A 50,908-nucleotide genomic window follows, 5' to 3' on the forward strand; every position below is an offset into this window, starting at 1 on the left:
CAAGACCACGGAGCGTTTGAGGACATCACGCTCCATCTCCAGCTCGGCGCGCTCCTTGGCCCACTCCGCCCGCTGCTTGCGCAACCTGGCGAGCTCTTCCCGCTCGGATCCGGCCAGTTCCCCGCTGTCGGCGTTCTGCTCGCGGGCCAGCCGGTCCATCTGCACCCAGTTGGCCAGCGTGCCCGCATTGATGCCCAGATCCTTGGCGATCTGCGCGATCGATTTTCCTGTCTCCCGCACGATGCGCACCGCGCCCGCCCGGAACTCCGGATCGAACCTGCGTCTGGTCTCTCCCACGACCCAACCTTCTCCTTAGGTCAGATCTCCACGATAGAAGGGGAAGGCCACATCTAGGGATCCGCGGCTTGCGTGGAAGGTCCACGGCCGAACGCCCCCACGGCCCGCGTCCACCCTGAGCAAGGCGTTCACATCGCGTTCTAGGAGCCATTCGAGCATCGCGACCGCGTCCATTCGAGCAGGATACGGCTCCGGCGGCGCGTCGCAGGGTCGGCGAGTGGGTTGGGTACGGCGAGTGCGCGGTGCGAGCACGGCCCGGGGCGCCGCCGGCCGGGACCGGCCTCCAGGCCGCATGCCCGGGCGGCGGGCGGCAGAGGGCCGGGTACGGCGGCGCGGCGCGCCGCCGCTTGATACCCACTAAGAACAATTCGGCAGTTGATGGCGAAGGCTGTCGTGTGTTGTCCCGGGAGATGCTTGACACCTCTGTCCCAGGACATTCTTGACAGGTGCCGTTATCGGCCGTAGCGGTATGCGTTGCTTGGGTCGGGGGCTTCGCCTGAAGCGAAGTGGCCTTGGCGCTTGGTCAACCGCGTGATCGACTGAACGCCATGCGGATCATGGTGATTGGCGGTACAGAATTCATCGGACGTCGTCTGGTCGAGACCTTGGTGGAACGAGGCGATGAGGTGATGGTGGTCCATCGCGGACGCACCGAACCGGATGACCTCGTGACGTGCACCCATCTGCATGTCGACCGACGCGATTTCTCAACGGTGGCCGGGCAGGTGCGGGCATTCGGGCCTGATGCCGTGATTGACACAATCGCGCTTACCCGCCGCGACGTGGAGGCGGTCCTTCCTCATCTGCCCGATGTCCATCTGGTCGTGCTGTCCAGCATGGACGTGTACCGGGCCTATGAGCTGTACCAGGCCAATGACGGCATGCCGATGCCGGTGCCGGCCACCGAGGACAGTCCGCTCCGGCTGGGTCGCTATCCCTACCGGGGCAAGGGGCTGGAGATGGACGACTACGACAAGCTTGATGTCGAGCCGGCCTATCTGGAACGCGGTGGCACCGTCCTGCGCCTGGCGATGATCTACGGGCCCCGCGACCCGCAGCAGCGGGAGGAATTCGTGCTGCGGCGCGTACGCGCGCAACGCAAACGCATCCCGGTGGGCCCGGGCGCCACCTTGATGCCCCGGCTGCACGTCGATGACGCGGTCGCAAGCGTGCTTGCCACGTTGGAGCGGCCAGGTGCCGCCGCCGGCGAGGTGTTCAACATCACCGAGACGACGACCTACAGCATCAATGGCTGGATGCGCTTGATCATGACTGCCGCGGGGCACACCGCTGAATTGGTCCGTGTGCCCGACGACGCGCTACCCGCCGACCTGCGCAGCACCCGAGCAACTTCTCAGCACCTGCTGGCGAGCAGCCAAAAAGCCCGGGAGCTACTCGGCTTCCGGCCGGAAGATTCCGCCGCCGCCATCGCCCGCTCCGTGCGCTGGCATCTGCAGCACCCTCCGACGAACGCTCCAACCGACTTCACCGAAGACGACCGAGCCCTGGCCTGCGTGCGATAGCTCTCATTCAAGTGTCGTTTCCTAGATCATCTGCCAAGCATGTGATGGGACGGCAACGTCAACCATGTCGTGGTACTAGACATATCTGTCTATCACGGTCAACGGTACTCAGCGGCAGCTAAGGAGCGTTAGGTATTAACAGCTCCACGCGGTAGAGGTTAATAATGCTGACAGATATCGACTGTTGGAAGGGTTTATGCCATGGTAATTGAACTCGAAGGCTCAGGGATTCGTCGGAGTTACCCGAAAAACAACTTCGATTTCAATGTAATGCTAAGCGATGTGTCAACGTCATCCTTGGCGGATATCGCTCTTATTGTGCAGGGCTATATTGATAATCTTGATCCGTCTGAGCGGAATGAATCTCATGAGATTGGCGGAGTTGACGTAATTGCATCGATATTTATTGATGGCATAGCCACACTTGCGTGGGAAGAGGATGCGGATTTAACCCTGTACATCACGTCGAATGGCGAGGTGGTGTTCGCTATCAGCGTGTCAGCTCTTGCGAGGCAGGCGTCACGATCATTGATAAATCATTTTTCTAATAGTCTACGAAAGTTCGGACACGAGCTTATCGATATGTATGGAATAGAAGAGCAGATGATTGTTCGCAACCTTGATGAAGACGTCAAAGGATGGGGCCTGTATGCGATGGCCTCATCTTCGGATATAAGTTTAGAAAAACTAGTAGCGCATCGCCATGAAATCGCTCGCACCACTTTCTTTCCAAAGAGAATGCAATCGAGTCCTGGCGCCATGTTTGAAATGATTAAACTTGGCGGCATGAATAACCTAATAAATATGCCAGAGTCGGCTTTCCTTGAAGTCAAATCTGCGCCCTATGAGATGAAGCGAGACAAGGAATGGCAGTGCGAACTTGCCGAAGACGTTGCAAGGTTTGCCAACTCCGAACATGGCGGATTGCTGCTAATAGGCATGCGCTCTAAAAAAATAGATGGCCAAGACCTCATTATTAACATCTCTCCTATTCCCATAAGTGCAGAAAGGATTTCTCGCTATTATCAAACCATTGATTCGCGCGTTCATCCTCCAATTTCAAATCTTCAATTCGAAAGCATCCTTTCCGATACTGGAGAGGTCCTGTGCATACTTGTGCCACCGCAACTGGAGGAGAGTAAGCCATTCCTGGTTCAGGGAGCATTTTTCGATGGTAAGTACCAGAAGGGCTTGATATCTATTGTGCGGCGCCGTGATGAGCACTCTATTCCCGTTACTGCACGAGAGATTCATGCGATGTTGGCCGCAGGTCGGGCGCTATTGCGTGGAAACGCGGATAGGGGCAAAGAGAACTTTTTGTCGATTGATTTAATTAATCCGGAAAATCCGGATAGTACCAGTTGATAGCCTCTGTCTAATTGTCCCGATGGCCTTCGTCGATCTTGCATGTGCGGAGAGGATTGGCCAGACCATCAGCAGCTAATCTAGAAGATCGAGGCGCCGAGTGGCTAGAGCGCGACGGGCCATAAGAAAGCGTTCGTGGAACTCCTCGGAAAGAGCCTCTCTTCGATAGCTCTGACGGAAGACTCGATCCAAATCTCCAGCTCGGTTAACTAAGTCGGTGAGAGACTTGCGGTCGACATTGAATGCGTTCATACCTTGCTCGACGGCGGCGTCTAGGTCTCCTCGGCGCGCATGGATGATGCCGAGGTCTATGTAAGCGTCGGCAACTCTCATGGGCGCGTTGGATGTGCCGTCGGGTCGAGTGTGAATCTGGATAGTTTCCAATGCGTGCTCTTCAGCTCGGTCGTTGTCTTCTAGCCACGTGTATGCGGTGGCGGCGTAGAAGATCCACTTAGCGTGATCGAATACAAAATGGTGATCGGGGTTCTCGGGGATAGAGAGCTTGGTGAGGATGTCAGCTCCACGGGAGAGCGCTTTGTCGGCTTCTCGGCGATCTCCGATGCGGGCCAATCCGCGGGCTTCTTGCAGGGTTAGTTGAACCTGGGCGCTGGATTGGCCAGCGATGGCTTGGCCCATGCGGGCGGCGGTGACGACGTCTTCGTAGCGGCCTTCGACCAGGGCGAACCATGCGGACATCTCGTGTGCCCAGCCCATGAGTTCGCCGTGGTCAACCTGGCGGCCCATTTCGTATGCGGCGCGACGGGCGGTCTCAGCCTCCTCGCGCTCTCCCAGGTCGTAGTGAACGCACCCGAGCAAAGCTGTCAGCCATCCAGTGATTACGAGGAGTTCGCGGTGCTGGGTGAGGGTGATTCGTCCGGAGAGTAGCCGGGTGATCTGAGCCAGGCGCTTCTGGGTCCGGTCGCGCAACGTGGCGGCCGAGACGACTGGGTAAGCGCGGCAGAGCAGGTCGACGGCCTCGGCGAGAGCTTCAAGGGTGCCGTTGCCGACGTCGGATGCCTGGAGTTGCTGGGCGAGTTCCATGGTGCCGTACAGGTCGGCCTCGGCCCGGAGCGCGTCCATGGGGACCACGGTGGCCTCGATGAGGCGGCTTTGCCCGCGCCGATTCTGGCGGAACCCCAGTGCTTCGGGCTGCAAGCCAGTCAACTGCGTCAGCGCAAGCCGGTAGGAGGTGTGCGGCCAGGAGACCTCGCCCGCCTCCCAACGCCGGATCCGCTCTTCATCACACGTCAGACGCTCAGAGATGCCGGTCGCGGTGGAGTTGATCCGGTCAGCCATCTCGGCGCGCGTCAGACGGTGCTCGTTACGCCACGCTCTGAGTTGGACGTTGGGGATGTTGTCGGGCATCTGGGGGCCTTCCTCCCGGCTGGGGGCTCAAGAGGGGGGAATGAGGGGGGCCTTTCGGGGGTCCTGCCGTTCTCGGTTTGCCGGTGGACTTGCCATCAAGCAACCACGGTACGTCAGCCCGCCTTCCGCCGCAGGGAGCGCGGATCACATTCGAGGAGATGGCGACGGTGACCCGGCCAGACGAGACCAGCGAGACACGCCCCTGCCCTACCTGTCGGGGACGTGGAACCAAGCTGCGCAGCTCGCGCCGTGCCCTTTTCCTCGGCGAGAGCGGCAGTGATCCCGAGACGTATGGAGAACAGGAATGTCTCGACTGCCTCGCAAGCGGCCGGGCCGAAGGGAACGTGAGATGAATCCGATCATGCAAGCCGCCGCAGCACAGCTGCACGACCAACAGCAGCAAGACAATGCCCTCGCCCTGACCCTGCTACGGGAGGCGCTGGTGCGGCTCAGCGTGCGCTCTGAGCTGCGCGACAACGACAGCGCGCTGATGATTACCGGTCGAGGGGCGGCGCTGCCGCTGTGGGTGTTCGTCGGCTACGGCGGCAATGACTTCTCCTGGCAGTCGGCCGAAAAGCGGCACCCGGTGAATGACGTGGCGGGTGCGGCTCAAGCCCTGGCCGACTACATCGGCCGATAGACGGGCGTGACGAGGCGGTGTCCTCCGGCGCGGAGGGGCGCCAGGGAGCATTACCTCTGCCTCGTCACGCTCTTCACCTCCCGGCAGGCAGCAGAGCCGACGTATGCGGCCCCCCGTATCCATGCGTCCTTCTTCCCGCTCGCTGTCTGCCGGGCTTTCCTCTTGTCTGGCCTTCCTGTCTTGCATGGCGTGACAGGTGAGGGAAGCCGAGTTACGCTCTAACTTGGTAAAACAACCTGTCGGGTGATGGACGGTCGTAATGTCACTAGAGTCCGTGCCGCCGAAGTACGCCCAGCTTGTCCAGGCTCTTCAACGGCGCATCGAGTCGGGGGACTACCCTCCGGGCTCGCTCCTGCCCAGTGAGAACCAGCTGATCAACGAGTTCGGCGTCTCCCGGCCCACCGTGGTCGCCGCGCTGCGCGTGCTGCGTGAACAGGGCTGGATCGACTCCCAGCAGGGCAAGGGCCGCTTCGTGCGCGGACGCCCGGCGATGACCTTGATGGAGCAACCCCGCCCCGGACAGGCGTACCTGACCGGCCCGGAAACCGGCTCTGCGGGTGAGGTGCTGGAGGCGGCGGCGCTGGCTGTGCCCAATCGGATCGCCGCGCTGCTGGCCATCGCTCCGAAGAGTAAGGCGTTCCTGCGGCGGCGTCTGGTCAGCCGGGATGGTGAACCGGTTGAGATCGTCTCGGTGTGGTTGCCGCTGGAGCTATCGGAGGGCACCGACCTGACCAGTGCCGAGCCGCTGCCCGAGGGTCTGGGTGAGCATCTGCGCTCCCGCAAGGGGGTGCGCTTCGATCACATCGTGGAACAGATTACCGCGCGCATGCCCACCACCGAGGAGGTCAAGTGGCTTGGCATGCCGAAGAACGTCCCGCTGCTGGGCGTCTATGCGGCGGTGCGTGATGCGGCCGGCCATGCCCTGGTCGTGGTGGAGGTGCTGCTTCCGGCCGATCGTCATGAGCTGGAAGATGCCTATCCGATCGGTTAGGTCAGTCTCACCCTCGGAGCCCGCTTAGGCACTTGACCTATCAAGCGGGCTCTCTTATTCTCAAAGCACTTGATAGGTTAAGTGCCTGTCAGTCGATAAGAGGAGTGCCGTCATGGCTCTGCAAGGACCCATCCCCGTCACCTTCGACATGGTCTTCCCGCACGGCTGCTACATCGTCGGCGAGGTCGAGCCGGTCAAGGACTTCGACGCCTCCACCAACGGCCGGTTCGTCCAGTCCCGCGACAAGTCCACCGGCGAGCCGATGTGGCAGGTCGCGGTCATGGACGCCGACCCCACCGTCAAGCCCGGCCAGAAAACCGTCGCCGTCAAGATCCTCACCCCCATCCAGCCGGTGCCTCCGGCTCCGATGCCGGGCCTGCCCTTCACCCCGGTCGAGTTCGACCACGTCACCGTCACCCCCTACGTCAACGGCACCGGACGCCTGGCCTACTCCATCAAGGTCCGCGCGATGCGCGCCCCTCGTACCGGCTCCGGTACCCCTACTTCCGCTCCTGCCAAGAACCCCGTTACCGCTGGAAAGGACGTCGCCTGATGGCACGCCGCAGAACTCACCGCATCAGCACCATCAGCCTGAACACCGGCCGTGGCGCTCGCGCGACCAACCACCCCTACCCCTCCCGCACCCCGGTCCTGGCGCTCGACTTCGGCGCGCTCTCGGTCCTGGTCACCACCACCGCCGGCGACCTGGTCACCGCCTCCGACGTCGCCTTCGCCCGCCAGCTCGCCCACGAGGCCCGCCAATTCGCCCGCGCGGTCGAAAGCAAGTTCACCCCCACCCAGGCCGACGAGATCGCGGCCTGACATACAGCGGGGCCGCCAGAAGGTGCAACTTCCGGCGGCCCCTCATCTCCCCAGATGCACATCAAGAGAGGGCTCAAGCCTAATGTTCAAGAAACTGCCCGGCGACGAGGCACAACACCTCGTCTCCACCACCCCCGACACCGCCGTGGTCTTCCGCCCGGCCGTCCTGCGCACCCCGGCCATCGTCACCATCATCATCTTCACCTGGCGACTGCTGGCCGGCATCGTACGGCTGCTCTGGCGCCACCCGATCGCCTCGGCCGTCGTCACGGTTCCCTGCGCGCTGGCCTGGCTGCATGGCTGGCAATGGGGCGTTGCCCTGATCGCCCTGGTGCTCGTCGGCCTCACCGCCTGGGCGCTGGTCGATCGTCCCTCGTTCGCCCGGCTGCTGGGCTGGCGGCTGCTGGCCTGGTGGCGGCTGATCTGGGTGTACCGGCGGCACTGGCAACCAGTAATGCTCATCTCCGGCCTCGGTCGCACCCTCAAGGGCCGGGACTACGTCCCCCATCTGGTCAAGGTCACCTGTACCTCGTGGGCGGACCTGGTCACGGTGAAGATGCTCACCGGCCAAGCGGTCAAGGACTGGTCCGATCGCATCGAGCACCTGGCCCATGGGTTCGGCGCGACCTCCTGCCGGGTCACCATCGCCCGGTCGGGCCGCCTGTTGTTGGCTTTTCCCCGGCGTGATCCACTGGCCACCCCCTTACCGGCTCTGCTCATCCCCGCCGTGGCGTCGGTCGGGCCGGTCGAGATCGGCAAGCGTGAAGATGGCTCCCCGTGGCGGCTCAAGGTCCACGGCACCCACGTTCTGGTCGCGGGCGCTACCGGGGCGGGTAAGGGCTCGATCATCTGGTCCACGATCCGGGGCCTGCTGCCTGCGGTACGGGCGGGCCTGGTGCAGATCTGGGCGCTGGATCCCAAACTGATGGAACTGTCCTTCGGCCGCGCCCTGTTCGACTACTACGCCGCTGACCCGGCTGCCTGCGCCGATCTTCTGGAAGATGCGGTCAAGGTCATGCAGGAGAGGGCAGGCCGGTTCGCTGGAGTCCAGCGCAATCACATCCCCACCGTGGAGGATCCGTTCGTCCTGGTGGTGGTCGACGAGGTGGCGTTCCTGACCGCCTACCAGTCTGACAAGGGCTTGAAGGTCCGTATCTCCGCCGCCTTGGCGACGCTGACTACGCAGGGTCGGGCGGTCGGGGTCGGCGTGCTGGCCGCTCTCCAGGACCCGCGCAAGGACGTGCTCAGCATCCGCAACCTGTTCCCCGACAAGATCGCGCTACGGCTGGATGAGTCCGAACAGGTGGACATGGTCCTCGGCGACGGCGCACGCGATCGGGGAGCGCTGGCCGACCTGATCTCCCCTCAGCCCGACCTCGGCGCGGGCATCGCTTATGCCCGGCTGGAGACCTCACCCGAACCGATGCGCGCCCGGGCCGGCTACGTCTCCGATGCCGACATCCGCGCCATGGTCGCCACCTTCACCGCAGACACCCTGCCCTTGCCGCTAACGGAAGAGGTGGCCTGATGAAGATCATCATTCAGGGCACCCTCGCCGAGATCGACGCGATTCCGTTCCGGCTGCTCGGCACCCTCAGTGACTCCCCACCGCGCTTTGAGCTGCTGCTCTCCAACCTGGTCAACATCCGGCTCCGCCGCGACCCCTACAGCTCGGCTTACCGGTTCACCGCCGACGTGCTCAACGCAGAGGAGGTCATGTGACCGACACCCCTGCTCACCCGTCCATCTCTGCGGCCGATGTCCCGGTGGACGCCTCCGACCGCGCCTTGCCCCGCCTGGTCCGTAACACGCTGCCGCTGGCGCTGGATGTGGCGATCGAGGTCGCCAAGCTCAACGGGGTCTGCATCCGCCCCATCGAGTTGCGGCGGCTGGACACCCACACCGGCCAGAGCGAACCGTTCGACGTCCCCTGTGGGGCCACCCAGGAGGCCAAGTGCCCGCCGTGCGCCAAGCGCAACCGGCAACTCCGGATGGCCCAATGCCGCGAAGGCTGGCACCTGGAAGCCGAACCGATCGCCGAACCGGCCCCCTCCACCGAAGAGCAACAGTGGTTGATCGAGTTCCGCGCCGATGTGCAGGCCAAGCGCGATGAGGCCGAACGCGACGGCGAAGAGGTCACCGACTGGGACCAGGCGATCGCGGGCATCGACGCCGAGATCAACGCCTCCGGGATGCGCGGCAACGTCCTGGGCGGCCGGATGGCTCCCAAGCGCTCGCGCTCCACCCGGCGTCGCCAAGATGCCCCGGACCTGCCCAAGCGCGCACGTCAGGACACCACCCTCGGGCGCACGTTCAACGCTGCCGATGGCAGGGTGTATCGGCCGTCGCTGTTCGTCACCCTCACCCTGCCCTCCTACGGCCGGATCCGCTCCGGTCAGGGGGTGCCGGTCGATCCGAGCACCTACGACTACGCGGCGGCGGCTCGGGACGCGCTGCACTTCTCCAAGCTCGTCGACCGGTTCGTCCAAAACCTCCGGCGGGTGGCCGGCTACGACGTCCAATACTTCGCCACCGTCGAACCACAGAAGAGGTTCGCGCCGCATCTGCACATGGCGATCCGCGGGACGCTGCCCCGCGCGGAGATCAAGGCCATCGCTGCCGCGACCTACCACCAGGTGTGGTGGCCGTCTGTGGATGAGGTCCGCTTCGACGGTGAGCACCTGCCCATCTGGGCCGACCGGGCCGACCTCGCAGACGGGGCCGCCTACCCAGACGGGCAGAGCGGCGACTACCTCGACCCGGCCACCGGTGAACTGCTGGCCACCTGGGACGAGGCGCTCGACCAACTCGACGCCGACGAGACGGCCGAACCGCTGCACGTGCTGCGCTTCGGTGCTCAAGTCGATGTTCAGGGCATCGTCGCCGGGTCGCCGGATGCTCACAAGCGCGTCGGCTATCTGACCAAGTACCTGACCAAGTCCCTCGGCGACACCCTCGACGCCGATGACCGTGTTCGCCGTGACCATGCCGCCCGGATGGTGGAGGCGCTGCGCTATGAGCCGTGTTCGCCGACGTGTGCGAACTGGCTGCGCTACGGGGTGCAGCCCAAGGGCGCCAAAGCCGGGATGATGCCGGGCCGGTGCAAGGGCAAGGCGCACAAGCCTGAACACCTCGGCTACGCCGGACGCCGGGTCCTGGTCTCGCGCAAGTGGTCGAACAAGACCCTCCGGGAGCACAAGCAAGACCGCCGGGCCTGGGTCCTCGACATGCTCGGCCTACCTGACGAGACGGCCACTGACCCGCACCGCTACCTCTGGCGGCCGGTCTCGACCAAGGACCCAACGCGCACCCCGCTGGCCAAACGCCTGCTGCGCGGTGTCGCCAACCGTCACCGCACCCGAGCTCGACTGGCTGAACTCCAAGCCAGAGCGGACGGACAACCTGTTCCAGACCCTTCGGCAACGTCACTGGCCGCCTGACAGGAGAACCCATTGGACGAACTACTCAAGGCTCATGAGGCCGCCGCACTGCTCCACACCTCGGAGCGCTTCATCCGCCGACTGATCGCGGAACGCCGGATCGAGTTCGTGAAGATCGGCCGTCACGTCCGCATCCGGGAGTCCGCATTACTCGCTTTCGTCGCCGCAGGGACGGTCGAACCCCTGGCGGCTTCCGACATCACTGGGAGGGCGGCCTGATGGCCAACAGAGACGGTCACCGACGGTTCGGCAACATCCGCAAGCGCGAGTCCGGCCGCTACCAGATCCGCTATCCCGGTCCGGATGGGCTGATGCGCAGCGGTACCGAGACCTATGAACGCAAGTCGGACGCAGAGCGGGCGCTGTTGTTGATCGAAGCACAGATCATCCGGGGCGAGTGGACGGACCCGGAACGCGGCAAGGCCAAGTTCAAGGACTATGCCGAGACGTGGATCTCCCAGCGTCCCGGCCTCCGGCCGCGCACGGTCGATCTCTATCGCTGGCTCCTTAAGAAACACATCGCCCCGTATCTCGGCAACACCGCAGTCGGGAAGATTTCCACCGCGATGATTCGGCAGTGGCGGGCCGACCTGCTCGGCAATGGGGTCTCGGTCAGCGTGGCGGCCAAGGCGTATCGCCTGCTGCGGGCCGTGCTGATGACGGCGGTTGAAGAGGATCACATCATCTCGCGCAACCCGTGCCGGATCCGCGGGGCCGGCGACGAGCACGCCCAGGAGCGTCCGGTGCTCACCGTGGACCAGGTCTTCGAGCTGGCCGACCTCGTGGGCCGTCGTCCAGTCGGCAACGTCCGCAAGCTCAAGGACAACGCCTATCGGCTGCGCTTTCAGCGGTACGGCGAGATGCGCACCCATCCCGAGGTCTTCACTGGTCGTGCCGACGCCGAAAGGGCGCTGTGGAAGATGGGTACGGATGGGCGGGCCGACTGCACCCATGACCGGCGTTTCCGCGCCCTGGTGCTTCTGGCCACCTTCGCCAGCCTGCGATGGGGTGAGGTGAGTGCGCTGCGCCGTACGGACGTCGACCTTGACGCGGGAACAGTGCGTATCCGAGTGGCCTACGTTGAACGCTCGACTGGCGGTCTGGTCCTTGGTCCGCTCAAGTCCAAAGCCGGTCGGCGGGTGGTCGGCATTCCCAAAGACATCGTTTCGGCGCTGCGCGAGCACATCGCCACCTATGTTCAGAACGAGCCGGGCGCGTTGTTGTTCCCCGGTGCGAAGGGCGGGCCGCTGCGGCGGAGTGGCTTCAATACCCGCACACGGTGGGTGGATGTGGTCAAGGAGATGGGTCTTCCCGGTCTCCACTTCCATGATCTCCGGCACACGGGCAACATGCTCGCCGCAGAGTCCGGCGCGGGCCTCAAGGACCTGATGGCCCGGATGGGACATGACAACGTACGCGCGGCGATGATCTATCAGCATGCCGTACGGGGTGCGGACAAGACGATCACGGACGCGATCGACAGGCAGCTGATGAAGCGGAACGACGGCGACGCCGATGAGATGCCCACAGGGTGATCACGGAGCTAATGGCCCGCTAATGGCCCGAGAAGATCGAACAGTCTGGGAAACGATTAAGGCCCGGCTCCGGAAGTTATCCGTGACCTGGGCCTTTTCGTTTGGAGCGGGTGACGGGAATCGAACCCGCGCTGTCAGCTTGGGAAGCTGATGTTCTGCCATTGAACTACACCCGCAGCGAGCATGTCGCGAGACTACTGTAGCGGAAAGTGTGACCATCGTCGTCCACGGGGCTGAAGGTCGGTGGCCTGGTCGAGAAGGCGGCTTTGAAGGCGTGGCGTTGGTAGGTTGCTCCACGTGCTGCTTTCCGATCGTGACATCGTTGCTGAGATCGAATCCGGGAGGGTCGGAATCGACCCCTTTCAACCGGAGATGGTCCAACCGTCCAGCATCGATATCCGTCTGGACCGTTACTTCAGGGTCTTCGAGAACCATCGATACCCGCACATCGATCCGGCGATCGAGCAGCCTGATCTCACGCGGTTGGTCGAGCCGGAGAAGGACGAGCCGTTCATCCTGCATCCGGGGGAGTTCGTCCTGGCCAGCACCTACGAGGTCATCAGCCTCCCCGATGACATCGCCTCGCGGCTGGAGGGGAAGAGCTCGCTGGGCAGGCTCGGCCTGCTCACCCACTCCACGGCCGGCTTCATCGACCCGGGGTTCAGCGGGCATGTGACACTCGAGCTCTCCAACGCGGCGACGCTGCCGATCAAGCTCTGGCCCGGTATGAAGATCGGGCAGCTCTGCATGTTCAGGCTCAGCTCGCCCGCCGAGTATCCGTACGGTTCCGAGAAGTACGGCTCGCGCTACCAGGGGCAGCGGGGGCCGACGCCGAGCCGTTCCTACCTGAACTTCCACCGGACGCAGATCTGAAGCAGGCCGCTCCCTCCGAATGCCCCGGACCAACCGGGGTGGACGGAATCTTCGGGCTGCCCGGGATGGGCAGGATCGCCTCAAGGCGGGGGGATCGCTTCGGGGCGGGCGGGATTCCCAGGATGGGCGGGGTCGCCTTGGGGCGGGCGGGATTCCCAGGGTGGGGGGAGCGCCTCGGGGCGAGCAAGATCCTCAAGGTGAACGGGATTCCCGACGCGGACGGAATCACCTCGGGGGATCAATGGCCGGTAGGCGGGTTTGGAAGATCGTCGTGATGGAAATCACCGTGACCACCCGTGGATGTCAGGCCCGTCCTTGATCATGCCCCCGTGGATTTCAGGCGGAACGTACGGCTGAAGCGGGGTTTGCGAGCGACGCGAGGCCTTCGAGCTGGACGTCACCCCGGGGGAGAGTCCCATACGTGACCTGGCTTCGGCATAATGTGGCCGAAAACGAGCAAAACGGTCACCGGAAAGATGCCCTCAAGACTCCCTCAAGCCGAGTGTCGCTAGGTATACGCCAGGTAGCGACTAATGGAAGAGTAGGTGTCAAGCGGGTGAAGTTCGTATTTCCGCTGGTAACCCGTACCCTTCTCTGCGGACCATCCCCGCACATCTGGAGAACGACGTGCGCCTGCGTCTCACGCCTCGTGAGGACAGCTACTACGACTTGTTCGCCGACTCGGCGAACAACCTCGTCACAGCGTCCCGTCTGCTGGTCGAGATCATCAGCGACGGGTCGGACAGGGAAGCCCTGGCCGAGAAGATGCGCGCTTGTGAGCACACCGGTGATGAGCGCACTCACGCGATCATGAACCGGCTCAACGAGAGCTTCATCACGCCCTTCGACCGCGAGGACATCTACCGTCTCGCGTCGAACCTCGACGACGTGATGGACTACATGGAGGCCGCCGCCGACCTCATCGTCCTGTACCAGATCGATCACCTTCCCAAGGAGGTCATCCGCCAGGTCGAGGTGCTGGAACGTTCGGCCGAGCTGACCGCCGAGGCCATGCCCCGGCTGCGCTCGATGAAGAACCTCAACGAGTACTGGATCGAGATCAACCGGCTGGAGAACCAGGCCGACCAGGTCTACCGACGCCTTCTCGCGAAGCTTTTCAGCGGGGAGTACGACGCGTTGACCGTTCTCAAGATGAAGGAGGTCATCGATCAGCTCGAGATGGCCGCCGACGCCTTCGAGCATGTGGCCAACACGATCGAGTCGATCGCGGTCAAGGAAAGTTAAGTGGATCTCTCGCTCGCACTTGTCATCGGCGTAGTGGTCGTGGCGCTGGTCTTCGACTACACCAACGGTTTCCATGACGCCGCGAACGCGATCGCGACCTCCGTCTCGACGCGCGCGCTGACGCCGAGGGCCGCCCTCTTCATGGCCGCGGCGATGAACTTTCTGGGTGCCCACCTGGGCACGCAGGTGGCGGCGACCGTCGGCAAGGGCATCATCGACGCTCCCCAGGGAAGCCACGGTCTGGTGATCGTGGGGGCCAGCCTCATCGGCGCGATCGCCTGGAACCTCGTCACCTGGTACTTCGGTCTTCCCTCCTCAAGCAGTCACGCCCTGATCGGCGGCCTGGTCGGCGCGGCGCTGGCCTCGTCAAGCACCGTCCACTGGGACGGCGTGCTGGACAAGGTCGTCATTCCGATGATCCTGTCCCCTCTGATCGGCTTCACCCTGGCGGCGATCATCATGATCGGCATCCTGTGGGGCTTCCGTCGTTCCCAGCCGTCGAAGACCAACCGCGGCTTCCGTCACGCGCAGACGATCTCCGCCGCGGCCATGGCTCTCGGCCACGGCCTGCAGGACGCGCAGAAGACCATGGGCGTGATCTTCCTGGCGCTTGTCGTCGGGGGCTACCAGAACGACGGCGACCCGATCCCGCAGTGGGTCATCCTCTCGGCCGCGACGGCGATCTCGCTGGGCACCTACGCGGGTGGCTGGCGGATCATGCGGACCCTCGGCCGCCGGATCATCGCGCTCACGCCGCCGCAGGGGTTCGCCGCGGAGGCCGCCGCCGCGACCGTGCTCTACACCGCGGCCATCGGTTTCGGCGCTCCCATCTCCACCACGCACACGATCACCAGCGCGATCATGGGCGTGGGCGCCACCAAGCGCCTGTCCGCCGTGCGCTGGGGTGTCGCGGGCAACATCGTGACCGCCTGGGTCCTCACGATCCCGGCCGCCGCGCTGGTCGCCGCACTGTCCTACTACGCGCTCCACTGGATGATCGAGTAACCGCCGAGGGACTCGCGCGCTCCGCTGGATCACCGAGTTATCGTCGGGAACGCCGGTCGGCACCACGCCGACCGGCGTTCTCCCATTTACGGCAGGGCCCTTATCTGCGGTACATGACGTCGACGTCCCATTGGGTGAAGCCGAGTCCCTCGTAGAGGCGGATCGCCGCGGCATTGCTCTCGTCCACGTACAGCATCACCTGGGCCAGGCCCCGTGAACGCAGATGGGTCAGGCCGGCGAGGGTGAGGGATTTGCCCAGCCCGCCTCCCTGCTCCGCGGGATCCACCCCGACCACGTAGACCTCGCCGATCGGCTCGTGCCCGTCCCCGTGAACCTTGGTCCAGTGGAAACCGACCAACCGGCCCCCGGCCGCCGTGCCGCCGTCCGCACTCGCCCCGCTTCCTCGGGTGCCGTCGCCGTCCGCGCCCCCCTCAGGTCCTCGGGTGCCGTCGCCGTCGGATCCGGTCGGCCGATCCGCGAGGAAGAATCCCGCCGGGTCGAACCACGACTCCTGCTCGCGCCGCTTCAGGTCCTCCAGCGTCAACGCCCCCTGCTCCGGGTGGTGGGCGAAGGCCCTGGCGTTGAGCGCCACCCAGGCCTCCTCGTCGGAGGATCCAGGCTCGAACGTGCGCAGCCGTACGCCCTCGGGGAGCGTGAAGCCGGGAATCGGAGAGGACAGCGAGCGGCGCATCTGCCAGAGCGACCTGACCTTGGTGAACCCGTCCGACGCGGCGAGGGCCTCGGCCCCGGGGTGGCCGCCGTGCGCCCACAGGCGCAGGTGACCGCCCGTCCGATCCAGTACGGCCCGCAGCAGGTGGCGCCCGTGACCCTGCCTCCGGAAGGCGGGGTGGATCACCAACTCCCCGCTCGCGCCCTCGACCGGGTCGGTCGGGTCCACGTGCGCGTACCCCACGAGGTCGTCTCCGGAGTACAGGAGTACGGCCCCGATCCGGTCGTCGCCGCCGTAGCGCAGATGGAGCATCACGTGCTCGTTGAGCGGCCGGACTCCGTCGGCCTCTGCGGCCGCCTCCACTATCGTGAGGACGGCGGCCACTTCGTGTTCGCCCAGTCGTCCCCTGTGTTCCACACGCGCGTTCATGTCCTGGACTCTAAGCGGACCGCAGATTCAGCGAATCACCCGGGACTGGCAAAAGACGCCAGCTTTGGAGCGTGTGAATCGTTATCTCTAGGACATTCCATACACAGTTAGTCACCCTAGTGTCGTGGTTCATGATGTCTCGTTCCTTCCAGCGTTTGGCCATGGCCGGCGTGCTCGCCGGAGCCGGTTTGGTGCTCCTCGTAGGACCGGCCGAGGCGGGCAACAAGCCCGCCAAGCCCGCCAAGACGGTGCCGGTCCGCCTGCTCTCCCTCAACGACTTCCACGGCAACCTGGAGCCTCCGACGGGTTCGTCCGGCCGTATGGTCGACGAGACCGGCACCACCGTGGACGCGGGCGGCGCGGCTTACGCGGCCACGTACCTCAAGCAGATGTCAGACAAGAACACGCTGAAGGTCGCCCAGGGCGACCTGATCGGCGCCTCCCCCCTGATCTCCGCGGCCTTCCACGACGAGCCGTCGGTGGAGTTCCTCGGCAAGGTCGGCGTCACCGTCTCGTCCGTGGGCAACCACGAGTTCGACGAGGGCTACACCGAGCTCAAGCGCATCATGAACGGCGGCTGCCACCCGGTGGACGGCTGCTCGCCCGCCGGTAAGTGGAAGGGCGCGCAGTACAGCTACCTCGGCGCGAACGTGCTCCTGAAGCGGCCGAACAGCTCCGCCGAGAAGGCGGCGCTCGACGCGCTCGGCGGAGGCCACACCGGCCCGCTGCGCAAGCTGCTGGACGGCTACGGCATTCCGGCCCTGCCCCCGGTCGCCATCCGCTGGATGAACGGCGTGCCGATCGGCTTCATCGGCCTGGTCACCAAGACCACCCCGACCATCGTCACCTCCGAGGGCATCAAGGACCTGGAGTTCGTCGACGAGGTCAAGGCCGCGAACGTCGCCTCCAAGCTCCTGCAGATCGTCGGGGTCAAGGCCCAGGTCGTGCTGGTGCACGAAGGTGACCAGGTCACCGCGGGCCAGTCGCCCGACTCCTGCGCCGCCCAGCCGGGCGCGGGCAACCGGATCGCCACGCAGGTCGACGCCGAGGTCGACATGGTCCTCAGCGGCCACTCCCACCAGGCCTACCTGTGCAAGGTGTCCGACCCCAAGGGCGGCACGCGCCTGTACAGCCAGGGCGGCTCCTTCGGCCGCGTGATCACCAAGGTCGACTTCCAGGTGGACGTCAAGACCCGTGACGTCGTGCGCTCCTCGGTCGTGGCCGACAACCAGATCGTGACCCGGACCGTCACCCCGGACCCGGAGATCTCCGCGTTCGTCCAGACGTGGAAGGACCGCGTCGCGTCGGTGGCCAACAAGCCGCTCGGCAAGATCACCGCTGACATCACCAACAGCGGGGCCGCGTCCGGCGAATCCTCCCTGGGCAACCTCATCGCCGACGGCCAGCTCGCGGCCACCAGGACCGGCGGCAACGCCCAGATCGCCCTGATGAACCCGGGCGGCGTGCGTGCCAACCTCACCTACGCCGGCTCGGCCGTGGGCGAGGGCGACGGCGTGGTGACCTACGGCGAGGCCTTCACGGTGCAGCCGTTCAACAACCTCATGCAGGCCGTCACGCTCACCGGCGCGCAGCTCAAGACCGTTCTTGAGCAGCAGTTCACCGGCGGGCCCAACAACCAGGCCTTCACCAAGATCCTGCAGCCGTCGTCGAACTTCACCTACACCTACAGCACGAGCGCGCCGTGGGGTTCGAAGATCTCCAACATGAAGATCGACGGTGTCGCGGTGACGGACACCCAGAGCATCAGGGTCGCCGCCAACAACTTCCTCGTCGGCGGCGGTGACGCGTTCCTGGCCTTCCAGGGCGGCACCGACCTGTGGAGCGGCCCGCTCGACATCGACGCCTTCGCCGCCTACTTCGCGGCGAACCCGTCGATCGCGCCCCCGGTTCCCAACCACATCACGGTCGTCCCGTAACCATCACGGGCCTCACAGGCAACACGTAGCCGAACGCGGAAGGCTCACCGGATTCCCCCGGTGAGCCTTCCGTACGTTCTTTGCGCGAACTGTCTCCTGCGCGAATTTTCTGCACATAATTTTGCGCAAATTTGTACGGCTTTTTGGGGCCCTGCTAGCGCCGAACGGTCTCGCGCTCCTCGGCGGCCTCGTTGCCGCGCTCGGGGACGAACCGGTAGCCGACGTTGCGGACGGTGCCGATCAGCGCCTCGTACTCGGCGCCGAGCTTGGCACGGAGCCGCCGGACGTGGACGTCCACGGTCCGGGTCCCGCCGAAGTAGTCGTAGCCCCAGACCTCCTGGAGAAGCTGGGCCCGGGTGAAGACCCGGCCGGGGTGCTGGGCGAGATACTTCAGGAGCTCGAACTCCTTGAAGGTCAGGTCCAGCGCGCGACCACGGAGCCGGGCGGTGTAGGTGGCCTCGTCAATCGACAGGTCACCGTTGCGGATCTCGTCGGGAACCTCTTCCGCGGCGGACAGGCTGAGCCGGCCCACGGCCATCCGGAGCCGCGCCTCGACCTCCGCGGGCCCGGCGCTGTCGAGGATGACGTCGTCGGCACCCCATTCGGCGGTCAATCCGGCCAGGCCGCCCTCGGTGACGATCACCACCAGGGGACAGGCGACGCCCGTGGTACGGAGCAGCCGGCACAGACTCTTCGCCTGAGCGAGCTCGCGCCGCGCGTCCACCAGAATGGCGTCGGCGGGCGGGACGTCGATCAGCGCGGATGCCTCTGCGGGCGCGACCCGTACCGAGTGCAGTAGCAGCCCCAACGCCGGGAGGACCTCAGTCGAGGGCTCCAGGGCGTTGGTGAGCAGCAGGAGATTGCTCACGATGCCTCCTTCCCGCGTTATGTCGGCGGTAGCCGTACAAACACGTAAGGACCCGGGGGCTACGTCGCCCAGGTCCCGTAGTAGGTGAGGATAGCCCACGAGGATGAAGCATCCACGAAGCGTCCACCTGGTGAACATGTTTCCCCGGTGGATTCCCCGTAATGATGTGGTAACCGTATGTGTTTGGGAGAGGTTGATGTGCAGATGGCGACGGGTGTAATTCGTTACTGGGCGGCGGCGAAGGACGCGGCGGGCGTCGCGGAGGAGCCCTTCGAGGCGGCGACATTGGCCGAACTGATGGCCAAGGTCACGCTGGACCGCGATGAGCTCGCCCGGGTGGTGCGGCGGTCGTCGTTCCTGGTGAACGGTGATCCGGTGGGCACCCGGGCCCACGACACGATCGTCTTCGCGGAGGGCGCGACGGTCGAGGTGCTTCCCCCCTTCGCGGGGGGCTGATCGCCGGAGCGCTCCCGGCGGGGCGGGAGACCGCGAGGGCCGAGCGGGAGACCGCCGGGGGAAATCACGAGAACCACAAGAAGATCGATGGGCAAACCCCCATATATATGGGCAAGCGCTACCGGTGGTGCGGCGTTTCAGACAAGATTGCTGGGGGATGTGCTGCGGTGGCATCCAGGCTGAATCCGCAGAACGAACAGGGAGTCAGATGCGCAAGCTGGTCGGTTTCCTGATCGTGCTGCTTGTCTTCGGAGTGATCCTGGACCGGGTGGCGGTCGTCGGAGTGCAGCGGGAGATCGCCACGCGGGCGACGGCCAAATACGACCTCGACACCCCGCCCGAGGTGACCATCGCCGGAATCCCCTTCCTGACCCAGGCGATCGCCGGACGGTATGACGAGGTCAAGGTCGCCGCGGGCAAGCTGACCCTCGCCGGTGTCACCCTGTCCAGGGTGGACTTCACGCTGTACGGGGTCACCGCGCCGCTGGAGGACCTGGTGCTCCACGCCGATCAGGTGGACATGCGCGCCGAGCGCGTGGCGGGTGTCGTGGTGGTTCCGGTGACGACGCTGAACCAGAAGGCGCCACAGGGGATCAAGGTCGCGGTCGACGGCGACGGGCTCAACGTCAGCGGAGAGATCACCTTCCTGAACCAGAAGGTGCCGGCGAAGGCCACCATGAAGATCGAGCTGGTCGAGGGCGGGGTGCAGTTCGTCGCCCAGAAGGTGACGCTGGGCGAGGGTATCTCCGTGCCGCAGCCCGAGCGCTTCATCACCTACAAGATCCCGATCAAGGACCTGCCCTTCGACCTCAAGGTCACCGGGGTGAAGGTCGTTCCCGAAGGTCTCCAGATCGCGGGCGAGGCCGCCGACGTCCCTCTTCATGACTGAACCGGCCCGTGACTGAACCGAGGCGCTTCTCCGTACGTCGTGAGGGTGTGAGCCAGGCCGGAACCGCCGACGAGCAGCTCGTCAGAGCGCTCTTCGACGAACACGGCGGGCCACTCTACGGCTACGTCCTGCGGCTGACGGGGGACTCGGGGAGAGCGGAGGATGTCGTGCAGGAGACGCTGCTGCGGGCCTGGCGGCATCCGGACGCGATCGGCGGGGGTTCCATCCGCGCGTGGCTGTTCACAGTGGCCCGCAATCTTGTCGTCGACCAGCATCGGGCGCGCAGGTCGCGTCCCCCCGAGACGGGGGACGAGGCACTCGCCGTGGTGCCCGCGGACGACGAGCTGGACCGTGCCGTCGAGTCATGGGCGGTCGCCGAGGCACTGGCCGCCCTGCGGCCCGAGCACCGCGAGGTGCTCGCCGAGGTCTACTACCAGGGGAAGTCGGTCAAGGAGGCCGCCGAGGCACTCGGAATCCCCGCCGGAACGGTGAAATCGCGCACGTATTACGCGCTTCGGGCGCTCAAGCTGGCGCTGGAGGAGCGGGGGCTCGCGCCATGATGATGACCTGTGACGAAGTACGGATGTCGCTCGGGGCCTATGTGCTCGGCGCGCTGGAACCGGACGAGTGCGTGCTGGTCGAGGCGCATCTCGCCGAGTGCGCGGACTGCCAGGCGGAGTTCGACGAGCTGACCGGGGTGTCCGCGTTTCTCGGCAAGGTGTCCGAGAGTGACGTGGCGCAGGTGGGCAGACCGCCCCGGGCGGTGCTCGACCGGCTGCTCAGCGCCAAGGTCAAGCGGCGCCGGATGACCCGGCTGATGCTCTCGCTGGCGGCCTCGGTCCTGGTGGTCGGGCTCGGCGGCGGCATATGGGCCGCGAACCGGCCCGCCAACGAGACCGCGACGACGGCGTCCGCGTCCCGGTCGGCCCCCGCGGCGGGCGACAGCTCCTCCGCGGCGCAGGGCAAGTCCGTTCCCGCCCCGGCGTCCAGTGCCTCCGAGACGCCCACTCCCGAAGCGAAGATCATGCTGGACGCTCCCGGGGAGCCCGGCGAAGAGTCCAGCCGGCAGGGTTTCGCCGAGCGTAAGCCCGGCGAGCTGAAGCCGGGAGACCTGAGGGTCGAGGGTGCGAGCGTGGACGGCTCCGTCCGCGCCACGGTGACCGCCCTGGCGGGAACGGGGGGGACCAAGGTCAAGGTCGTGCTCTCCGGGGTGGCCGAGGGCACTCGCTGCCGGCTGGACGTGATCGGATTCGGCGGAAACAGGGAGAGGGCCGGAAACTGGATCGTCGACAGGGTCGCCTACGACGAGTCGGACGGCTTCGCCACCACCACGATGCGGCCGCAGGACATCTCGAGGTTCGAGATCGCCACCACCGCGGGCCGGGTGCTGCTCTCGGTCCCCGCCCGTTAGGGCCGCCGAGCCCGGAGTCGTCTCTGGCCGGACCCGTGCGGGGAATGGCCGGCGGCGGCCGCGTGTTGTCGTGCTCTGTGACCGGATTGATCGTGGTGGTCGTCACGCTCGCGGTGGCCACGCTCGTGGGCGTGGTGATGCGGCGGCGGAGCGGCGTGCCACGCGAGGTGAGGGGCGACGTGGAGCGGTTGACGTCCGGCGACATCCACGCCGAGCTCGGCGAGCGGGCCACGCTCGTGCAGTTCTCCAGCGCCTTCTGCCAGCCGTGCCGGGCGACCCGGCGGATCCTCGACGAGGTGACGGATCTGGTGCCCGGGGTGGCGCACGTGGAGATCGACGCGGAGTCCCGCCTGGACCTGGTCCGATCGCTGAACATCCTGCGAACCCCGACGGTCCTCATTCTCAACGCGTCGGGAGACGTGGTGAAACGTGCCTCCGGCCAGCCGCGGAAGGCCGACGTGATCGGCGCCCTGGGTCTGGCGATCGGCGAATGAGCCGGGAGACGAATCAGGGGATGAGCGGGCGGAGCGGGGCACCCTACCTTTGTGTGAACAATTCTGTCTCAGAAATTGGACAGAGATGTGACAGGCGGCGGAGCGCCGGGGTAGTGTCATGCGTATGAACTCCGGGACAGAGCTGCTGACGAAGCGGCGCGCGGTTGATTTCTGCCGCGTGACCACCGCGCTCTGTCGCGCTTCCTAAAGGGCGATCTCAAGCGGCCGTCGAGCCGCACCGATCTGCACAACCCTGCAGGAGCATCAAGCGATGCAAGCTGATCCCCGAGCACTCCGCTTCGCCGCGGTAGTCACGACCGTCGTCCTCGCGCTCGTCCTGGTGACAGGCAGCGCGTGGCTGCTCGCCGTACAGGCCGTGGTGTTCGCACTGGGTCTCATGGGTGCCTCGCCGTACGGGATGATCTTCAAAAGGGTAGTGAAAAGCCCGCCCAAGGAGTTGGAGGACGCCGCCCCGCCGCGCTTCGCGCAGGGGGTCGGCCTCATCTTCGCCCTGGTGGGCTTGGTCGGATACGTCGCACAGATCGCGCCGCTGGCCTATGTGGCCACCGCCGCGGCCCTCTTCGCCGCTTTTCTCAACGCCGCTTTCGGTTTCTGCCTCGGCTGCGAGATGTACTTGATCATTCGCCGCCTACTGCCCGCCGCACGATAATTCCGGAGGATCTACATGAGCCGCTCTGCCGTCCTGGTCGACGCTGACTGGGTTGAGGCCAACCTCGACACCCCTGGTGTCGTTCTCGTCGAAGTGGACGAGGATGCCAGTGCCTACGACAAGGGCCACATCCGTGGCGCCGTGAAGATCGACTGGAAGCAGGACCTCCAGGACCCGGTCCGCCGTGACTTCGTGGACCGCGAGGGTTTCCAGGCGCTGCTGTCCGCCCGGGGCATCGGCAACGACGACACCGTGGTTCTCTACGGTGGCAACAACAACTGGTTCGCCGCCTACGCGTACTGGTACTTCAAGCTCTACGGCCACGACAACGTCAAGCTCCTCGACGGTGGCCGCAAGAAGTGGGAGCTCGAGTCCCGCGAGCTGGTCAAGGAGATCGCCGACCGTCCCACGACGAGCTACCAGGCCAAGGACCAGGACCTGTCCATCCGCGCCTTCCGTGACGACGTCGTCGCCGCGATCGGCAAGCTCAACCTGGTCGACGTGCGCTCGCCCGACGAGTTCACCGGCAAGCTGCTGGCTCCCGCCCACCTTCCGCAGGAGGCGGCACAGCGCGGTGGTCACGTGCCCACGGCCCGCAACATTCCGTGGTCCAAGACCGCCAACGACGACGGCACCTTCAAGACCGACGAGGACCTGAAGGCCCTGTACGAGTCCGAGGGCATCGACTTCGCCAAGGACACCATCGCCTACTGCCGCATCGGCGAGCGCTCGGCGCACTCATGGTTCGTGCTGCACGAGATTCTCGACCAGGCAAGCGTCAAGAACTACGACGGTTCGTGGACCGAATACGGCTCGCTCGTCGGCGTGCCGATCGAATTGGGAGAGGCACGATAATGACTGACGGATGCGCTGCTCCGGAACAGACGGTCGCCATTCCGGCCGGGATCGATCTTTCGACCCAGGCCGTCATCCAGGGTGTGGTCTCGGGCACGGGTACGGCCTACGCCCGCCTGCTGGACCACGCCGGCGAGTTCACCGGTGAGGTCGTGGTGTCCGACGAGGGCATCTTCCGCTTCTTCGCCGCTCCCGGTGACTGGACCGTCCGCATCATCGCGGGCGGCGGCTTCACCAGGGACATCCCCGCCCAGGCCCGCCTGGGCGAGGTCACCCAGCTCGCCGTGGCTGTCTGACCCGAATTCGACCGGAAGGACCGGCATCCCGTTCGCGGGGTGCCGGTCCTTCCGCGTGTACGGCTCACGGGCGGGCCGGGTCATACGGGTCGTACGGTCCGCGAGCCGGTGGGCAGGGCAGTGCTCCCGGTCAGGAGACCCTGCTCTCGACGCGTCGGAGCGCGTCGGTGTAGTCGGCCTCGGAGGACATGGCCGCCGCCATCCGCAGGTGAGGCAGGGCCTCGGCGTGGCGGTTGGCCCGCTCCAGGGTCCTGCCGAGCAGGAACCTGGCGTAGTGGTCGCCGGGGGTGCGCTCCAGCAACGACTCCAGCGTCTCCCTCGCCCGGCCGAGCTGGGCCGAGCCGAAGTAGGCGCGGGCGGCCAGCAGGCGGACGGACGGGTCGTCGCCATGCTCCGCCAGCAGCGGTTCCATGATCCGCAGAGCGCCGAGGGGGTCTCGGAGGTCCAGCAGGGATTCGGCGTACCGCAGGCGCGTGACCTCGTCGGGGAGCTCGCGCGCCGGGACGGCGTTCCGTACCAGGTCGGCCAGGACCTCGGGCGACTGCGCACCGGCGATCGCCGACTCACCCACCACGAAGGTGGGGGAGGTGGTCACGCCGATGGCCTTGCCACGCAGGAGCTGGTCGCGGACCTCGTCCGTCCCCTCTCCGGCGTCGAGTGCCTCGGCCATGCCGTCCAGGCCCGCCTCGGCGGCGAGCGCCGCCAGGGTGTCCCGATCGCCGATGTCGGAGCCGTCGACGAAGTAGGCGTGCATGATCCGCTCGACGAGCGCGTCCTGCAGTGCGGGACCGCCCCGGTCGAGGGCGAGGGCGACCACTCGGTGAGCGTCGAACGTGCCGGCGGCGGCCGGCGCCATCGGGTCGATGAGGTAGGGGCGCCAGACGATCTCCACGTCCTCGTCGAACTCGGCCTGCTCCAGGCGCCGCTTGCCGATGTGGGCCCACGAGCAGACCAGGTCGGCCCAGACTTCGATGCGCTTCATGGCCGCTGTAACAAAGGACACCCGTCGTTTGTTACCCGTCCCGCGGTGGCCGAGGTGCCCGTCCCGCGGTGGCCGAGGTGCCCGTCCCGCGGTGGCCGAGGTGCCCGTCCCGCGGTGGCCGAGGTGCTCTTCCCCCACGGCAAAACGATCAGCTGTCCACCCGTCCCGCGGTGATCGATGTGCTCGTCCCTCGCGGCGAAACGATCAATATCGTGTTCCCGCGATGAAACGATCCATATCGTCACCGTGTTCCGGGTAATCGGGCGAGTGTTTGGCCGTGATCGGGCATGGTGGAGCGCTAGCATGCCTCGGGTGTCCGGAACGACTGTTATGCCCCCGCCGTCGCCACCCGCCACTGTCCGGACGCTCTCCGCGTACGGACTTCCGGCGCACGCGCTCAGAATCCTCGGCTCCTGCGGCCTGTCACTGGTGCTCTGGTTCTCCGCGGGCAGGGTGGTCCGCGGAGCCCTGATGCTGGCGGGCAGCGAGGTCTCCCGCGGCGACTACGGCCAGGTGCGGTTCGTCATCACGATGTTCGTCCTCACGCTGATCGTGTTGAACCAGCTCATCGTCATAGTCGGCATGCTCCACTCGGTGCGCGGCGCGCTCAGGGAGATCCGGGCGCGGCGGGAGGGCGGCGAGGCCGACGAGAGCATGTTCGGCGCGCTCAACCGCGCCACGCTCGCCTTCGCCGCCATCTACCTCGCCTGGGGCTTCCAGAACCAGGACGCCAGGGACTTCATCGGACTGGACTTCAACAGGCGGGTCGGCGAGGACGTGGCGGCCGGAGACGGGCTCGTCGGGCTGGACCCGCGGATCTCCCTCGCGGTCGCCGTGGTGGCCTATCTGCTCAAGACGCTGTTCGGCTGGTGGCACGCGAACGGCAAGTTCAAGGGCAGCGGCGTGCTCACCACCTTCTTCGAGCTGGCCTTCGCCTTCTACAGCCTCAACGCGCTGTTCGTCTTCACCAGCGCGCGGGCGGACTGGCTGGGGCACCGGGCCGCCGTGGCGACGGTCGCCGACTGGGCCGAGCAGGCACGAGAGGCCGTCCCGTGGTGGAAGGACTTCTGGGAGGCCGTCGGGGGGATCTGGCCGTACTTCGTGGACAGCATGGTCGTCCCGCTCACCTGGCTCACGGTCGCCTCGCTCGTCTACGGCGCGTTCGCCGAGGACACCCGCGCGATCGTCCGGGGCACCCGGCTGGACGCCGTCGCCGATCAGCTGGGGCGGACGCACTCTCTCACCCGGAACACCATGACCCGGGCGACGGCCGGATTCCAGGAGCGCTGGGTCCCCCCGGCGAACGCCTTCCGGCTCGCCACCCGCGGCGGCGCTCCCCTGTTCGGCCTGTTCTGTCTCTGCTACGTCGCGATTGGCGTGGTGACCGACTATGCCGACCGGGGCGTGCGCATGCTGATCGGCAACGAGCACCCGTTCAGCTGGGTGGTGATCAGCGGTCCGGTGGAGTTCGTCGGAGACATGCTGGTCACGGTGCTGATGGTCTGCCTGCTGGCGGCCACCTTCGACATCGCGGCCACCCGTAGCCGCGCGGCGGGGGAGACGCTCACCGCCTGAGGCGCGGCTCTCGGCCGTGCGGAGGAACACTCACCGCCTTGCAACACGTCTCCCGGTCGAGCGACGAGGAGCCGCTCACCGCTTTGAGGCGCGGCGCCCGGTCGCGCGGAGGAGGGCCGCTCACCGCTTGAAGCGCAGCACCTGGTCGGTGGGGACCGGATCCTCCTCCGAGGGCTTGAAGATGTCCTCGACGGGCTGGTCCGGAATCACGTCGACCAGGTTGGGGCGGACGTAGACCTCGACCTTCGAGGCCAGGGCCTTGGGCACCACGCCGATCAGCTCGTAGTGGTAGCCGGTACCGATCCTCTGCTCCGCGGGCTCCTCCGGAAGGTCGTCCCGGGTGATCGCGGTCTGCCAGCTGCGGCCTTCGGCGTCCCTGAAGTCGACCTCGGGGGTGCCGCGTTTGACCGCGCCCTCGGCGTCCAGGTAGGTCCGGGTCAGCTTGATCTTCAGCCACTGGCGGTCGGCCGGAAGGGGGCGCAGACCGGGCGTGCCGTCCGCCGGCTCGATCGCGGCCTTCCAGGACACCTGCATCAGCGTCGCGCTGCCGCCGGGGGCCACCGTGTAGATCCTGTCATCGGGGTTTCTCACCTTGTAGACGTCGTAGTTGTTCCAGGCGGGGAACGCCCCCGCCAGCACCACGGTCACGGCCGCGACGCCGACCCGGAGCGCCGTACGGCCACGCCGGCGCGGGACCGCCGTCGCGGCCGGAGCGGGCTCCTCCACGGGAGCGGCGAGAGGGGGCGCGGGGAAGACGCGAGGGGGCTCGGGGACGGTAAAAGCCGGTGCGGGAACGGCGGGGGCCGGTGCGGGGTCGGCGGGGGCCGGTTCGGGCACGGCGGGAGGGGCCTCGGGGTCGGCGCGCCTGGGCAGCGGGGCCCCCGTGACGGCGGGGAACGGCTGGGTCGAGATCCCCGCCTCCTCCTCCGGGCGCGAAGCACGTGGCGGCCAGACCTGCTCGTCGCCGAACACCCGCTGGGAACGGGGTTCCCAGCGCCTGTCGGGCGGAGTCAGGCCAGCAGGGCCCGCCGGGCCGGCGGCCGCTCCCGAGGGGGCCGGAGCGCCGGGAACGGCCGGGCGGCGCGGGCGGCGAGGTGCGGGCGGCGGCGGCGGGGGGAACATGGTCGGGGGCAGGCCGTCCGGCGACGGGGGAAACATGGACGAGGGCCCGTCGGGCTCCTGGGGAGAGGTCCGGGTGAACCTCCGCGGACGACGCAGGGGCGCGGGGGGCCGCTTCTCCTGCGGGGTGAACCAGTCGCGCTGCTGCTCGTCCTCCGGCGTTCCGGGAAGTGGAGTGTCCATCAGAGCTTGACCGCCGGCGTGTAGACGTCCTTGGCGGTGGAGACGAGGCGTTTCGCGCCCGCCTCGTCCAGGCCCAGGTCGATCTCGATCTCGGGCCCGTTGGGCTCGACGAGGAACGAGGACGAGGGGGCGAGCACGACCCGGGAGCCCGGCAGCTCGCCGGGCGGGAGATCGAAGACGGTCACGCCCTCACCCCACCAGCCGGGCTGGATGTAAAGCTCGGTGATGGTCAGCGAGGCGTCTATCTTGTCCGTCGCCTCGTAGCGGTGCCCGCTGTCCGTCAGAAGCACGGGGGTGCCCAGCTGCAGGGGCTTGCGGGCCGACGTGGCGCCCACCTCAACGATGATGAAGATCCCTTTTGTGGTCGCCCTTGTCTTCTCACCCGAGAAGCCCTTGGATTCGAGGGCCTTGGCGGCGCGCACCGTCTTGACCCGCGCGGAGAACCGGGAGGCGACGACCTCGTCGCCGACGCCTCCGGTCCAGGTGAGAGGGGTGTCGTGATCCGCGGCGGCGGATCCGAACGCCTGCAGGCCCACGGCCGCCGCGGCCAGGGCGACTCCGGCGAGGACGGCCCCCGCCCTGCGCCACCGGCTGGGCGGCGCGGGAGCGCGCTGAGAGGTGGCCGACTCGGACCGGGATCGAGTGACCGTGCTCATCCGGACGTTCCTTTCGGCTGGACGGGAAGGGTCACCTGGGCCGCGACGGTGAGCGGCGGCCTGGCGGAGCCGGCCCCGTCCTCCGTCGCCAGATGCCAGCCCGGAACCAGGATGATCCCCTCCGCCGCGAACTCGAACGTGCCGATGTCCATTCTCACCCGTTCGGGCGCCCGTTGCCCGTCCGGTAGCTCGTATTTGATCACGACTCTGGTCGCCATGCCGGGCTGTAGCTGATTACTCTCGACACCTTCGGCCGAAGCGGACGCCGCCGGACCGTACTCGCTCTTGATCTCGGGGGTCATCTTGAGCAGGGATCCGGCGAAGAACGAGCTGTCGCCGCCCGTCGTGTTGGGCAGCCCCACCCGGGTGGTCGCGTCACCCTTGTTGGTGACCTCCATCTCGATCTCCACGAACCGCTTGCCCGGAGTGCCGAACGAGCCGGGCTCGACGGTGGAGCGGGATTCGACGAACTTGGTGAGGAACTGCTCCTGATCCAGGGTCGCGCCCGGACCGAGTTGTTTGGGAGGCTTGTCCGGAGCGTCGCCGAGTCCGCCGAAGGCCGCGACGATGCCCAGACCGGTGGCCACGACCAGAGCTGCGATCGGCACTGCGACCGCGCGCCGTCGTCGGGTACCTCTGGGACCGTCACCGGGGGCAGACGTCATGACAAAGGATGGTAATCGCTGACGTCCGCCCCATCCGCCTCAGTTGTCCCTTAAATGACAGCAAACGCAGGGAAATATGGAGCGGATTGGCGGGAACGCTGCCCGAATAGGAGGTCCAACTCTTACGCTGTCATCGAGGCTTCCGATGAGCCCGATGGCGGAGGTTCCGTGGCGGACGTGCATCCCGAGCATGCGCAGCTCCAGGCGGACCGGATCTACCTGGGCTGGCAGTATGCCTTGTTGCACCCTGATCCGGGTCCGGCTCCGAAGCGACCCTCCCCGATCGAGAACGTCGCCGAGCCCCTCGACACCGAGTGGGTGCGCAGGGAGCGGCTCAACGAGGACCTGCTGAACCGGCCGGTGAAGATCGTCCGCGTGTTCATGACCGCGCTCGCGGCACTGATCCTCGGCCTCGGGCTCACCCAGATGCTGAGCTGGTCGTTCGCCGCCGTCGGGCTGATCGCCACCGGTGGGATAGCGGTGTTCTGCAGCTACGCGGTCCACCAGGGCGACAGGGCGGTCCGCCACCGGATCCGGGAGCACGAGGCGATCGGCGACCGGCAGCGGGAGGAGCGCGACAGGGAGCTCTTCCGCGCCCAGGAGGAGCACGCCGCCAGATACCGGGAGTGGGCCGAGAAGAAGGAGCGGCACGATCGCCAGCTGACCTGGTACGCCGTGGCCGTGCCCGACGAGATCGACCGGATCGACGTGGCCGGGGGCACCCTGCCCGGCTGGTCGGCGCTGATCACCCTGCTCGGTGCGACCCGCCTCTACAGCGGCGGCCACCTGACCGTGCTCGACCTGTCGGAGGGCGCGATCGCCAAGGACCTGATCGAGCTGGCGCGCAGGGGCGGCGACGAGCCCCTGGTCTGGGTGCTGCCGGTGGACCTTCCCCGGCTCGACCTGGGCGCCACGCTGGCCCCCGAGGCGTTCGCCGACGTCCTCGCCCACGTCGTGAGCGTCAGCGAGGAGCACCGCACGACCAGGGACCTGTCGTTCGACAACGCGATCCTGGAGCGGGTCCTGGAGGTCCTCGGCGAGAACGCCACGATCAACCAGGTCACCGCCGCCCTGCGAGCCCTGGCCCAGGTCGGGGACCCGCGCGACGACCTCAGGTTCGGCCTGATCACCGCCACCCAGCTGGAGCGGATCGGCACGCTCTTCGGCCGAGGGGTCAGCGACCGCGTGGTGATCGAGCGGGCGTGGGCGCTGGAGTCGCAGCTGCGCAAGCTGGAGACCCTCGGCTCCGAGGCGGTACGGCTGCCGCCCGCGCGCCTGCGGGTCGTGTCGATGGACCGGCAGGCCGGAGTGTTCGGCAACCGCGTCCTCGGCACCTACGTGACCACCGCGCTCACGCACATCCTGCGCCAGTCGCCCGCCTCCGAGCGGCCCTGGTATCACACGATCATCGTCGCGGGCGCGGACAAGCTCCGCGGCGACGTGCTCGACCGGCTGATGGACGCCTGCGAGACCTCCAGGACCGGGCTGGTGCTGACCTACAGGTCGCTCACCCCGACCGTGCGGGAGCGGCTCGGCCGCGGGCACGCGGCGGTGACGTTCATGAGGCTTGGCAACGCCGAGGACGCCCGGGTGGCGAGCGAGCACGTCGGCACCGAACACCGGCTGGAGCTCGCCCAGCTCACCGAGACGATCAGCGCCGCCGGGGCCGGGCTGGACGGCGGTTACGTCTCCACCGTCGGCCAGACCGAGGAGGGCGAGGACGAGCGTGAGGCGGGCCGTAAGGACCTGAAGGAGGACATCACCGAGTCCACCGAGTGGGGCCGGCGCGCGACCAAGGCGATGGGAGGGGAGACCGAGCGGGTCCTGCACCGCTCCAGGGAGTTTCTCGTCGAGCCTCACCAACTGCAGCAGCTCCCCACCACCTCGGTGATCGTCACCGACGCCACCGCCCAGGGACGCCGGGTTCGCCTCGCCGACGCCAACCCGGCGATACTGACCTTCCCCAAGACGACGCTGGGCGAGTTCGACGAGATCAAGGAAGCCGCGCTGGAACGGGTGGAGGAGGAAGAGACGGAGACCCGCGAGCCGAACCCCTTCGAGGACGCCCCGCCCAACCTCGGACCGCCTCCGGCACGTCTGGACTGGCGCAAGCGTCAATGAAGCGTTCGTTTGCGGTAATGGCATGGTCAATGCGGAGGTGCGATCCCCGAGTGAGGTTCGACCTTGGGTGTGGGGGTGACCCGCCCCCGGTTCCCCGTCGGCCGGTACGGCGGAGCGATCCGTGAAGCGTCAACCCCCCGGCCTGGAGCCGGGTCCCCCGGGTGGAGACCAAATGCAGCCAAGCGTGTCCCGTCCGCCCCACACCCTGACCGGTCCCTGGTACAGAATCCAGGCGATCACGGCTCCCTCGCGCAGTTCCTCCGCCGAGTGGGACTTCGTCACGGTCCTGCCCGCGGTGCTCTCCGCGGCACAGCGCAACCGGCCCTTCGTGGTCGGCTGGCTCTCCCGGGGCTCCGGCGCGCCGCTGGAGCTCATCACCAACGCCGGGCCGCTGACCCCGCCGCGACCGCCCCGCCGGGCCGCCACCGAGGCCGAGCCGCTCCCCAGCGGACCCGAGCCGCTGCTCTTCCCCAGCGGCGCCCGGGGCGTGCGGATCGGCGAGGAGTGGCTCCGCGACCTGTCGGACCTGGCCTGGACCATCTGCCCGGGACGTCAGGCCCCGCCGCTCGGCGGCCGCCGCGAGCCGGACGCCGACGAGACCAAGCGGCCCACGCTTTTCGAGTCCACGCTGGTCACGCTGATGTCCCGGCCGTTCGCCTGGCTGGTGGTGGCCGAGCAGACCGATCTGCTGGACGCCGAGGTCTCGCACCTGCGGACCCAGCTCAACGTGCTGCGGCAGTACGGCGACGCCTCCGAGCGCTCGCGTTACGACGCCGAGCGGGCCGAGCGGCGCATGCAGGAGCTGGACGCCTTCCGCGAGGCCGGGCTCTGGAACGTCCGGGTGATGGCCGGGGCCGCGAGCCCCGAGGAGCTCCGTCAGATCGCCCCCGTGCTGGTCGGCTCGGCGGAGATGAGCCACCACCCCTACCGCCTGCGCAGCGCGCTGTCAGGGCCGGTGTACGGCTTCGCCGAGGCCCTGTCCACGACGCTCCAGGATCCGGCCGACGGCACCGCCGCCCCGTTCGCGGCCACCGCAGGGGCGCTCGCCGCGCTCGCCGGGCTGCCCCGCAGGGAGGTGCCGGGGGTCCGGGTGCTGGACGCGGGCTTCTTCGACGTGACGAGTGAGGCCGATGCCGTCCCCGGCTCGCCGGCCGTCGATCTCGGGTCGATCCTGGACGGACAGGACAGGGCGGTCGGCTCGTTCAAGATTCCCCTCGCCACCCTGAACCGGCACGCGTTCATCACCGGCGCCACCGGCTCGGGAAAGTCCCAGACCGTCAGGCACCTGCTGGAGCAGCTCACCGGGGCGGGCATCCCGTGGCTGGCCATCGAACCGGCCAAGTCCGAGTACGCCGCGATGGGCGGCCGGATCGAGCACCTCGCCCCGGTGACCGTGATCAATCCTTCGGCCCCCGACAGCGTGCCGTTCAGCGTCAACCCGCTCGCTCCCGAGCCCGGCTATCCGGTCCAGGCCCACATCGACATGGTCCGGGCGCTGTTCATGGCGGCCTTCGACGCCGAGGAGCCGTTCCCGCAGATCATGTCGCTCGCCCTGCAACGGGTGTACGAGGCCAACGGCTGGGACGTGGTCACCGGCTGGGCTGCCCCCGGGGCGGCCGTGCGGCCCGCCGTACCGACGCTTGAGCAGTTGCAGCAGCACGCGATGGACGTGATCAAGGAGATCGGCTACGGCAGGGAGGTCCAGGCCGACGTCGAGGGCTTCATCTCGCTGCGGCTGCGATCGCTGCGGGTCGGCTCCGCGGGCCGGTTCTTCGAGGGCGGCCATCCCGCCGACATCGGCGACCTGCTCCAGCGCAACGTGGTGTTCGCGATCGAGGACGTGGCCAACGACGAGGACAAGGCGTTCCTGATGGGCACGCTGATCATCCGGATCGTGGAGCACCTGCGGATGCGGGCCAGGAAGGAGCGGAGCACCGGGCTCCGGCACGTCATCGTGATCGAGGAGGCGCACCGGCTGCTCCGCGACCGCGGCGCCGGACGGGCCAGCACCCACGCCGTCGAGCTTCTCGCGGGCATGCTGGCGGAGATCCGCGCGTACGGCGAGGGCATCGTGGTGGCCGAGCAGATTCCCACGAAGCTGGTCTCCGACGTCGTGAAGAACACCGCGCTGAAGGTCGTGCACCGGCTCCCGGCCGAGGACGACCGCCAGCTGGTCGGGGCCGCCATGAACCTGAGCGAGGAGCAGTCCCGGCAGGTCGTCTCGCTGCCGCCGGGCGTCGCGGCGGTCTTCGCCGACGGGATGGACCGGCCGCTGCGCGTCCAGGTGCCGCTGGGCGAGGACCGCGAGCGACTGATCCCCGGCCACATGCCGCCAATCTGCGGACGCCGTTCGGCGGCGTGCGGGCAGGAGTGCAGGACCGGCCGGGCGTGCACGCTGGTCGAGCTCCGCGAGGCCGACCTGCTCGCCGTCTCGCCCGAGTGGGCCTGGCTGCGGATCTGGGCCGACACCCTGGTGCTGGCGTACTGCACCAACCGGCCGGTGCCGGGGGTGCCGAGGGCGCTGGCCGATCTGTGGGCCGAGCTCCCGCTGCGCAGGCGCGAATGCCTGCTGGCCACGGCGGCCGAACGGAGCGTGGGCCGCCGGGCGTGGTCGCTGCGGACCGTCAGCGACCCGGCGAAACTGACGGAGCAGGTCGCCAAGGTCGCGACCCGGCTGCTGGGTCCCGACAGGGACGCCGGCGAGCGGCCCGGGCCCACCTGGGTCATCCCGCAGATCCGCTGGCTGCACGAGGTGGACCGGCTCTTCCCCTACGCCCAGCCCGCGCCCAACCCGCGCAGTCCCGCGCCGGTCATGGAGTACGCGCTGTTCAACCGCCCGGCAGGCGGTTCCGAGCTGCTCGGCCACCGGGCCAAGGCGCTCCGTCACCATCCGCTGTCCATGGAGGTGGACCGCAACCGGGCGCTGGCCTGGCGGGTGATCCTCGGCGACGACGAGCACGAGGGCGTGCAGCGCGACATCCTCACGGTGACGATCGGCATCGATCCGGACGAGCGGCTCCGGCACGTGGCCCAGACGATGGGGGCGGGGTGGATGGAGAGCGTGCTGTCCTGGCCGCACCGGTTCGTGCTGCCGTTCGACGCCGGGGCCGCGGAGCCCGCGGAGCTCGCCTTCGCCGAGCAGTGAGTCCACGGTGGACTGCTGTGGGGCTGCGGGGAGATGGCCGTGGGTCCGCGGATTCGCGCCGCTGCCCCATGGCGGATCGCCGTCCCGCCGCACGCTCGTGCCGCTGCTCCACGGTGGATCGCCGTCCGTCCGCACATTCGTGCCGTGGCCCCGCGGTGGTCGGTAACCATGCCCATCCGCGGCTAGGATCCCTGACATGACCCAGCTTCCGCTGCGGGCGCAGCTCGCAAGTGCTCTCGGCCGGACGGCCGCGACCCTGTCCCGAGCGACCGGGCGCGGCGACGGATCAGTGATCGGTGGCCGGGTCAGCCTGGTCCTGGAGCCCGATCTGCTGCGCCAGCTCGCGCATGACCGCAAACTGGCGCTGGTGAGCGCCACGAACGGCAAGACCACCACGACCCGCCTGATCACCTCCGCGCTGCAGGAACTCGGCGAGGTCGCCACCAACGCCTTCGGCGCCAACATGCCCGCCGGGCACGTCTCGGCGCTGTCGTCGGCCAAGGACGCGCCCTACGGCGTCCTGGAGGTCGACGAGAAATACCTGCCCGAGGTGATCGACGCCACGGGCGCGGGAGTCATCTGCCTGATGAACCTCAGCCGCGACCAGATGGACCGGGCCGGTGAGATCTGGCTGCTGGCCCAGAAGTGGCGGCGGGCGCTGGCGGGCAAGAACACCCACGTGATCGCCAACGCCGACGACCCGCTGGTGACCTGGGGTGCCTCCACGGCCGCCTCGGTGACCTGGGTGTCGGCCGGGCAGCCGTGGAAGGAAGACTCCTGGTGCTGCCCCCAGTGCGGCGGCCCGCTGGACCGCAAGGGGATGGAATACGTCCCGCCCGGCAGCGCCGGGACGGGAGCGAACCCCGGCACGACGGAGAACGACTGGGCCTGCCGGGAGTGCACCTTCCGTCGGCCCACGCCGTCCTGGGTCCTCGACGACGACGCGGTGATCGACCCGCGCGGCCGGCGCTGGGTGCTGGACCTCAAGCTCCCCGGCCGGGCCAACCGGGCCAACGCCGCGATCGCGCTGGCCACGGCCGAGGTGTTCGGCCTCCCGGTCGATCGGGCACTGCCCCGGCTGCGCGAGGTGACCTCCGTCGCCGGTCGCTACACCACGGTGGAGCGTGACGGTCGGCATGCCCGCCTGCTGCTGGCCAAGAACCCGGCCGGCTGGCTGGAGGCCTTCGACGTGCTCGACCCCTCGCTTCCGGTGATCCTCTCGGTGAACGCCCAGGGTCCCGACGGTCGCGACACCTCCTGGCTGTGGGACGTCGACTACCGCGTACTGCGCGGCAGGCCGGTCTTCGTGGCCGGGGAGCGGCGGCTGGACCTCGCGCTCCGGCTCGACGTGGCGGGCGTGCCGTTCCAGCTGGCGGGCTCCTTCGGACAGGCGCTCGCCGCACAGCCGCCGGGCAAGGTCGACGTGATCGCCAACTACACCGCCTTCCAGAACATTCGATCGGAGTTCGGTCGTGCAGTCTGACAGCGCCCTACGTATTGTCTGGATTTATCCGGATTTGCTGAGCACCTATGGAGACCAGGGCAACGTCCTGATCCTGGAACAACGGGCCCAGCGTCGTGGCATCCCGGTCGAGACCTTCCACGTGCGTTCGGCCGACCCGGTGCCCGAGGGCGGTGACATCTACCTGATCGGCGGCGGGGAGGACCGGCCGCAGATCCTGGCCGCCGAGCGCCTCCGCCGGGACGGCGGCCTGCACCGGGCCATCGCCCGAGGCGCTTCCCTGCTGGCCGTCTGCGCGGGTTACCAGATCATGGGTACGACGTTCGGCGGCGAGGAAGGCCAGCCGGTGGACGGCATCGGGCTGATCGACATCGCCAGTGGCCGCGGCGAGGGCCGTGCCGTCGGCGAGCTGGCCGGCGAGACGGACTCCGCGCTCGGCCTCCCGACGCTGACCGGCTTCGAGAACCACATGGGCGTCACCCGGCTCGGACCGGGTGTCCGGCCGCTGGCCCGTACGACGATCGGCACCGGTAACGGTGACGGCACCGAGGGCTGCTACACGGGCAGGATCGTCGGCACCTATCTGCACGGTCCCGCGCTCGCCCGCAACCCCGGTCTGGCGGACCTGCTGCTGACCTGGGCGGTGGGCGCCCAGCTCCCGCCGATCGACGACTCCTGGTTCGAGCGGCTCCGCGAGGAGCGGCTGACCGCGGTGCTGCCCCGCTGACGGACTCTCACCGGGCGGCCCGACGAACCCGCGCCGGGCGGCGGTGAGGCCGTCGTCCCGAGGGCGTGCCTGTGGTTCGGCTCATGACCGGGCCGTGGCCAGCTCGGGCCCGGCCGGTCGGGACCGGGCCGATGCCGATCGGGAAGGCCGGATCCTCCATCTGGGGACGTGGTCTTCCCGGTCGGCGGGTCGTTCCGGTCAGTAGACGAGTGCCTGAACGCCTTCGCCGAGGATCTCCTCGACGAAGGTGGGGGCGCCCGCGATGCGTATGCCCTCGATCACATCGTCCACCGTGATGTCCCGCCGGGCCGCGCACTGCGTGCACAGCGTCACCTTGCCGGTCGCCAGCACCGCGTCGAGCAGGTCGTCGAGCTGGGCCGCGTGCGGCAGCGTGAACTCCTTGGCCCGTCCGGGCAGGGCGAACCACGCGGACTCGCCTGTCAGCCAGAGCGAGACGGGAACCCCGCTTACCAACGCCGCCGCGGCCACCGTGAACGCCTGGTTGCAGCGTTCGGGTGACTCCATGCCGGCGGTCACTTTGATCACCAGTGATCGTGCCATGTCCTGAAGCCTATGCGTGTCCGTGTCACCGGCGCGAACCGCATCAGGACACCTTTAGGCTCGTTTTCATGGACGTTCCCGAACTGCATCCCGACCTTGAGCCGATCGCCTTCCTCGTGGGCAGATGGGAGGGGGCCGGAGTCGGGGGATATCCGACCATCGAGAGCTTCAACTTCGGCCAGGAGATTGTCTTCGGCCACAACGGCAAGCCGTTCCTGAGCTACACCAGCCGCACCTGGCTGCTCGACGAGGCGGGTGCCAAGGTGCGCCCGCTGGGCACCGAGACTGGTTTCTGGCGTCAGCTGCCCAATCGTCAGCTGGAGGTGTGCCTGTCGCATCCGACGGGCATCGTGGAGATCTACGTCGGCGAGGTGGTCTTCAACAAGATCGAGCTTCACACCGACGTGGTGGCCCGCACGGCCACCGCCAAGGAGTACACCGCGGGTCACCGCCTCTACGGCCTGGTCAACGGCAACCTGATGTGGGCCTACGACATGGCGGCCATGGGTCAGCCGATCCAGTCGCACATCTCGGCCGAGCTCAAGAAGGTGGGCGACTTCGTGCCGGACGAGGTCTGACGGACGTTCGGGAGGGTTCGCCGGGTCGACGGGGGGCCATCCTGCTCGGACGCCCGGCTGTGACCGGGCGAAGGCAGATGGGCGCCCCGCCGGTGAGCCGTTCGGTGGTCCGGCTGGATACGCTCTGCGGGATGAGCACTCCTTTCACCCCTGACGTGGTCGAGGCCATCAAGCGCCACATGAACGACGACCACGGTGACGACGCGCTGCTGATCTGCAAGAGCCTCGGCGGGCAGCCCGAGGCCACCGGCGCGAAGACGACGGGAGTGGACTCCGAGGCGATCGAGTTCGTGGCCGTGGTCGGCGGCGAGGACGTCACGGTCCGGGTCCCGTGGAGCACCACGCTGACCGAGCGCGCCCAGGTCCGCGGGGAGGTCGTCCGCCTCTACCGGGAGGCCTGCGCCGCTCTCGGCCTTCCGGCCCGCGGCGAGCACTGAACGATCCTGGAAAGGGAAGAACCCCGGGCCTGCTCCTCCTGCTTGGCAGGAGGGCCGGATGGACCAAAGGCGGGATGGCCCGCCTTCCGGCAGCCCGGGGTTCCGGTGTTGTCCTGGATTCGCCGAACGTCGCCAGACGTCCGGACAGAAGTCCGGAGCTGGGGCGCCCTAGCGGACAGCCACCTCGCTAGCCCAACTATGATTAACCATTGTTCGGACCACCTCCTTTCGGCGTGTCTGTACCGTATGAAATTCATCGGGCCAGGGCAAATGAATATTCGCGGCCCGGCTTCCATCTCCGCTCCGCCCTAGCTCAGGGCGGTAAAAGAGCTTGCGGGGAGCAGCGCGGGAGCGTGTTGGAGCCGCCCCGCGGACGGCCGCCGGTCCCCTCGCCGCCGACGCGGACCCCCGAGCTGGAGGCGGTGCTCGCTCCGCCTCCGCGGCGTCATCGGGGAGCCCCTGCCGCGGCGCCGGGGAGCCCGCTCCAGGAGTCCCGCCCTGGCCGGAGAGCCCCGCTCCAGGAGTCCCGCCCTAAAGGGCCGCGGCTTCCTCCAGCGTCCGTTTCATGTCCTGCGCACCCCGCTCGATACGCGCGCGGGTCTCCGTCGCGAGCGCATCCGGCAGCAGGTCGGTTATCCAGACGAGCCGGCTGCGATCCGGACCTTCGGGGAAGACCTGGAACGAGGCGTGGTGATACGTGATGGGCTGCCGCGCGCCTTCGATCACCGCGTAGGCGAGCCGGCATGTCGTGTCGTTCACATCGACGATCAGCTCGCGGATGACCTGACCGTCGGGATAGATCAGAATCCTGATGTCGCCCTCGATGCGGGTGTCGGCGACGCGGTTCGGCAGAAGGCGCCGGTGCACCGCGCCCACATCGCGTATCGCCGCCCACACCTGCTCCGGGGACGAATTGATCACGACTTCTGCGTGGATGGAAGCCATTTCCTGATCTCCTGGCTACGTGGTTCTCGATCATGTCTTCACGATGCGCTGATGCCGTGAACGCGTCCTGCCGGCCTGCTCGCCGGGGCCGGGTCCAGGGCTCTGTGCCGCCTGCGCCGTCGGGCCGGTTCGGGAACGTGTGCCGATGCCTCGAACGCGTCCTACGGGCTTGCCCACCGGGGCCGGGCTCAGGGTTGTGCGTCGCCCGCGTCGTCGGGCCGGGTCAGGTGCTGGAAGGCCCGGTGCTGGTTTTCCGCGAGGCGTAGGCACAGGTGCCGCAGCTGGGTCAGCTCGGCGGGTGTGAAGTCCCGGAAGATCGCCGCCATGGCGGCCTGGGTCGGCCGGCGGAAGGATTCGATCCACGCCTGCCCGGCGGGGGTGATCTGGGCCAGGACGGAGCGCCGGTCGTGGCGATCGGGAACCCGCCGTACCAGCCCGTCGCGTTCGAGGGTGTCGACCAGCCCGGTGACGTTGCGGGAGCTCACCCCGGCCGACTGGGCCAGCTCGCCGATGCTGATCCTGTCGTCGGTCGAGGCGCTCAGGCGCATCAGGAGGTCAAGCGCCCCGGTGCTCAGCCCGCGGCCCTGAGCTCCGTGGGCACGCATGCGTTCGACGGCGTTGAAGGCGGTGCGGACGGCGGTCGCGGCTTCGAGGGCGAGAGTGTCGTCTCCGGCGGTGAACCGGGTCATGGCGGCCCTCGCCCCGGGGTCGAAGAGGGAGCCGCCGGGGTCGCTGTCGAAGTCGGTCAATGATTTATGTACGTCCTTCATAATGAAGGATGACTTTAGTACGTACTTCGCTAATTGTCGATCTCGAAGAACCTCCGCCGGACCGCGCGAAGATGCGGGCCCCATCGCGCCCCGGTGCTCTTAGACTCTGGGCATGACCGAGACGTCGTGGCATGAGAAACTCCGGTCGCGCGGTTACCGGGTCACTCCGCAACGCCAGCTGGTGCTTGAGGCGATCAAGGCCGTGGACCACGCCACTCCCGAGGAGATCTGTGCCCGGGTGCGGGAAACCGCCCGTGGAGTGAACATCTCGACCGTCTACCGGACCCTCGAACTGCTCGAGGAGCTCGGCATGGTCACCCACACCCATCTCGGGCACGGCGCGCCCACGTATCACCTGGCCGCCGAGGCCAATCACGTGCATCTGGTCTGCGGCAACTGCGGGGAGATCAGCGAGGCCCGTCCGGAGCTGGTGCAGGCCTTCGTCGACAGCCTCGACCGGGAGCTCGGGTTCGCCACCGACGTGCACCACCTGACGGTCTTCGGCCGCTGCCAAAAGTGCCGCTGAGGCCTCGTAGTCTGGAGCCATGCGAAGCCCTCTGCTGGACACTCCCGGCGCGGTCGCGGCCGAGACCCCTGACGCCGACGTCGCCGGACACTACGGCGATCCGTTCGCCGAGCAGCGTGCGCTGCTCGCCGGTGAGGCGATGGTCGACCGGAGCAACCGTGAGGTCGTCCGGATCTCCGGACCCGACCGGTTGAGCTGGCTCAACAACCTGAGTTCGCAGAAACTCGACAACCTGAAACCCGGTCAGGCCACCCAGACGCTGCTTCTGGACGCCCAGGGCCGGGTGGAGCACCACCTCACGCTCGTCGACGACGGCGAGGCGGTGTGGGCGCACGTCGAGCCGGGCACGGCGGCCGAGCTCACCGCGTTCCTCAACAAGATGCGGTTCATGCTCAGGGTCGAGGTCGACGAGGTGACGGACGACTATGCCGTGGTCTCCGTGGTCGAGGCCGAGCGGCTCACCCTGCCGGAGGGGGCCATCCTCGTCGGTGACGACGTGCTCCTCCCTCGCGACCTGCTGGCCGGGCGGCTCGGGCTGAAGCCTGCCGGGCTCTGGGCCTACGAGGCGCTGCGGATCGAGGACCACCGTCCTCGCCTGGGCTTCGAGACCGACCACAAGACGATTCCGCACGAGGTGGGCTGGATCGGCTCGGCCCTTCACCTGAGCAAGGGCTGCTACAAGGGCCAGGAGACCGTGGCCCGCGTGCACAACCTCGGTCACCCGCCGCGCCGCCTGGTCTTCCTCCATTTGGACGGCAGCGTGGACACGCTTCCGAAGCACGGCACACCCGTGGTCCTCGACGACGGGGAAGTCGGTTTTGTCGGCAGTGCCGCCCGGCACTACGAGCTCGGCCCGATCGCGCTGGCCGTGGTCAAGCGGACCGTGCCGGTGGACGCCACGTTGACGGCCGGTGAGGTGGCGGCGACCCAGGAGGTCATCGTGCCGCCGGACGCCGGCCGCAACGTCCAGATCGACCCCGCACTGCGTCGCCGCATCCGCTGACGACCCCTGGGCCGCCGGGATCGTGTGCGGAACGGATCCGCTCGGGGCGTGGGGACGGCCGCGCCGCCGTACCGGATGACGGTACGGCGGCGCAGCCAGGATCGATTCCCGACAGGATCAGCTGCGGGCCCAGATGGCCCCGTAGCGACCCTCCTCGACGTCCAGCTTGACGGGGAGGAATCCCCTGTCCTTCAAGGTGTTGAACCGGTTCTGGTAGCCGGCCGAGCTCATGTCCGTGAACTCGCGCCACATCGTCCCGTCGTCCTTGACCCACACGGCCGTGTAGGTGTTGCCCGGGCCGACGGTGATCAGCGAGGGCTTCTCACCGTTGCTGGTGCGGGTGAGGAACTCCTGGTGGTGCTCCTGCGGGCTGAGGGCCGTGGTGACGGTCCAGGTGCCCGGAGCCTGCGTCCAGACCGCGATGTAGCGCGGGTCGTTGACGGTGCCGTAGGCGTTCAGCGCCGTGAGCATGTATCCACGCCTGGCGTTGGCCGCGTTGGCGGCGGCGAACTGATCGGCGTTGAGGTTGTGCCTGGCGGTGAACTTCCCCGGAACCTTCTCGAAGATCGCGGCGAAGACCGCGGCGTTCCCGGAGCCGCTGGCGCTCACCGAGGTCGGACGGTAGCCGTCGGCGACGCGAGCGTTGAAGCGGTTCTGGTAACCGTTCGACCTCATGCCCTGGTCCATCACCCAGGCGGGCCCGGCGGTGGGGCTCTTCACCCACACCGCGCCGTAACGCGGTGCGGCCGCGTTGTCCACGGTGAGGGTGATCGGCCGGTAGCCCTCGTTGCGCAGGGCGGTGAGGCGCTCGGTCTGCTTCTTGGCCGTGACGTCATGGTAGGCGGAGAAGACCGGTGCCCGCCTCGGCGCGGTGGCGGTGCTCGCGGCGACCGGAGCGACCGGCGCGACCTGCACGCTCGGTGCGCTCGGTGCGTTGGTGGTGTTCGTCTGTGCGTGTGCGATGGGCACTAGTGCGGTGACCAGCGCGGCGGCGGCGACGCAGGACTTGACGAAGATGCGCATGGACCCTCCCCGTGGGTGATGGCGGACTTGTTTCGAACAAGTCGCGACCCTACGAGTTAGATCTTGGATGCACCCTGCTTCTTTGTAGCCCTTTTAGATCTCCAGGACCAAAGTGATGGGTCCGTCATTGGTCAGCGTGACCTGCATATCCGCGCCGAACACCCCGGTTTCCACGTGGGCGCCCAGCTTGCGTAGCCCGATGCAGACGGCCTCCACGAGCGGCTCGGCCACCGGTCCCGGCGCCGCGGCCTGCCAGGTGGGACGGCGGCCCTTGCGTGCGTCGCCGTACAGGGTGAACTGGCTGACCACGAGCAGTGGCGCCCCGATGTCGGAGCAGGACTTCTCGCCTGACAGGATTCGCAGGCCCCAGAGTTTGGCGGCGAGCCTGGCCGCCTCCGCCGGGGTGTCGGTGTGGGTCACGCCGACCAGGACCAGCAGTCCGGGCTCGTCGATCGCCCCGACCGTCACGCCGTCCACCACCACAGAAGCGGAACTCACCCGCTGTACGACCGCACGCATGGCCCCATCATCTCGTGCTCATCGATATCCCTAGACTTGGGACGAAAGGGGATAAAGTGTCTTTTGAGTCATTGGTTGTTGAGGTTGCTCGCTCGGGGTTCGTGGAATCCACCCATCGGGCGCGAATGCTGGCCGTCGCCTCCGACGGTTCGATCGTACGGGCACACGGGGCGGTGGACGCCCTGGTCTCGCCCCGTTCGGCGATGAAACCCCTGCAGACGCTCGCCATGGTGCGCGCGGGACTCGCCCTGGAGGGGGAGTTGCTCGCGCTGGCGTGTGGAAGTCACGACGGAGAGCCGTTCCACGTGGAGGGAGCCCGGAGGATCCTCTCCGGGGCCGGACTGGACGAGGGCGCGCTGCGCTGTCCCGAAGATCTGCCCGGGGACGTCGCCTCCCGCGACGAGGTGCTGCGGTCGGGCGGAGGCCGGGCCAGAATCTACATGAACTGCTCGGGAAAGCACTCGGCGATGCTCGCCACCTGCGTGGTCAACGACTGGCCGCTGGAGACCTACCTCGACCCGGCCCATCCGCTGCAGAAGGCCATCCGGGCCACGGTCGAGGAGCTGACCTGCGAGCGCGTCGCCGCCACGGGAGTGGACGGGTGCGGCGCCCCGCTGTTCTTCGTGTCGATGCCGGGCGTGACCCGGGCGTTCCGCACCCTTGTCCAGGCCGAGCCCGGCACCCCCGAGCGCCGCGTCGCCGACGCCTTCCGCGCTCACCCCGAGTGGACGTCCGGCACGACCCGTCCCGAGGCCCGGCTGATGCGCGCGGTCCCGGGCCTGATGGTCAAGGCCGGTGCCGAGGCCTTCGACGCCTTCGCCTTCGAGGACGGCCGCGCGGGCACGGTCAAGATCGAGGACGGTGGCCAGCGGGCTCGGGTCCCGGTCACCGTCGCGGCACTGGCCGCCCTCGGTTTCGAGGGAGCCGAGCTCGACGAGCTCGCGACCGGCGTGCTGCTCGGTGGCGGCCGTCCGGTCGGAGAGGTTCGCGTGCGCTGACGGCGGACTCGCGGCCCTGGCCCGGGGCGGTCCTGCTTCCGCCCGGTCCCGGCTCAGAACGATCCCGTTTCCGACCGATCCTGAGCCAGAGCGATTCTGTTCCCGACCTGACCCGATCCGACCTGACCCGGTTCGGGTCGATCCCGTTTCCGACCGGCCCTGAGCCAGAGCGACTCTGTTCCCGACCCGACCCGGTTCGACCTGACCCGACCCGGTTCGGTCCGGGCCGATCCCGTTCTCGGCTGACACCGGTTCGGGGCGATCCGTTCGGGAGCGCCCCGGCCTGGAACGGTTCCCGCTCAGAGAGAGCGGAACTGGCGGGTGGAGGAGATGGCGCCCGAGGTCGTCATGGTGAACGTCCGCATCGAGTCGGCGAACTTGGACAGATCCCACTCGGCCGGGCCGTGATACCAGTACAGGTGGTCGGCCTGCCGGCCGTTGCCGTTCACCGAGGAGACCACCCGGGCCCAGCGGTCCACGCTGTCGAAGATCACGGCGTAGGGCAGGTAGCGGGAGAACAGCTCCACCCGCTGGGCCACGGGAACGTCGTCGCCGAGATGGCCGCCGGCCAGATACTCCCGGAAGCCCAGGGTGTGGGCGAGGGCTCCCGCGCCCTTGGAGGTCTTGGCCGGCATGTACTGGCCGCCGACGGCCAGGGCGGCGCCCGCGATGATCAGGGCCAGGCCGAGCAGTCCGTACGAGGTGAACCAGGCCAGCGCGACGGTGGCGAGGACTCCGGCCACGGTGAGCGCCACGCCGAGGGTCGTCCAGCGGGTGCGGACGCTGTCGGGACGGCGAGCGAACCAGCCCTGCGTGACCACGTCGCGGTAGAGCGCGTCGCGGACCTTGCCGAGCTTGTGACCGAACGAGCCCTGGAGCTGTGACAGCAGCACCGAGTCGCGGTCGTCGAAGATGGCGTCGTAGAGCGCCCGCTCGTAGGACAGCAGGGAGCCGACCGGGGCGCTGGGCATCTGCACGAGCATCCAGTCGGGCGCGTCGTAGGTCTGCCGGGGCTGCTCGTCGATCCGGAGGTAGCCCCGGACGGCCAGGTCCACGATCGTGGCGGTCACATCGATCACGTCGGCCTGCTCGTCCATGAGCGTGCCGATCTGGCCGGGGCGCACGCCGTCCGGCGGGGCGAAGTGGCCGTTCTCGACGCCGCTCTGCGCACCGGACTCATGGCCGACCACGCGGTCGTCGCGGCCTCGCGTCCAGTAGAGGATGCCGATGCCGCCGAGCATCAGGATCACCAGACCGGCCAGCGCGCCGCCGGTGACGGCATTCAGCGTGAAGGCGTTGGCCAGCTCGAAGCGGCGCTCCAGGATCGGCGTGCCCTCCGTGGCACCCGTCGGATAGCCGACGACCACCGTGAGCACCTCACCGGCGCCGAGGCCCTGCTGGCCGAACTCGGCGGTGACGCCCGTGTGGTCCATCGAGGCCTCGGTACAGGCGATCGCCGAACTCAGCGGGCCCGCGAAGCAGGAGAGGTTCTGGAGCTGCGCCGGGCCGCTCAGCGTGACCTTGGCCTGCTCGACGGGGACGGACCAGCCTCCCACGGCGTACCACCGCAGTTCTTGGGCGGCGGCCAGCGGAGTCACCGCGCCCTTGACGTCGTATTCGAGGTTGGCGGTGCCCGAGCCCTTCAGAACGATCGAGGCGCCGGCCATCGTGGCGTCGCCCTTGAGGTTGACGACCTGGTAGAGCCGGTCGTCACCGTCGTCGTAACGCGTCCGGTCGACCAGGCTCCGTGTCGGAGGGCCGCCTTCGAAGGTGACGGTCTCCTTGACGTGCAGCACGCCGTCCTGTCGCAGTTCGAGTTCGACCGTGTCGTTCGTCACCTTGCCGGCCTGGGCGGTCGTCGCGCTCGCGGTCGAGGTGTCCGCCGCGTTCGCGGTACCGGCCAGGTCCGGGCCGTCCGCCGTGTTCGCTGCATCCGCCGTGTTCGCGATGTCGGCCGCATTCGCAGTACCGGCTGCCAGGGCCGAGAAAGCGCTCATCGTCACCGCGAGAGCGACCATCGCGGTCACGCTCCCGGCTGCTCGGTACAAGGAAGATCCCGCCATGGCTGGGGAGCTTAGCGAGAACAGGGGACAGGCGAAGAGCGCTTTCTTCCATATTTTTCAGTCCATAAACACTTATAGATAGATATCCGCTAGATTGCCGCCCGAAGATCCATCCTTCTGGAGAGGCGGTCGTATGCGCCCCCGCGGATCGAACCCCCTGGCTCTTGGTGTCCTGGGTGTTCTCGCCATGACGTTCGCCGTGGTCGTGGTGGTCGCCGGGCTGGTCGGCGGCGAGGAGACCCAGGCTCCGGCCGGCCCGGAGACCGGTCCGGTGGCGACCAGAAGCGCCGAGCCCGCGCCGGACGGCAGGACCGAGATCACGCCGCCGACCTTCGCTCCTCCGCAGAAGCTGAACCTCGGCTGGCTGGGTGATTCCAAGGTCGCGCTGGCCGCGCAGGGGAGCATGGCCGTCGACCTCCGCTACATGCAGCGCACCGACACCGCCGCCCGTCTCAAGCGCAACCCGCTGTACGGCACCGGCCAGATGAGCTCCACGGCCTGCCGCGCATCCCGGCCCTCGGTTCAGCCTCGCGACATGCTCGGCTATCTCAATGCCGTCACCGGCTGCCTGGACCGGGCATGGGCGGGAAAGTTCTCCCAGGCGGGAGCGGTCTTCCTGCCGCCGCGCCGGGTCTACTGGTCCCGTCCCGGCCGTGGTCCCTGCGGCACCTACCCGGCCTCCGGCGCCGCCGCCTACTACTGCCCGTCCAACCGGGGCATGTACATCGGCCTGACCCATCTCATCCAGCAGACCGACCGGGTCGATCCCGCGGAGAATCACGTTCCCTACCTGTCGGTGCTCGCCCATGAGTACGGTCATCACGTGCAGTCCATGGCGGGCATCGGCGGGGCGTGGTGGTGGGAGGTCTCCAACAAGTCCAAGGCCGCCAAGGACGCCCATTCCCGCAGGTCCGAGCTCCAGGCCCAGTGTCTCGCCGGCGTCTTCGCCCGCGCCGTCAGGGCTCCGCTCGGCATCACCGCCGCCCGCTGGGAGGCCGTGCTGCGGATGGAGTACAGCCGCGGGGACGACCAGAACGGCCTGGGTCTGCGCGACCACGGCAACGGCGACCACTACGCGGGCTGGCTCCAGCAGGGGTGGAAGTACGCCCGGATCGGTTACTGCAACACCTGGGCCGTCGCCGCCTCACAGGTCAGCTGAGGCACGGCTCTCGTCCGTGAACGGTCGTGGGGTCGTCGCGGTCGCGATACGGCCCTTGCTCGTGAACGAGCCCGGGGGTTGGCCCGGCGCGTAGCCCGATCTCTCAGCCGGTGCCCGGTGCCGATCCGCTCGATGCCGGTCCAGGGGTAAGGCCCCCGCCTGGTTCCCGGGATGTAGGGACGGGGGCCGTCCGGCAGGACATCTGCCAGAGATGCGTGGGGCCCTCGTCCTGATGGGCGGTGCGAGTGCCCGGTTCGGCTTGGGCGCGCTCGCAGAGGAACGGCCCGCCGGATATGTGGCTTGTTGTGACACCGCATCATCTGATGGCGCGGATCTGAATTGGACGGGCCGTCCTACCCGGAGGTTTTGAGGGAGCGGCTGCGCAAGGCTGAGATAGGACGGCCCGTAATGCCAGATAATGCCCATCCCATGTGCCGTTGGCAAGGGTTTTACCTGCACGAACTTGGATCCACCCTCAACGTGGGGTGGGTGGGGCAGGTGTTGAACCATGAGGCCTGAGGGGTCTCCCGCACGGGTGGGGGCGCGATCCGGGAGCGCGGGGTAAGGCTCCGGTCTCCATCCGGAGGCCGCCGGCAAATCGATCGCCGAGGTGCCGCCGGATGAAGTGCCGTGGGGGGTTGCGGCGCCTCGGAGGAGAAGGGTCAGGGCGCCTCGGAGGAGGAGATGCGGTACTTCGCGACCTGCGCGTCGCGGATCGCGGCCGTCTGCTCGGGCTCCGGACCCGCGTCGCGGAACCGATGAAGGTGCGCGTCCGACTCCCATCGTTCGTACACGTTGATCCGATTCGGCTCGATCGGGTCGGCTGCCAGCACAAAATCGAGACAGCCGGGGGTGGCACGCGCCTGTTCCATGGCGTCGAGACATCCGGCGAGATACTTGTCACGGACGTCTGGATCCACGTACAGCTTCCCGGACACGATGATCAAGAGGGTCTCCATGGCATCGAGTGGACAACACCGGACACGTTAGAGCCCCGCACCGACAGATCTAGGGGAGGTCGTGGGAGATGCCGTCGAGCAGCCACGCGAGGCCCTGCTCGAAGTTGTCGTCCATGCTGGGCGGTCCTGTTGCCCCGGCGCGCGATCGGGGGTGTTCGCCGACGGTGAGAACCGCTCCTGGGTGTAATGCGTCCTCCCTGCCGACGAGCTTCCGACATACGGTGACGAAATGGACAGCGAGAATCTCCTTGGAGAGTTCCTTCGCGCTCGGCGCGAGGTCACCACTCCCAGACAGGTAGGACTGCTGCACGTCGGTTCCCGCCGGACGCCGGGACTGCGCCGGGAGGAGGTGGCGATGCTGGCGGACGTCAGCACCGACTACTACATCCGCCTGGAACAGGGGCGCGAGCGCCATCCGTCCGAGCGGGTGCTCGGTGCCCTGGTACGGGTGCTGGATCTCGGTCCCGACGCCGCGACGCACCTGTACGAGCTCGCCCACCCGAGGTCGCGGCCGCGCGGAGCGACCGCTCAGGTGGAGCAGGTGAGCCCGGACCTGCTGCGGCTGATGCGGGGCTGGTCCTCCACCCCGGCGTTCGTGTGCGACCGCTGGATGGACGTGCTGGCCGCGAACACGCTGGCCACCGCACTCTTCAGAGAACTGGAGCACGGGGACAACCTGATCCGGACGGTCTTCCTGGACCCCGCCGCACGCACGTTCTACCGGGACTGGGAGAAGGTCGCCCGAGCCAAGGTGGCTCACCTCCGCTCCGCCGCGGGAGCGGACCTCGACGATCCCTATCTGGTCGAGCTGGTCGATGAGCTCTCCCTCGAAAGCGAGGAGTTCCGCCTGCTGTGGGCGCGCCATGACGTCGTCGGCAAGACCCACGAGGCCAAGCGTATTCACCACCGCGAGGTCGGCGATCTGACCCTCACCTGCGAGCTGTTCAACATCAGCAGTGCTCCCGGCCAGCAGCTGACCATCTTCCAGGCCGAGCCGGCCAGCCCTTCCGAGCATGCCCTGGCCCTGCTGGGCAGCCTCGCCGTCATGACGGCATAGAACGGCATGCTCCGTCCCCACGCCCCATATCTGCCGTTCTCGCCATGCCGCTGGGCAGGCATTACCAATTTCGGCGATTCATGAGCTTTCGCCCTTCATCGGCTTGCGGGGACGGAGCCGAGGACAGAGCCATGGCCCCTGTCGGGCTTCTGCGGCGTGATGGCCCGGTCGTCGGTAGGTACCCATCCTGGAAGGAGACACGGTGAGGTTGGTATCGCGTTTGCGTTCGATCCTGCGCCTGCGTTCGATCCAGGGGCGATACACCACGGCGGCGACGGCGTTGTTGCTGGTGGTGCTGGTCGTGGTGGGGGTGAGCTGCGATCTGGTGATCCGCTATCGCATCGAGGACGACGTGTTCAAAAGCGCCGAGCGGGTGGCCAGCCAGTGGAGTGCGGCGGCTCGAACCGGAGGAATGCCCGAGATGATTCCGGCTTCGGGCGGGGTGGATCTGGTGCAGCTGGTCGACGCCCAGGGGGCGGTGGTACGGGCGAGCCGGCGCGCGCGGGGGCGCGCGCCGTTGAGTGCCATCAGGCCGCCGTCCAACGACCGTTTCCAGCGGTTGCATGACAACGGGTTGTTGTTGATGGCGATCCGGGTCTCGCCGGCCCCGGAGGCGCCGGTGATCTATGCCGGTAGTGCGGAGCCGCGGTTGCTGGGTCGGCATTATCTGGAGTTGTTCTTGGCGGTGGCGGCGTTGGTGTTGCTGGGTTTGGCGGGGTGGTTGACGTGGTGGGTGGTGGGTCGGACGTTGCGGCCGGTGGCGGCGATCCGGGCGCGGATGGCGGAGATCACCGGTAGTGATGTGAGTCTGCGGGTGCCGGTGCCGGCGGGTGAGGATGAGTTCGCGTTGCTGGCGCGCACGGCGAATCAGAGTTTGGAGCGGTTGCAGGAGGTGGTGGAGCAGCAGCGGCAGTTTGCCTCGACGACCTCGCATGAGTTGCGGACTCCGATCGCGGGGTTGCGGATGCAGTTGGAGGAGGCGTTGCTGTATCCCGATGAGGTGGATGCGGTCGACAGTATTCGGGGGGCGCTGTCGGCGACGGGGAGGTTGGAGGCGATTGTCAATGATTTGTTGTTGCTGGCGCGGTTGCGGGTGGCGGAGCCGGCGGCGCGGGAGTTGATTGATCTGGGCAAGTTGGTGACGGAGGAGGCGATGCAGGTTTCGCAGAGTGCGGGGGTGGCGGTGTATGTGCATGCGGCGTCGGGGGTGTGGGTGTCGGGTTCGCAGATCCGGTTGATTCGGGTGGTGGGTAATTTGCTGAGTAATGCTCGCCGGCATGCGGCTGCCAGTGTGGAGGTGTCGGTGGAGGCGATCGATGGTCGGGCGGTGTTGGCGGTGGTCGATGATGGGGCGGGGGTGGCGCCGGCCGATCGGGAGCGGGTGTTTGAGCGGTTTACCCGGTTGGCCGATGGGCGGCGTCGGGATGCGGGGGGCAGTGGTTTGGGGTTGGCTATTTCGCGGGATATCGCTGAGGCGCATCGGGGGAGTTTGCGGATCGAGGATTCGCCGCGGGGGGCGCGTTTTGTGTTGCGGTTGCCGTTGTTGCATGTTCAGGGCGGTGTTGAGGGTTCGGCCTCGACCGATCATTACGGGCCCAC

52 protein-coding genes and 1 tRNA gene are annotated in these 50,908 nt (G+C 67.7%); 37 read left to right on the forward strand and 16 right to left on the reverse strand.

From position 1 onward, the window contains the following. The coding region (locus tag CHC08_RS40185; protein ID WP_089212638.1) for a transposase at positions 1 to 297 on the reverse strand (297 nt) is incomplete at its 3' end. A gap of 548 nt (positions 298 to 845) precedes the next feature. On the opposite strand from CHC08_RS40185, the gene CHC08_RS40190 reads away from it, so the two are divergent. Then, complete coding sequence (locus CHC08_RS40190; RefSeq protein WP_089212639.1) at positions 846 to 1,820, forward strand: NAD-dependent epimerase/dehydratase family protein; 975 nt, start codon at positions 846 to 848, stop codon at positions 1,818 to 1,820. Between the two features lie 201 nt (positions 1,821 to 2,021). Next, the gene (locus CHC08_RS48890; protein WP_143653550.1) at positions 2,022 to 3,185 is read left to right on the forward strand and encodes an AlbA family DNA-binding domain-containing protein; all 1,164 of its coding nucleotides are present in this window, start codon (positions 2,022 to 2,024) and stop codon (positions 3,183 to 3,185) included. 75 nt (positions 3,186 to 3,260) lie between these two features. Here CHC08_RS48890 and CHC08_RS40195 read toward each other — a convergent pair whose 3' ends face one another. After that, positions 3,261 to 4,550, reverse strand: coding sequence for an NsdA family TPR-like regulatory protein (locus tag CHC08_RS40195; protein WP_089212640.1), 1,290 nt, complete (start codon positions 4,548 to 4,550; stop codon positions 3,261 to 3,263). A 349-nt stretch (positions 4,551 to 4,899) separates the two neighbouring features. Here CHC08_RS40195 and CHC08_RS40200 point away from each other — a divergent pair, with 349 nt between their 5' ends. The 9 genes from CHC08_RS40200 to CHC08_RS40240 all read left to right on the forward strand — a co-directional run bounded on the left by CHC08_RS40200 (position 4,900) and on the right by CHC08_RS40240 (position 11,978). After that, positions 4,900 to 5,190, forward strand: a complete 291-nt coding sequence (locus CHC08_RS40200) for a hypothetical protein (protein ID WP_089212641.1) — start codon at positions 4,900 to 4,902, stop codon at positions 5,188 to 5,190. 274 nt (positions 5,191 to 5,464) lie between these two features. Beyond that, positions 5,465 to 6,181, forward strand: a complete 717-nt coding sequence (locus CHC08_RS40205) for a GntR family transcriptional regulator (protein WP_218825720.1) — start codon at positions 5,465 to 5,467, stop codon at positions 6,179 to 6,181. A gap of 112 nt (positions 6,182 to 6,293) precedes the next feature. Further along, positions 6,294 to 6,734 (forward strand): plasmid replication, integration and excision activator, encoded by a 441-nt coding sequence (locus tag CHC08_RS40210; protein ID WP_089212643.1) that lies wholly within the window; start codon positions 6,294 to 6,296, stop codon positions 6,732 to 6,734. Further along, positions 6,734 to 7,003, forward strand: coding sequence for a hypothetical protein (locus CHC08_RS40215; protein WP_089212644.1), 270 nt, complete (start codon positions 6,734 to 6,736; stop codon positions 7,001 to 7,003). Before CHC08_RS40210 ends, CHC08_RS40215 begins: the two co-directional genes overlap by 1 nt. Before the next feature lie 82 nt (positions 7,004 to 7,085). Continuing rightward, a complete protein-coding gene (locus CHC08_RS40220; RefSeq protein ID WP_089212645.1) occupies positions 7,086 to 8,531 on the forward strand; it encodes an FtsK/SpoIIIE domain-containing protein in 1,446 nt (481 codons plus the stop codon). Continuing rightward, complete coding sequence (locus tag CHC08_RS40225) at positions 8,531 to 8,725, forward strand: hypothetical protein (RefSeq protein ID WP_089212646.1); 195 nt, start codon at positions 8,531 to 8,533, stop codon at positions 8,723 to 8,725. Before CHC08_RS40220 ends, CHC08_RS40225 begins: the two co-directional genes overlap by 1 nt. Beyond that, positions 8,722 to 10,443 (forward strand): replication initiator, encoded by a 1,722-nt coding sequence (locus CHC08_RS40230; protein ID WP_338055728.1) that lies wholly within the window; start codon positions 8,722 to 8,724, stop codon positions 10,441 to 10,443. The genes CHC08_RS40225 and CHC08_RS40230 overlap by 4 nt, the downstream gene beginning before the upstream one ends. Before the next feature lie 12 nt (positions 10,444 to 10,455). Beyond that, on the forward strand, positions 10,456 to 10,662 hold the full coding sequence (locus CHC08_RS40235; protein ID WP_089212647.1) for a helix-turn-helix domain-containing protein: 207 nt from the start codon (positions 10,456 to 10,458) through the stop codon (positions 10,660 to 10,662). Then, on the forward strand, positions 10,662 to 11,978 hold the full coding sequence (locus CHC08_RS40240) for a tyrosine-type recombinase/integrase (RefSeq protein WP_089212648.1): 1,317 nt from the start codon (positions 10,662 to 10,664) through the stop codon (positions 11,976 to 11,978). The genes CHC08_RS40235 and CHC08_RS40240 overlap by 1 nt, the downstream gene beginning before the upstream one ends. 102 nt (positions 11,979 to 12,080) lie before the next feature. On the opposite strand, the gene CHC08_RS40245 is transcribed toward CHC08_RS40240, so the two are convergent. Next, positions 12,081 to 12,154, reverse strand: a tRNA-Gly gene (locus tag CHC08_RS40245). 121 nt (positions 12,155 to 12,275) lie between these two features. Here CHC08_RS40245 and dcd point away from each other — a divergent pair. The 3 genes from dcd to CHC08_RS40260 all read left to right on the forward strand — a co-directional run bounded on the left by dcd (position 12,276) and on the right by CHC08_RS40260 (position 15,101). Continuing rightward, the gene (gene dcd / locus CHC08_RS40250) at positions 12,276 to 12,851 is read left to right on the forward strand and encodes a dCTP deaminase (protein WP_089212649.1); all 576 of its coding nucleotides are present in this window, start codon (positions 12,276 to 12,278) and stop codon (positions 12,849 to 12,851) included. Positions 12,852 to 13,478: 627 nt separating this feature from the next. After that, positions 13,479 to 14,096 (forward strand): DUF47 domain-containing protein, encoded by a 618-nt coding sequence (locus CHC08_RS40255; protein WP_089212650.1) that lies wholly within the window; start codon positions 13,479 to 13,481, stop codon positions 14,094 to 14,096. Continuing rightward, on the forward strand, positions 14,097 to 15,101 hold the full coding sequence (locus tag CHC08_RS40260; protein WP_089212651.1) for an inorganic phosphate transporter: 1,005 nt from the start codon (positions 14,097 to 14,099) through the stop codon (positions 15,099 to 15,101). A gap of 100 nt (positions 15,102 to 15,201) precedes the next feature. Here the strand turns inward: CHC08_RS40260 and mshD are convergent, their stop codons facing one another. Beyond that, positions 15,202 to 16,200, reverse strand: coding sequence for a mycothiol synthase (gene mshD, locus CHC08_RS40265; protein WP_089212652.1), 999 nt, complete (start codon positions 16,198 to 16,200; stop codon positions 15,202 to 15,204). 131 nt (positions 16,201 to 16,331) lie between these two features. Between mshD and CHC08_RS40270 the strand changes: the two genes are divergently transcribed. Continuing rightward, entirely contained in the window at positions 16,332 to 18,137 is a 1,806-nt protein-coding gene (locus CHC08_RS40270; RefSeq protein ID WP_089212682.1) for a bifunctional metallophosphatase/5'-nucleotidase, read from the forward strand. A gap of 154 nt (positions 18,138 to 18,291) precedes the next feature. Here the strand turns inward: CHC08_RS40270 and CHC08_RS40275 are convergent, their stop codons facing one another. Beyond that, positions 18,292 to 19,005: a winged helix-turn-helix transcriptional regulator gene (locus tag CHC08_RS40275; RefSeq protein ID WP_089212653.1), complete on the reverse strand. Its 714-nt coding sequence runs from the start codon at positions 19,003 to 19,005 to the stop codon at positions 18,292 to 18,294. Positions 19,006 to 19,209: 204 nt separating this feature from the next. Here CHC08_RS40275 and CHC08_RS40280 point away from each other — a divergent pair, with 204 nt between their 5' ends. From CHC08_RS40280 to CHC08_RS40315, 9 genes are all read left to right on the forward strand, one after another. Then, entirely contained in the window at positions 19,210 to 19,461 is a 252-nt protein-coding gene (locus CHC08_RS40280; RefSeq protein ID WP_089212683.1) for a MoaD/ThiS family protein, read from the forward strand. Between the two features lie 208 nt (positions 19,462 to 19,669). Next, positions 19,670 to 20,350, forward strand: coding sequence for an LmeA family phospholipid-binding protein (locus tag CHC08_RS40285; protein ID WP_179282494.1), 681 nt, complete (start codon positions 19,670 to 19,672; stop codon positions 20,348 to 20,350). 47 nt (positions 20,351 to 20,397) lie between these two features. Further along, positions 20,398 to 20,910 (forward strand): sigma-70 family RNA polymerase sigma factor, encoded by a 513-nt coding sequence (locus CHC08_RS40290; protein ID WP_179282498.1) that lies wholly within the window; start codon positions 20,398 to 20,400, stop codon positions 20,908 to 20,910. After that, a complete protein-coding gene (locus CHC08_RS40295; RefSeq protein ID WP_089212656.1) occupies positions 20,907 to 21,761 on the forward strand; it encodes an anti-sigma factor family protein in 855 nt (284 codons plus the stop codon). Before CHC08_RS40290 ends, CHC08_RS40295 begins: the two co-directional genes overlap by 4 nt. Before the next feature lie 77 nt (positions 21,762 to 21,838). Beyond that, positions 21,839 to 22,255 carry a TlpA family protein disulfide reductase gene (locus tag CHC08_RS40300; RefSeq protein WP_179282495.1) on the forward strand — a complete coding sequence of 139 codons (417 nt, stop codon included), beginning with the start codon at positions 21,839 to 21,841 and terminating at the stop codon, positions 22,253 to 22,255. A 124-nt stretch (positions 22,256 to 22,379) separates the two neighbouring features. Then, a complete protein-coding gene (locus CHC08_RS53105; protein ID WP_369990866.1) occupies positions 22,380 to 22,463 on the forward strand; it encodes a putative leader peptide in 84 nt (27 codons plus the stop codon). Between the two features lie 63 nt (positions 22,464 to 22,526). Next, the gene (locus CHC08_RS40305) at positions 22,527 to 22,925 is read left to right on the forward strand and encodes a DUF4395 domain-containing protein (RefSeq protein ID WP_089212658.1); all 399 of its coding nucleotides are present in this window, start codon (positions 22,527 to 22,529) and stop codon (positions 22,923 to 22,925) included. 15 nt (positions 22,926 to 22,940) lie between these two features. Next, the gene (locus CHC08_RS40310) at positions 22,941 to 23,780 is read left to right on the forward strand and encodes a sulfurtransferase (RefSeq protein ID WP_089212659.1); all 840 of its coding nucleotides are present in this window, start codon (positions 22,941 to 22,943) and stop codon (positions 23,778 to 23,780) included. Then, complete coding sequence (locus CHC08_RS40315; RefSeq protein ID WP_089212660.1) at positions 23,780 to 24,076, forward strand: DUF1416 domain-containing protein; 297 nt, start codon at positions 23,780 to 23,782, stop codon at positions 24,074 to 24,076. Before CHC08_RS40310 ends, CHC08_RS40315 begins: the two co-directional genes overlap by 1 nt. A 130-nt stretch (positions 24,077 to 24,206) precedes the next feature. Here CHC08_RS40315 and CHC08_RS40320 read toward each other — a convergent pair whose 3' ends face one another. Next, on the reverse strand, positions 24,207 to 25,058 hold the full coding sequence (locus CHC08_RS40320) for a DsbA family protein (RefSeq protein ID WP_089212661.1): 852 nt from the start codon (positions 25,056 to 25,058) through the stop codon (positions 24,207 to 24,209). A 312-nt stretch (positions 25,059 to 25,370) separates the two neighbouring features. Between CHC08_RS40320 and CHC08_RS40325 the strand changes: the two genes are divergently transcribed. Then, on the forward strand, positions 25,371 to 26,633 hold the full coding sequence (locus CHC08_RS40325; RefSeq protein WP_143653551.1) for a hypothetical protein: 1,263 nt from the start codon (positions 25,371 to 25,373) through the stop codon (positions 26,631 to 26,633). Between the two features lie 120 nt (positions 26,634 to 26,753). On the opposite strand, the gene CHC08_RS40330 is transcribed toward CHC08_RS40325, so the two are convergent. Genes CHC08_RS40330 through CHC08_RS40340 form a run of 3 tightly spaced genes read right to left on the reverse strand, consistent with a single transcriptional unit; the run spans position 26,754 to position 29,199 of the window. Continuing rightward, positions 26,754 to 27,935, reverse strand: coding sequence for a hypothetical protein (locus CHC08_RS40330; protein ID WP_143653552.1), 1,182 nt, complete (start codon positions 27,933 to 27,935; stop codon positions 26,754 to 26,756). After that, positions 27,935 to 28,591, reverse strand: a complete 657-nt coding sequence (locus CHC08_RS40335) for a hypothetical protein (RefSeq protein WP_089212664.1) — start codon at positions 28,589 to 28,591, stop codon at positions 27,935 to 27,937. Before CHC08_RS40335 ends, CHC08_RS40330 begins: the two co-directional genes overlap by 1 nt. Beyond that, complete coding sequence (locus CHC08_RS40340) at positions 28,588 to 29,199, reverse strand: DUF4352 domain-containing protein (protein ID WP_089212665.1); 612 nt, start codon at positions 29,197 to 29,199, stop codon at positions 28,588 to 28,590. Before CHC08_RS40340 ends, CHC08_RS40335 begins: the two co-directional genes overlap by 4 nt. A 225-nt stretch (positions 29,200 to 29,424) precedes the next feature. Here CHC08_RS40340 and CHC08_RS40345 point away from each other — a divergent pair, with 225 nt between their 5' ends. The 4 genes from CHC08_RS40345 to CHC08_RS40360 all read left to right on the forward strand — a co-directional run bounded on the left by CHC08_RS40345 (position 29,425) and on the right by CHC08_RS40360 (position 36,711). Further along, positions 29,425 to 31,377: a hypothetical protein gene (locus tag CHC08_RS40345; RefSeq protein WP_089212666.1), complete on the forward strand. Its 1,953-nt coding sequence runs from the start codon at positions 29,425 to 29,427 to the stop codon at positions 31,375 to 31,377. A gap of 172 nt (positions 31,378 to 31,549) precedes the next feature. After that, entirely contained in the window at positions 31,550 to 34,522 is a 2,973-nt protein-coding gene (locus CHC08_RS40350; protein ID WP_089212667.1) for an ATP-binding protein, read from the forward strand. A gap of 196 nt (positions 34,523 to 34,718) precedes the next feature. After that, positions 34,719 to 36,005 carry a Mur ligase family protein gene (locus CHC08_RS40355; RefSeq protein WP_089212668.1) on the forward strand — a complete coding sequence of 429 codons (1,287 nt, stop codon included), beginning with the start codon at positions 34,719 to 34,721 and terminating at the stop codon, positions 36,003 to 36,005. Further along, positions 35,995 to 36,711, forward strand: coding sequence for a type 1 glutamine amidotransferase (locus CHC08_RS40360; RefSeq protein ID WP_089212669.1), 717 nt, complete (start codon positions 35,995 to 35,997; stop codon positions 36,709 to 36,711). Before CHC08_RS40355 ends, CHC08_RS40360 begins: the two co-directional genes overlap by 11 nt. Before the next feature lie 198 nt (positions 36,712 to 36,909). Here CHC08_RS40360 and CHC08_RS40365 read toward each other — a convergent pair whose 3' ends face one another. Further along, positions 36,910 to 37,272, reverse strand: a complete 363-nt coding sequence (locus tag CHC08_RS40365) for a DsrE family protein (RefSeq protein ID WP_089212670.1) — start codon at positions 37,270 to 37,272, stop codon at positions 36,910 to 36,912. A gap of 68 nt (positions 37,273 to 37,340) precedes the next feature. Between CHC08_RS40365 and CHC08_RS40370 the strand changes: the two genes are divergently transcribed. Next, positions 37,341 to 37,850, forward strand: coding sequence for a heme-binding beta-barrel domain-containing protein (locus CHC08_RS40370; RefSeq protein ID WP_089212671.1), 510 nt, complete (start codon positions 37,341 to 37,343; stop codon positions 37,848 to 37,850). 131 nt (positions 37,851 to 37,981) lie between these two features. Continuing rightward, a complete protein-coding gene (locus CHC08_RS40375; RefSeq protein ID WP_089212684.1) occupies positions 37,982 to 38,287 on the forward strand; it encodes a DUF2470 domain-containing protein in 306 nt (101 codons plus the stop codon). Positions 38,288 to 38,818: 531 nt separating this feature from the next. Here CHC08_RS40375 and CHC08_RS40380 read toward each other — a convergent pair. Together CHC08_RS40380 and CHC08_RS40385 are read right to left on the reverse strand one after the other, a co-directional pair. Next, positions 38,819 to 39,232: an SRPBCC family protein gene (locus tag CHC08_RS40380; RefSeq protein ID WP_089212672.1), complete on the reverse strand. Its 414-nt coding sequence runs from the start codon at positions 39,230 to 39,232 to the stop codon at positions 38,819 to 38,821. A 188-nt stretch (positions 39,233 to 39,420) separates the two neighbouring features. Next, on the reverse strand, positions 39,421 to 39,981 hold the full coding sequence (locus tag CHC08_RS40385; RefSeq protein WP_218825721.1) for a MarR family winged helix-turn-helix transcriptional regulator: 561 nt from the start codon (positions 39,979 to 39,981) through the stop codon (positions 39,421 to 39,423). Positions 39,982 to 40,114: 133 nt separating this feature from the next. Between CHC08_RS40385 and CHC08_RS40390 the strand changes: the two genes are divergently transcribed. Beyond that, positions 40,115 to 40,528 (forward strand): Fur family transcriptional regulator, encoded by a 414-nt coding sequence (locus CHC08_RS40390; protein ID WP_089212674.1) that lies wholly within the window; start codon positions 40,115 to 40,117, stop codon positions 40,526 to 40,528. A gap of 19 nt (positions 40,529 to 40,547) precedes the next feature. Then, the gene (ygfZ, locus tag CHC08_RS40395; protein ID WP_089212675.1) at positions 40,548 to 41,531 is read left to right on the forward strand and encodes a CAF17-like 4Fe-4S cluster assembly/insertion protein YgfZ; all 984 of its coding nucleotides are present in this window, start codon (positions 40,548 to 40,550) and stop codon (positions 41,529 to 41,531) included. A gap of 117 nt (positions 41,532 to 41,648) precedes the next feature. Here the strand turns inward: ygfZ and CHC08_RS40400 are convergent, their stop codons facing one another. Together CHC08_RS40400 and dtd are read right to left on the reverse strand one after the other, a co-directional pair. After that, positions 41,649 to 42,554 carry a hypothetical protein gene (locus CHC08_RS40400; RefSeq protein ID WP_089212676.1) on the reverse strand — a complete coding sequence of 302 codons (906 nt, stop codon included), beginning with the start codon at positions 42,552 to 42,554 and terminating at the stop codon, positions 41,649 to 41,651. A gap of 93 nt (positions 42,555 to 42,647) precedes the next feature. Beyond that, positions 42,648 to 43,073, reverse strand: a complete 426-nt coding sequence (gene dtd, locus CHC08_RS40405) for a D-aminoacyl-tRNA deacylase (RefSeq protein WP_089212677.1) — start codon at positions 43,071 to 43,073, stop codon at positions 42,648 to 42,650. Positions 43,074 to 43,129: 56 nt separating this feature from the next. Between dtd and CHC08_RS40410 the strand changes: the two genes are divergently transcribed. Then, a complete protein-coding gene (locus CHC08_RS40410) occupies positions 43,130 to 44,071 on the forward strand; it encodes an asparaginase (protein ID WP_089212678.1) in 942 nt (313 codons plus the stop codon). A 299-nt stretch (positions 44,072 to 44,370) separates the two neighbouring features. On the opposite strand, the gene CHC08_RS40415 is transcribed toward CHC08_RS40410, so the two are convergent. Then, entirely contained in the window at positions 44,371 to 46,089 is a 1,719-nt protein-coding gene (locus CHC08_RS40415) for a DUF2207 domain-containing protein (RefSeq protein WP_245878871.1), read from the reverse strand. Positions 46,090 to 46,267: 178 nt separating this feature from the next. On the opposite strand from CHC08_RS40415, the gene CHC08_RS40420 reads away from it, so the two are divergent. Then, the gene (locus CHC08_RS40420) at positions 46,268 to 47,293 is read left to right on the forward strand and encodes a neutral zinc metallopeptidase (RefSeq protein ID WP_089212679.1); all 1,026 of its coding nucleotides are present in this window, start codon (positions 46,268 to 46,270) and stop codon (positions 47,291 to 47,293) included. A gap of 662 nt (positions 47,294 to 47,955) precedes the next feature. On the opposite strand, the gene CHC08_RS40425 is transcribed toward CHC08_RS40420, so the two are convergent. Further along, the gene (locus CHC08_RS40425; RefSeq protein WP_179282496.1) at positions 47,956 to 48,252 is read right to left on the reverse strand and encodes a putative quinol monooxygenase; all 297 of its coding nucleotides are present in this window, start codon (positions 48,250 to 48,252) and stop codon (positions 47,956 to 47,958) included. A gap of 229 nt (positions 48,253 to 48,481) precedes the next feature. Here CHC08_RS40425 and CHC08_RS40430 point away from each other — a divergent pair, with 229 nt between their 5' ends. Continuing rightward, complete coding sequence (locus CHC08_RS40430; protein WP_089212680.1) at positions 48,482 to 49,309, forward strand: helix-turn-helix transcriptional regulator; 828 nt, start codon at positions 48,482 to 48,484, stop codon at positions 49,307 to 49,309. Between the two features lie 202 nt (positions 49,310 to 49,511). After that, the coding region (locus CHC08_RS52630; protein ID WP_089211923.1) for a sensor histidine kinase at positions 49,512 to 50,908 on the forward strand (1,397 nt) is incomplete at its 3' end.

It is taken from the genome of Streptosporangium subroseum, from assembly GCF_900188345.1.
GTDB lineage: Bacteria > Actinomycetota > Actinomycetes > Streptosporangiales > Streptosporangiaceae > Streptosporangium > Streptosporangium subroseum.

What these genes read in the sequence shown, in the direction of transcription:
- CHC08_RS40190 (WP_089212639.1), top strand. Translation starts at nt 846, where the DNA reads ATGCGGATCATGGTGATTGGCGGTACAGAATTCATCGGACGTCGTCTG.
- CHC08_RS48890 (WP_143653550.1), top strand. Translation starts at nt 2,022, where the DNA reads ATGGTAATTGAACTCGAAGGCTCAGGGATTCGTCGGAGTTACCCGAAA.
- CHC08_RS40195 (WP_089212640.1), bottom strand. Translation starts at nt 4,550, where the DNA reads ATGCCCGACAACATCCCCAACGTCCAACTCAGAGCGTGGCGTAACGAG.
- CHC08_RS40200 (WP_089212641.1), top strand. Translation starts at nt 4,900, where the DNA reads ATGAATCCGATCATGCAAGCCGCCGCAGCACAGCTGCACGACCAACAG.
- CHC08_RS40210 (WP_089212643.1), top strand. Translation starts at nt 6,294, where the DNA reads ATGGCTCTGCAAGGACCCATCCCCGTCACCTTCGACATGGTCTTCCCG.
- CHC08_RS40215 (WP_089212644.1), top strand. Translation starts at nt 6,734, where the DNA reads ATGGCACGCCGCAGAACTCACCGCATCAGCACCATCAGCCTGAACACC.
- CHC08_RS40220 (WP_089212645.1), top strand. Translation starts at nt 7,086, where the DNA reads ATGTTCAAGAAACTGCCCGGCGACGAGGCACAACACCTCGTCTCCACC.
- CHC08_RS40225 (WP_089212646.1), top strand. Translation starts at nt 8,531, where the DNA reads ATGAAGATCATCATTCAGGGCACCCTCGCCGAGATCGACGCGATTCCG.
- CHC08_RS40240 (WP_089212648.1), top strand. Translation starts at nt 10,662, where the DNA reads ATGGCCAACAGAGACGGTCACCGACGGTTCGGCAACATCCGCAAGCGC.
- mshD (WP_089212652.1), bottom strand. Translation starts at nt 16,200, where the DNA reads ATGAACGCGCGTGTGGAACACAGGGGACGACTGGGCGAACACGAAGTG.
- CHC08_RS40270 (WP_089212682.1), top strand. Translation starts at nt 16,332, where the DNA reads ATGATGTCTCGTTCCTTCCAGCGTTTGGCCATGGCCGGCGTGCTCGCC.
- CHC08_RS40280 (WP_089212683.1), top strand. Translation starts at nt 19,210, where the DNA reads ATGGCGACGGGTGTAATTCGTTACTGGGCGGCGGCGAAGGACGCGGCG.
- CHC08_RS40285 (WP_179282494.1), top strand. Translation starts at nt 19,670, where the DNA reads ATGCGCAAGCTGGTCGGTTTCCTGATCGTGCTGCTTGTCTTCGGAGTG.
- CHC08_RS40295 (WP_089212656.1), top strand. Translation starts at nt 20,907, where the DNA reads ATGATGATGACCTGTGACGAAGTACGGATGTCGCTCGGGGCCTATGTG.
- CHC08_RS53105 (WP_369990866.1), top strand. Translation starts at nt 22,380, where the DNA reads ATGAACTCCGGGACAGAGCTGCTGACGAAGCGGCGCGCGGTTGATTTC.
- CHC08_RS40305 (WP_089212658.1), top strand. Translation starts at nt 22,527, where the DNA reads ATGCAAGCTGATCCCCGAGCACTCCGCTTCGCCGCGGTAGTCACGACC.
- CHC08_RS40310 (WP_089212659.1), top strand. Translation starts at nt 22,941, where the DNA reads ATGAGCCGCTCTGCCGTCCTGGTCGACGCTGACTGGGTTGAGGCCAAC.
- CHC08_RS40315 (WP_089212660.1), top strand. Translation starts at nt 23,780, where the DNA reads ATGACTGACGGATGCGCTGCTCCGGAACAGACGGTCGCCATTCCGGCC.
- CHC08_RS40320 (WP_089212661.1), bottom strand. Translation starts at nt 25,058, where the DNA reads ATGAAGCGCATCGAAGTCTGGGCCGACCTGGTCTGCTCGTGGGCCCAC.
- CHC08_RS40330 (WP_143653552.1), bottom strand. Translation starts at nt 27,935, where the DNA reads ATGGACACTCCACTTCCCGGAACGCCGGAGGACGAGCAGCAGCGCGAC.
- CHC08_RS40335 (WP_089212664.1), bottom strand. Translation starts at nt 28,591, where the DNA reads ATGAGCACGGTCACTCGATCCCGGTCCGAGTCGGCCACCTCTCAGCGC.
- CHC08_RS40350 (WP_089212667.1), top strand. Translation starts at nt 31,550, where the DNA reads ATGCAGCCAAGCGTGTCCCGTCCGCCCCACACCCTGACCGGTCCCTGG.
- CHC08_RS40355 (WP_089212668.1), top strand. Translation starts at nt 34,719, where the DNA reads ATGACCCAGCTTCCGCTGCGGGCGCAGCTCGCAAGTGCTCTCGGCCGG.
- CHC08_RS40365 (WP_089212670.1), bottom strand. Translation starts at nt 37,272, where the DNA reads ATGGCACGATCACTGGTGATCAAAGTGACCGCCGGCATGGAGTCACCC.
- CHC08_RS40370 (WP_089212671.1), top strand. Translation starts at nt 37,341, where the DNA reads ATGGACGTTCCCGAACTGCATCCCGACCTTGAGCCGATCGCCTTCCTC.
- CHC08_RS40375 (WP_089212684.1), top strand. Translation starts at nt 37,982, where the DNA reads ATGAGCACTCCTTTCACCCCTGACGTGGTCGAGGCCATCAAGCGCCAC.
- CHC08_RS40380 (WP_089212672.1), bottom strand. Translation starts at nt 39,232, where the DNA reads ATGGCTTCCATCCACGCAGAAGTCGTGATCAATTCGTCCCCGGAGCAG.
- CHC08_RS40390 (WP_089212674.1), top strand. Translation starts at nt 40,115, where the DNA reads ATGACCGAGACGTCGTGGCATGAGAAACTCCGGTCGCGCGGTTACCGG.
- ygfZ (WP_089212675.1), top strand. Translation starts at nt 40,548, where the DNA reads ATGCGAAGCCCTCTGCTGGACACTCCCGGCGCGGTCGCGGCCGAGACC.
- CHC08_RS40400 (WP_089212676.1), bottom strand. Translation starts at nt 42,554, where the DNA reads ATGCGCATCTTCGTCAAGTCCTGCGTCGCCGCCGCCGCGCTGGTCACC.
- dtd (WP_089212677.1), bottom strand. Translation starts at nt 43,073, where the DNA reads ATGCGTGCGGTCGTACAGCGGGTGAGTTCCGCTTCTGTGGTGGTGGAC.
- CHC08_RS40415 (WP_245878871.1), bottom strand. Translation starts at nt 46,089, where the DNA reads ATGGTCGCTCTCGCGGTGACGATGAGCGCTTTCTCGGCCCTGGCAGCC.
- CHC08_RS40420 (WP_089212679.1), top strand. Translation starts at nt 46,268, where the DNA reads ATGCGCCCCCGCGGATCGAACCCCCTGGCTCTTGGTGTCCTGGGTGTT.
- CHC08_RS40425 (WP_179282496.1), bottom strand. Translation starts at nt 48,252, where the DNA reads ATGGAGACCCTCTTGATCATCGTGTCCGGGAAGCTGTACGTGGATCCA.
- CHC08_RS40430 (WP_089212680.1), top strand. Translation starts at nt 48,482, where the DNA reads ATGGACAGCGAGAATCTCCTTGGAGAGTTCCTTCGCGCTCGGCGCGAG.